Origin of the sequence: [Actinomadura] parvosata subsp. kistnae, from assembly GCF_900323885.1 — a bacterium.
GTDB classification, from domain to species: domain Bacteria; phylum Actinomycetota; class Actinomycetes; order Streptosporangiales; family Streptosporangiaceae; genus Nonomuraea; species Nonomuraea composti.
Genome location: NZ_OOHJ01000023.1, coordinates 1 through 57446 on the forward strand (window position 1 = coordinate 1; position 57446 = coordinate 57446).

The window sequence follows — 57446 nt, forward strand, 5'->3', positions numbered from 1 at the left end:
GCCTTCGACGGCCTCGGCCACGGCCCCGACGGCACCCTGTGGGGCGGCGAGTTCCTGCGCGCCGACCTGACCGGCTACGAACGCCTCGCCCACCTCGCCCCCGTCCCCATGCCCGGCGGCGCCGCCGCCGTCCGGCAGCCCTGGCGCATGACCGCCGCCTACCTGCGCGACGACCACCCCGGGCTCGACGTCGCCGCCCGCAACGCCGCACACTGGGCCGCCGCCCTCACCGCCGCGCACGCGCCCCTCACCTCCAGCGCCGCCCGCCTCTTCGACGCCGTCGCCGCGTTGCTCGGCATCCGCGACACCATCACCTACGACGGGCAGGCCGCCCTCGAGCTCGAACAACGCACCGACCCCGCCGAGACCGGCGCCTATCCCGCCACCCTCACCACCACCGGCGGCCCGCTCGTCGTCGAAGGCGGCGACCTCGTCCGCGCCGCCGCCGCCGACCTCGCCGCCGGCACCGACCCGGCCGTCATCGCCGGCCGCTTCCACAACGGCGTCGCCGCCGCCATCACCCGCACCTGCGTCGAACTCCGCCACGACACCGGCCTGACCGCCGTCGCCCTGTCCGGCGGCGTCTTCCACAACGCCCTCCTCCTCGACCGCACCGTCCAGCGGCTGCGCGCCGCCGGCTTCCGGGTCCTCACCCATGTACGTGTCCCGGCCGGCGACGGCGGCATCAGCCTCGGCCAGGCCGCCGTCGCCGCCGCCCGCGACGGCCGATGACCGGCCCCGCCTAGCATGGCGATCATGGAATACGGCAACCCGGGCCGCACCCCGTACACCGAGCACGACCGCGCCCTCATCGGCGTCGAGCACGCCCGCCAGGCCCGCGCCCGCTTCGCCCGCCACCCCGACTACCGGCCCACCCCCGTCCACGCCGTCCCCGGGCTCGGCGGCGCCGGCACCGCGTACGTCAAGGACGAGAGCGGACGCATGCGGCTCGGCAGCTTCAAAGCGCTCGGCGGCGCCCACGCCGTGCACCTGCTCGCCGAACGCGACGGCGGCGGCGCCCCGTTCGTCTGCGCCAGCGCCGGCAACCACGGCATCTCCGTCGCCGCCGGAGCCGCCGAGGTCGGCGTGCCCTGTGTCGTCATCCTCAGCGAAGGCGTCCCCGAAGCGTTCGCCCAGCGGCTGCGCGCACTCGGCGCCCAGGTACGCCGCGACGGCCACGACTACGAGGCCAGCATGACCGCCGCCATGGCCGCCGCCCAGGACAACGGCTGGCGGCTCGTGGCCGACAGCTCATGGGACGGCTACACCAGCGTCCCCCTGGACGTCATGCGCGGCTACAGCGTCCTGTTCGACGAACTGTCCGACCCCGGCGCGTTCCCGCCCCCACGACAGCCCACAGCGCCGCACGAACGGCACGACACGGCACCCACCCACGTGTTCGTCCAGGCCGGCGTCGGCGGGCTCGCCGCCGCCGCGGCCGGATACGTCCGCGACCGCTGGGGAGAACAGCCCAAGATCGTCGTCGTCGAACCCGAGGGCGCCCCCTGCCTGCTCGAAAGCGCCCGCGCCGGCGAACCCCTCCGCGTCGGCGGCCACCCCACCACCCTCGGCCGGCTCGACTGCCGGGAACCCTCACTCCTCGCCCACCACCTCCTGATCCACCTCGCCGACCTCTACCTCACCATCACCGACCAGCAGGCGGCCGCCGCCGCCCGCCTCCTCGCCGCCCACGGCATCGCCCTGTCGGACTGCGGCGCCGCCGGAGCCGCCGGCCTGCTCGCCCTCACCCCCGCCGCCCGCCACACCCTCGCCCTCGACCACACCTCCCGCGTGCTGCTCGTGGGAACGGAGGGACCCGTGGAACCAAAGTGATCGAAGTGACGTCAAAGCAGGCGTGCAACCACCCAGCCGGTCCCGATCCAGACACGCCCGAGGAGACGGCCGGTTGGCCGAGCTCGACCTCCTGCGCTTCCTCGCGGCCCTCGCCGTCGTCGCCTTCCACTACCTGGTCGCCTACGCCTCCGTCTGGGGAGACCGGCCCGCCGAGCTGTTCCCCGCCCTGGCCCCCGTCGCCGGGCTCGGCATCCTCGGCGTCGAACTCTTCTTCATCATCAGCGGCTTCGTCATCCTCATGACCGTCTGGGGCCGCGGCCTCGGCGCGTTCGCCCGCTCCCGGCTCGTCCGCCTCTACCCCGCGTACTGGCTCAGCCTCGCCGCCATCGCCGCCCTCTACGGCCTCACCGGCGCCAAAGCCCTCGACCCAAAACTTTCCCCAGGCGAATACCTGCTGAACGCCACCATGTTCCAGCGGCTGTTCAAGGTCACCGACGCCAGCGGCGTCTACTGGTCACTCTGGGCCGAGCTGCGCTTCTACCTCCTGATCGCCATCCTCGTGATCATCGGCGTCACCCGCGGGCGCGTCCTGACCTTCTGCGGCATCTGGCTCACCGCCGCACTCGGCGTCAAACTCCTCGCCGAGTACGACATCTTCAAGAACGACGTCGTCAACGAGATCGTCATGCCCGGCTACGCCGGATACTTCGTCGCCGGCATGGCCCTGTACCTCGTCCACAAGCACGGTGGCGGGTGGCTGCCCTGGCTCTACGTGGCCGCCGCCTACGGCCTTTCCCTGCACTCGGCCCTCGGTCGCGTGCACGGCCGCATCGAGCTCGCCGGGTTCAAGAACATGCCCGTCACCGACCTCAGCGTCGTCATCACCCTGACCCTGATCTACGCCGTGATGGCCCTCATGGCGCTCGGCGTCCTGCGCATGCGATCATCGCGGACGCTCACCGCGCTCGGCGGCACCACATACCCGCTTTACCTCTTCCATAGCGTCATCGCCGTGGCCCTCATCCCGCTGCTCACCGGCCAACTGCCCCCCTGGGCCGTCGCCACGGCCACGACACTGGTGTCGATTCTCGTGGCGTATCTCGTCTACTCCTTTGCCGAACGCCCCATCCAGCGGCTACTCAAGCCACGCAGACGCACACAAACCCCATCAGCTCCGGCCGTACAGATGGAAAAGACGTCGGTGCCATAACTCTGTGGCCCTGGGGCACTGTGAAGGGCATAGGCTCGGGCATATAAACGGCGGATAGACAGACCCGGACGAACAGAGGGTGTTGCATGACGGTGCGTCGGGTGATGGGCATCGAGACCGAGTACGGCATCTCCGTACCCGGCCAGCCAGGCGCCAACGCGATGGTGACCTCCTCACAGGTCGTGAACGCCTACCTGGCCGCCTCGGCGGCCCGCGCGCGCAGAGCACGATGGGACTTCGAGGAGGAGAACCCGCTCCGCGACGCGCGCGGCTTCGACCTGGCCAGAGAAGTGGCAGACCCCAGCCAGCTCACCGACGAGGATCTCGGCCTGGCCAACGTCATCCTCACCAACGGAGCCAGGCTCTACGTCGACCACGCCCACCCCGAATACAGCTCGCCCGAATGCACCAACCCCCGGGCAGCCGTCATCTGGGACAAAGCCGGCGAACGAGTGATGTACGACGCCGCCACCCGCGCGTCCGCCATCCCCTCCAACGCCCCCATCCAGCTCTACAAGAACAACACCGACGCCAAAGGCGCCTCCTACGGCTGCCACGAGAACTACCTGATGCGGCGCGCCACCCCCTTCGCCGACATCGTCAGGCACCTCACCCCCTTCTTCGTCTCCCGGCAGGTCGTCGTCGGCGCCGGCAAGGTCGGCATCGGCCAGGACTCCCGCGGCGACGGCTTCCAGATCAGCCAGCGCGCCGACTTCTTCGAAGTCGAAGTAGGCCTCGAGACCACGCTCAAGCGCCCGATCATCAACACCCGCGACGAGCCGCACGCCGACCCCGAGAAATACCGGCGGCTGCACGTCATCATCGGCGACGCCAACATGTCCGAGATCTCCACCTACCTCAAACTCGGCACCACCGCGCTCGTCCTCGCCATGATCGAAGAAGGCTTCCTGACGCGCGACCTCGCCGTCGAGAACCCCGTCCAGGCACTGCGGGCCGTCTCCCACGACCCCACCTGCCGCTACGAGATCCCCATGCGCGACGGACGCAAGCTCACCGCCGTCCAGCTCCAGATGGAATACCTCGAACAAGCGCGCAAGTACGTCGAAGAGCGCGGCACCGCCCAGGACGAGATGAACAAGGACATCCTCGACCGCTGGGAATCCGTCCTCACCCGCCTCGCCGAAGACCCCATGCAACTCGCCCGCGAACTCGACTGGGTCGCCAAACTCGAACTCCTCGAGGGCTACCGCAGCCGCGACGGCCTCGCCTGGTCCCACCCCCGGCTCCAGCTCGTCGACCTCCAATACTCCGACATCCGCCCCGACCGCGGCCTCTACAACCGCCTCGTCGCCCGCGGACGCATGCAACGCCTCGTCACCGAGGAAGAAGTCCAGCGCGCCGTCGAACACCCGCCCACCGACACCCGCGCCTACTTCCGCGGCCGATGCCTGCGCCAATACAGCGAATCCGTCGCCGCCGCGTCCTGGGACTCCGTCATCTTCGACATCCCCGGGCGGGAATCGCTCCAGCGCGTCCCCACCCTCGAACCGCTACGCGGCACCAAGGCCCACGTCGGCGAGCTCTTCGACCGCTGCAAGACAGCCGCAGACCTCGTCTCCGCGCTCACCGGCGGCGACTGACCGCTCCCACACGCTCGGGGCATCGGCCTCCCCTCAGAGGAGGAGGCCGATCCCCAGCATCAGCGTGCCCGCCGCCAGGCACACCCCGCCCGCGTACGTCAGCAGGATCAGCCTGCTCGGCTTCGTGTCACTCGGACGCACCACCGACAGGAAGAAACCCAGCGGCATCAGGATCGGCGCCGCCACGATCAGCAGCCGCGTGAGCGCCTTCAACGCCTCCGGCAGACCCGACTGATCCACGTACAGCATCGCCACCAGGGCGAACAGCACCAGCACGCCCGCGTGCGCGTGCCCCGCCCGCCACAGCCCCCGCCGGACCGGGTTGTCCAGATAGCCGGGGACGTTCTTCATCAGGAACGACAGCAGCGTCACGCCGCCGTAGGCCACGCCGGGGACTGTGATGAGGAGCACACCCGCGATGCTCAGGGACGAAGGGGACATCTCAACCTCCTGTAGGTACGGGGGTTCATTGTTAGATAGGAATGCTATCTAGTCAAGCGGGCAAGATCGCAGGGCGTTCGGCGCGAAATGTCGGCTCGTTCGGGGAAGATATGCGGTAGAGGCAGTCCCCCAACCGGAGGTAGGACATGGCAACCAAGGACACCGGCGGGCAGAAGCAGACCGGGCGGCGCGAGTCCGACGTCGAGGAGACCGAGGCGTCGGCGGCGCCGGACGTCCAGGAGCGGCAGGAGAAGCTCACGGACGATGTCGACGCGATTCTGGACGAGATCGACGAAGTTCTCGAAGAGAACGCAGAGGAATTTGTGCGCTCGTATGTCCAAAAGGGCGGAGAGTAGGGCAAAACGGACATCTGAAAGGGGGGAATCGCAAGCGGAAGGCCGAGCAAGGGAAGGTCGTTCGCGAGGCGATCCCCGTTCCGAAGGCTCGAAATATTGTCCGCGCTGTGAGGAGATCAAGCCGGTTGAGGAGTCCGGGAGTAACCGGGCTGGAACAAGATTAAGAAATACGGGAGCGAGCGGAACTATCTGCTGCAGCACCGTTACGGCATAACAGAGGACGACTTCGCGCGCATGCTCGCCCGTCAGGGCGGGCTCTGCGCCATCTGCCGGGTCGTCCCTGGCACGTTCGTTGATCACTGCCACGCGACCGGTCAGGTGCGTGGCGTGCTCTGTTTCACCTGCAACAACGGGCTCGGGCATTTCGCCGACAACGCGGTGGTGCTGGAGTTGGCGGCGCTTTATCCGGAGGGGGAGGTGCTCTGGCCGGAGTTCGAGCATGTGGACCATTGTCATCGGCCGGGTGATGTGCGGTTCGCATTGACGGTTCAGGTTTTCGGCATCGTGTATTCGACGGCCACGCCGATGAGGCGGACGGGGTGGGTGAGGTCGTGGCGGTCGAGGATGTCGAGGGCGGTGCGGGTGATGGTGGCGGGGTCGGTGGTGGGGGTGGGGAGTTTCGTCTGGCGGGTGCGGGTCTGGAACGGCGTGGTGCGGATCTTGACGGTGACGCGGGTGATGGTGCGGCCGGCGTCGGCGGCGTCGTGGGCGACCTGCTGGGCGAGGGTGGCGAGGTGGGTCGCGATGGCGGCGGGGTCGGTGAGGTCGTGGGGAAGGTGGTTTCGCGGCTGTGGCCGCGGGCGATCCAGGGTGTGGTGACGACTTCGGCTTCGCCTTTGCCGAGGGCGAGGTAGCGGTACCAGGGGCCGTTGGTGGGGCCGAAGTGGCGGGCGAGGTCTGCGGGGTCGGCGGCGGCGAGCTGGGCGACGGTGTGGAGGCCGTGGGCGGCGAGCTTGGCGGAGATCTTGGTGCCGATGCCCCAGAGGGCGTCGGTGGGGCGGTGGTTCATGGTGGCGGCCCAGGTCTCGGTGGTGAGGCGGTATATCCCGGCGGGTTTGGCGAAGGCTGAGGCGAGTTTGGCCTGGTGTTTGTTGTCGCCGATGCCGATGGAGCAGTCGAGGTGGGTGCGGGCGCGTACGGCGTGCTGGAGGTCGGCGGCGAGGGCTTCGGGGTCGTCGGTGGTGGCGCCGAGGAAGGCTTCGTCCCAGCCCCATACTTCGACGTGGACGGGGAATTCGCGCAGGACGGCCATGACGCGGGCTGAGGCGGCTTCGTAGGAGGGCGGGTCGCTGGGCAGGAAGACGGCGTCGGGGCAGCGTCTGAGCGCGGTGCGCAGGGGCATGCCGGAGTGGATGCCGTGTTCGCGGGCTTCGTAGGTGGCGGTGGCGGCGACGGTGCGGGGCTGGGTGGGGTCGCCGGTGCCGCCGACGACGACGGGTCTGCCGCGGAGTTCGGGGTGGCGCAGGAGTTCGACGGCGGCGATGAACTGGTCGAGGTCGAGGTGCAGGATCCAGTTCCTGGTGGCCATAGGCCCAGTATGGCGGCCGTCTCAGAGCGTGGTGAGGAGGGTGTCGTCGCGGTAGAGGAGGGCGCGGCGGGGGACGGCCCAGGCGGGGTGCCGAGGGGTGGTTCGTCGCCTTCGGGGACGACGGCCTGGATGAGGGTGGCGGGGGTTTCGAGGGTGACGAGGGTGTGGGTGCCGAGGTTCTCGTGGACGGAGACGGTGCCGGGGAAGGCGTCGGGGCGTTCGGTGGGGGACAGGGTCATGTATTCGGGGCGGACGCCGTAGGTCAGGTGCCCGTCCTGGACGGGGGCCGGGAGGGGCAGGGTGGCGCCGGCGACGTGGAGGGCGGCGTCCGTGGCGCGGGCGGGCAGCAGGTTCATGGGGGTGGAGCCGATGAAGGAGGCCACGAAGGTGGTGGCGGGCCGGTGGAAGATCTCGGCGGGGGTGGCGACCTGGATCATGCGGCCGGCGGACATGACGGCGATGCGGTCGGCGAGTGCGAGGGCTTCGGCCTGGTCGTGGGTGACGAAGACGGTGGTGACGGCGAGCTCGCGCTGCAGGCGTTTGAGGAAGGTGCGGGCTTCGAGGCGGAGGCGGGCGTCGAGGTTGGACAGGGGTTCGTCGAAGAGGAAGGCGGTGGGGTGGCAGGCGATGGCGCGGGCGAGGGCGACGCGTTGCTGCTGGCCGCCGGACAGTTCGGCGGGGCGGCGGTGGAGGAGGTCGGTGAGGCTGAGGCGGGCGGCGACGTCGGCGGCCTTGGCGGTGCGTTCGGCGCGGGGGACCTTCTTGATCCGCAGGGGGTAGGCGATGTTGGTGGTGACGTCCATGTGGGGGAAGATCGCGTAGTCCTGGAAGACCATGGCGACGTCGCGCTGTCCTGGGGGGAGCGGGGTGGCGTCGCGGCCGTCGATGTGGACGGTGCCGCGGGTGGGGGTCTCGAGGCCGGCGATGGTGCGCAGGAGGGTGGTCTTGCCGCAGCCGGAGGGGCCGAGGAGGGCGAAGAACTCGCCGTCGGCGATGGTGAGGTGGATGTCGTCGAGGGCGTGGACGCCGCCGGGGAAGGTCTTGGTGAGGGCGTGCAGGGTGATCACGGGTTTCTCCTTGCCCGGCCGGGTCACGTCTTGATGCCTCCGTGGAAGCGGAAGCCGTAGCGCTTGGAGACGAACAGGTACATGGCGACGACGGGCAGGGAGTAGAGCAGGGAGAAGGTGGAGATGAGGTCGAGCTTGGGTGCGCCGCCTTCGGTGTAGAGGGTGTAGAGGATGACGGAGCCGGGGGCTTTTTCCGGGTCTCTGAGCAGGATGAACTGGAACAGGAAGCCGCCCCAGACACTGGCGAGCGCCCAGACGGCGATGGTGGCCAGGCCGGGCCGGACGAGGGGGATGACGATGTGGCGCAGGATCTGCAGGGGGGTGGCGCCGAAGACGCGGGCGGACTCCTCGTAGGAGGTGGGGGTGTCGTCCATGAAGTCCTTGAGGATGAAGATGGCGGCGGGCAGGAGGCCGCCGGAGACGACGAGGATGACGCCGAGGTGGGTGTCGATGAGGCCGAGGCGGGTGGCGAGCTCGAAGATGGGCACCATGGCGGCGGTGCCGGTGACGACGGACGACAGGAGGAGGAGCAGGTAGAGCAGGGCGTCGCGGCCGGGTACGCGGACGCGGGAGAGCGCATAGGCGGCGAGCGCGGCGAGGACGACGACGAGGGCGGCGGCGCCTCCGCCTTGGATGAGGGAGTTGCGGATGGAGCCGAGGGCGTAGGGGTTGTCGAGGATGGCGGCGAAGTTGCGCAGGGTGAAGTCGGGGATGGAGGTGGTGATGGCGGGGGTGTCGTCGAAGGGGGCGCTGGCCAGCCAGAGCATGGGCAGGGCGAACAGGGCGAGGACGGCGGCGATGACGACGGTGGTGGCGAGCCTGCCGAGGGTGTGTCGGATCATGCGGGCGGGCCTCCGGCGGCGGCGATCTCCTGGTGACGGCGGCGTTGGCGGCGGCCGCGCAGGAGCCGCAGGTAGGCGAGGGCGAGCACGAGGTTGATGAGCAGGATGAGGAAGCTGATGGCGGCTCCGGCGCCGAGTTGCCCGTCCTTGAGCGCGACGCGGTAGACGTAGACGGGCAGGATCTCGGAGCGCCCTTCCGGTCCGCCGCCGGTGAGGACGAACGGGGTGAAGTCGTTGAACGTCCACAGGCTGATGAGCAGGAGGTTCGTCAGGATGTGGCGGCGGATGGCGGGCAGGACGACGTCGCGGAGCTGCTGGGGGACGTTCGCGCCGGCGAGGCGGGCGGTTTCGAGGTGGGAGGGCGGCACGTTCTCGAGCGCCGCGGAGTAGAGCATCATCGAGAACGCGGTGCCGCGCCACACGTTGAAGACGATGATCGACAGCAGCGGGTGGTCCAGGAGCCAGGCGAGGCCGGGGGTGTGCAGGAGCGCGTTGAGGGTGCCGTCGTCGCGGTCGAGCAGGGCGAACCAGAGGAAGCCGACGACGGTGCTGGGCAGGATCCACGACAACAGCACGACGCCTTCGACGGCGCGGCGCAGGGGGCCGGTGCGGGTGCGCAGGGTCCAGGCGAGGGTGAAGCCGAGGCCGGCCTGGCCGATGACGGCGGAGCCGCCGACGTACAGGACGGTGAGCCACAGTGACGACAGGAAGCGGGGGTCGGTGAGCGCGCCGGTGTAGTTGGCGGTGCCGACGAGCCGGGGGTCGGCGGCGGCGGTGCCGGTGAGGCGGTAGTCGGTGAGGCCGAGGTAGATGGTCCACAGGGCGGGGAAGACGAGGAAGACGGCGATGAGGGTGAGGGCGGGCAGGACGAACGCGATCGCCCTGCCCGTGCCGAGCCCGGCGGCGTCAGCCGCTGACGTTGGCCGCGCCACCGACGATTCCCTCGAGCTTGGCCTGGTAGGCGGTGGCGGCCTCGTCGGCGCTCCTGCCGCTGACGACGGCGGCGGTGGCCTCCTGGAGTGCGGTGGAGACCTGGGGGTAGACGGCGAGGCCGGGCCGGTAGGCGGTGAGGGGCAGCACGTCGTCGGCGATGTACTTGAGCATGGGGTCGGCGGTGAGCACCTCGTCGTTGACGTCGGTGCGGGCGCTGATGCGGACCTGCCCGGCGAGCTGCGCCTTGGTGGCGGCGGCTGAGTGCATGAAGGCGAGCAGGTCCCAGGCGAGCCTGGGGTTCTTGGAGAACGGGTTGAGCACGCGTACGGCGCCGCCGGACATGCTGACGTAGTCCTGGCCCCGGATGCCGGAGCCGGGCTGCTTGGCGGGGATCTTGGCGTAGCCGACGGCCTGGTCGCGGTCCTTCATGGGGGCGACGCCGGCCTTGGGCTCGATGACGGAGCGCCAGAAGTAGTCGCTTTCGGCGAGGATGCCGATCTTGCCTTCGGCGAACCGGGCGAAGGACTTGTCGCGGCCCTTGGCCTCCTGCTGGAGCTTGGGGTCGCCGAGGCCGCTGCCGCCGTAGACGCGCTGGTAGAGAGCGAGGGCGTCTTTCATGGCCGGGGAGGCGCCGGTCCATTTGCCGGCGGTGTAGATCTCGGCGCCGGCGCCGGCGAGGAGGGGGAGCAGGCCCTGCATGGTGGTGGCCTCGCCCATGGCGGTGCCGGCGTTGAGCTGGATGGGGGTGGGGACTCCCGCGGCCTTGAGCCGGGTGCCGGCGTCGATGATGTCCTGCCAGCTGCGGGGCTGCCAGGTGGCGGGCAGCCCGGCCTTGGTGAACAGGGTCTTGTTGTAGAACAGGACGCGGCCGTCGGTGCCCTGGGGCAGGCCGTACTTCTTGCCGTCGAAGATGCCGAGGCCCTGCACGGCCTGGGGGATCTGGGACCAGCCCTCCCATTGCTCGACGGTGGCGCCGCCGACCTCGGTGAGGGGTTTGATGTAGCCGGCCTGGGCGAACTCGCCGACCCAGATGCCGTCGAGGTCGATGACGTCGGCGCCGGTCCTGGACTTGAGGTCGAGTGCGATCTTGGTCTTGTACTGCTCGTCGTCGACGCCGCTGGGCTGGAAGAGCACCTTGACGTTGGGGTGGGTCTTCTCGAACTCGGGGATCACCCACTGCTTGATCCATTGGGCGGACTCGGCGTTCTTGCCGCCTTCGATGGAGTTGGCGGCGATGGTGAGGGTGGTGCTGCTCTCGTCGGGGCCGCCGCCGGTGCCGCAGGAGGTGAGGGCGAGTGCGGCGATGACCCCGATCAGCGCGGGCCGGCTGGGGAGTCGCATGTGTCGGCCTTCCTGTTCAGGACGTGCAGACATACCGACAATCGCATGGGCGGTGGCGGGCGTAAAGAAACGATCCGAACACGGACCTTCGGCACGCGAGGTGTCTTATAGGGCCATTCGGGCGCGTTGTGACGGGTGGTTCGCCGTGAGCTGATCGTGGGAAGTGCAGACAGCAACCCAACATGAGTAGGGTCGCCCTAGGAACACTGAACGTTTGGAGGGAGTCGCGTGGCATCGCACAGGGATCTGCCCGCCGGCTTGATGAACCAGCTCTTCCAGAACACCGGAAGTTCCTCGTTCACAGAGTTTGTCGGCTCGTACGCGCCTGAGTTGCTGCCGCGGCGGGGTGAGGTGCTGGCCACGCCGATCGGTGACCAGGTTCCGCACGCGACCACGATCGTGGCCGCCACCTTCGCCGGTGGCGTGGTCATGGCGGGCGACCGTCGGGCGACGTCGGGCAACATCATCTCGCAGCGTGACGTGGAGAAGGTGTTCCGCGCCGACGACTATTCGTGCATGGGCATCGCGGGCACGGCCAGCACGGGCATCGAGTTCGCCCGCCTCTACCGGGTGGAGCTGGAGCACTACGAGAAGGTCGAGGGCCGGTCCATGTCGGTCCAGGGCAAGGCCAACCGGCTCGCCACCATGATCAGGGGCAACCTCGCCATGGCGATGCAGGGCCTGGTGGTGGTGCCGCTGTTCGCCGCCTACGACCCCGACCGCGACGAGGGGCGCATCTTCAGCTACGACGTGGCGGGCGGGCCGTACGAGCGGGAGCGGTTCGACGCGATCGGGTCCGGCTCGATCTTCGCGCGCGGGTCGCTGAAGAAGCTCTACCGCGACGGCGCGTCGGCCGACGACATGGTGATGACGCTGATCCAGGCGCTGTACGACGCCGCCGACGACGACTCGGCGACCGGCGGGCCCGATGTGACGAGGAAGATCTGGCCCATCGTGTCGGTGATCGACGCCGACGGCTTCCGCCGCCTGTCGGAGGAGGAGGTCTCCGGCTACGTCCAGCAGATGCTCGACGCCCGGATGATCTCGCCCGACGGCCCCATCGCCCCGCTGCGCTAGAAAGGACCTCCACACGTGTCCATGCCTTTCGGATATGCGTCCCCCGAGCAGATCATGCGGGACAAGGCCGACTACGCGCGCAAGGGCATCGCGCGGGGCCGGTCCGTGGTCGTCCTGCAGTACGTGGACGGCATCCTGTTCGTCGCGCCCAACCCGTCGCGGGCGCTGCACAAGATCAGCGAGATCTACGACCGCATCGGCTTCGCGGCGGTGGGCCGCTACAACGAGTTCGAGGAGCTGCGGCTCGGCGGCATCCGCTACGCCGACATCAACGGCTACACCTACGACCGCTCCGACGTGACCGGCCGCGGCCTGGCCAACCTCTACGCCTCCAACCTCGGCCGCATCTTCACCGAGTCGATCAAGTCGCTGGAGGTGGAGGTCGTCGTCGCCGAGGTGGGCGACACCAAGGAGGGCGACGCCATCTACCGGCTGACCTTCGACGGGTCGGTCTTCGACGAGCACGGCTTCGCGGCCATGGGCGGGCAGGCCGAGGCGGTCGCGGGGCGGCTGAAGGAGCGTTACCGCGAGTCGATGTCGCTGGCCGACGCGCTGGAGGTGGCGCTGGCCGCGCTGACCGAGCCGGGCGGCGAGCGGCCGCCGGTGGGGCAGCTCGAGGTGGCGGTGCTCGACCGCAACCGGGAGCATCGCAAGTTCCTGCGGCTGACCGGGGCGCGGCTGGAGCGGCTGCTCGCCCAGACTAGCAACCCTCCGTCGGCGACCGCCACACCGCCCGCGGCGCCCGCTGAGGGCTCCGGTGACACGCCGCCGCCCACGGGGCCCGAGGGAGACGTGGACGACGGCTCCTCGCCGCTGTAGGGCGATCACAGACGTTCTCGCCGGGGCCGCCATGTCGGCGGCCCACGGACGTTCTTGACGGGGCCGCCACGCCGGCTCGCGGACGTTCTCGACGGGGGTCGCCACGGCGGCCCCCGTCGGCTTGTGGGGATGTGACCTGTTTCACTTCCGGCCGCCCGAACTCCGGCCGGTGATCGCGGATCTCAAGATCTGTGAACACTCCCTTGCGTGGCCTGCTGGCGGCTGGTGCCGCGGCGGCCGTGATGCTGACGAGCGGCGTGGCGGCCGAGGCGGCCACCGCGTTCCCCAAGTACAAGGCGCCGAAGATCTTCGGCACCAGCTTCCAGGCGGACCCGGAGCACGACTTCACCAAGGGCATCCACCCGCGCCACGACGGCATCCTGCGCGGCTGGCTCACCTACGTGAAAGGCGGCGTCGCCGAGTACGAGCCGATCAGGTGGAAGAAGGACACCCACACCGAGGGGTACTTCGAGGGCCCGCCCGAGGGCACCACCATGGCCTACGCCTCGCCCATCGCCAAGGACGTCGTGTTCCTGTCGGCGTACGGGTGCAAGGTGACCGGCCAGGGCCTCACCGTCGACCGCAAGACGGGCCTGGGCGCCAAGCGGTGCTCCCGGGCGACGCTGATCAAGCGGCACGCCAAGGCGGGCCACCCGTCCCTCATCACCGTCCACAAGGGGAAGATCGTCCAGGTTCAGGAGATCTACACCCCCTGACGGCGCGTGGCGGCACCCGCGCCCAGTGGGGGCGGGCACGGGTGCCCGAGCAGGCCAGGACGGGGGACATAGCGGTCATCGGCGGGGCTGAAGGGAAAACACCTGCGAAGATCTCTCCCGCTCGCCGATCCGTGGGCATAGTGTGAGGTGATGGATCGTCGCATCTTCGGGCTGGAGAACGAGTACGGTGTGACCTGCACGTTCAGGGGGCAGCGCAGGTTGTCCCCCGACGAGGTCGCGCGCTACCTGTTCCGGCGGGTCGTGTCCTGGGGCCGATCGAGCAACGTCTTCCTCCGCAACGGCGCACGCCTGTACCTCGACGTGGGCAGCCATCCTGAATACGCAACCCCCGAATGTGACAACGTCATCGAGCTCGTCACCCACGACAAGGCCGGCGAGCGCATCCTCGAGGGCCTGCTCGTCGACGCCGAGAAGCGGCTGCGCGAAGAGGGCATCGCGGGTGACATCTACCTGTTCAAGAACAACACCGACTCGGCCGGCAACTCCTACGGCTGCCACGAGAACTATCTGGTCGGCCGGCACGGCGAGTTCGGCCGGCTGGCGGACGTGCTGATCCCGTTCCTGGTGACCCGGCAGATCGTGTGCGGGGCGGGCAAGGTGCTGCAGACGCCGCGCGGCGCCGTCTACTGCGTCTCGCAGCGCGCCGAGCACATCTGGGAGGGCGTCTCCAGCGCGACCACGCGCTCGCGCCCGATCATCAACACCCGTGACGAGCCGCACGCCGACGCCGAGCGGTTCCGCCGCCTGCACGTCATCGTCGGCGACTCCAACATGAGCGAGACCACGATGCTGCTCAAGGTCGGCGCCACCGACCTGGTGCTGCGCATGATCGAGTCGGGCACGGTGATGCGCGACCTGAGCCTTGAGAACCCGATCCGGGCCATCCGCGAGGTCTCCCACGACATGACCGGCCGGCGGCGGGTGCGGCTGGCCAACGGGCGCGAGGCGTCGAGCCTGGAGATCCAGCAGGAGTACCTGTCGAAGGCGAAGGACTTCGTCGACCGGCGCGGCGGCGACGCGATCGCCCACCGGGTGCTGGAGCTGTGGGAGCGCACCCTGAACGCGGTCGACACCGGCAACCTCGACCTGGTCTCGCGGGAGATCGACTGGGTGACCAAGTACCAGCTCATCGAGCGCTACCGGCGCAAGTACGACCTGCCGCTGTCCTCGCCGCGGGTGGCGCAGCTCGACCTGGCCTACCACGACGTGCACCGCAAGCGCGGCCTGTACTACCTGTTGCAGAAGCGCGGCTCGGTGGAGCGGGTGGCGTCCGACCTGAAGATCTTCGAGGCGAAGTCGGTGCCGCCGCAGACCACGCGGGCGCGGCTGCGCGGCGAGTTCATCCGCAAGGCGCAGGAGAAGCGGCGCGACTTCACCGTCGACTGGGTGCACCTGAAGCTGAACGACCAGGCGCAGCGCACGGTGCTGTGCAAGGACCCGTTCCGCAGCGTGGACGAGCGGGTGGACAAACTGATCGCGGGCATGTAGGCGGCGGCGCGGCGCGGCCCGCGGGGCGGCGTTCACCTCCGCGGTTTACCTCCGCGTTTACCTCGGGCCTACCGGGCTGTCGGGTAGTGTGGCGCGAATCTGACGTCTTTTCCGAGGGAAATCCATGCGCCGCGCCTTGGCCGTACTGGCCGCCGTGCCATTGATCTTGTCCGCCGCCGCGTGCGGCTCCGAGGGCGCCACCACCGGCGCCACCACGAGCACCGCAACGAGCACCGCCACCAGCACGGCCGCCGCCGCCCCGTCGGGGGTCAAGGTCACCGGGAACGTGGGCGCCAAGCCCACGGTGACCTTCCCCGCGGGCTCGCCCGCCACGAAGTCGTCCTACGAGGTGATCCAGCCGGGCACCGGCAACGACGTCAAGTCGGGCGACCGCGTGATCGTCAACCTCACCGTCTACAACTGGGACGGCAAGGGCAACGCCGTTCAGGGCTCCTCCTACGACACCAAGGCGCCGGAGACCATCGCGGTCAACGAGCAGCTGCCGCAGGTGCTGCAGGAGGGCTTCACCAAGGTCAAGCACGGGGGCCGGCTGCTGGCCGTGCTGGCCAACGACTCCGCCGTGCAGCAGCAGGCGACGACGCCGGCCGAGCCGACCAAGGTGTTCGTGTTCGACGTGGTGGGCACGCAGCCGGCCGCGCTGAAGGCGGCGACCGGCAAGGAGACCGGCGAGTCCATCAAGGGCGTCACGGTGACGAACCCGGGCGGCGAGAAGGCGCCCACGCTGAGCACGAAGACCGGCGAGAAGCCGCCCAAGGAGCTCGTCGTCAAGACGGTCATCCAGGGCACGGGCGCGAAGGCGAAGGCCAGCCAGACGCTCGTCGTGCACTACACGGGCAAGATCTGGGGCACCGACCAGCAGTTCGACTCGAGCTGGGAGCGGGGCCAGCCGGCCGAGTTCCCGCTCGCGCAGGTGATCCAGGGCTGGCAGAAGGGCCTGGCGGGGGTGCCGGTCGGCAGCCGCGTCGTCATGAGCATCCCGCCGGACCTCGGCTACGGCAGCCAGGCGCAGCAGGGCATCCCGGCCAACAGCACGCTGGTGTTCGTCGTGGACGTCCTCGGAGCCTACTGACGGGCGCCCCTACTGACGGGCGCCTACTGACGGGCGCCTACTGACGGGCACCGTCGTGGCGCGGTAGCATCGCGAGCCCGGCGGCACACCCTGCTCTGCGGGGGAGCCGCCGGGCCGTTCCGCGTGCTGGGAGGACCGATGCGCCGTGCCGCCGCGTCACTGCTGCCGGCCCCGCTGCTGCTGGTCCCGTTGCTGCTGGCCGGCTGCACGAGCGGGGCCGCGCAGGAGCTGGACCTGAAGGTGGGCGGCGCGTTCGGCGCCCGCCCGACGATCGACTTCCCCGACGGCAGGCCCGTGTCCGGGCTGCAGGTGGACGAGCTGAGCACGGGCAAGGGCGAGCCGCTCGGCGCCGGCGACGTGGCGATCGTCCAGTACACCGCGCACGTCTGGGACGGCCGCGACAACCGCCTCGTGGACTCCAGCTTCACCCGAGGCACCCCGGCGGCGTTCCCGCTGGGCGGGCTGCTGCCGGGCCTGGAGCGGGCGCTGAAGGGCCGCAGGGTGGGCAGCCGGGTGATCGCCGCCATCCCGCCCGAGTACGGGTTCGGCGCGAACCCGCCGCAGGGCGTGCCCGCGGGCGAGGAGCTGTTCTACGTCGTCGACATCCTCGGCGCCCACCGCAAGGCGGCCTCGGTCGAGGCGCGCGGCGGCTCGCTGGCGGGCGTGCGGGTCGGCGGCGGCGCCCGGCCGGCGCTGGCGGTGCCCGCGGGCCGGCCGCCGGCCAGGTTCGCGGCCAAGGTGCTGGCCAGGGGCGACGGGCGGGCGGCGCGGCCGGGGCAGCTCGTCGTCACCCAGTACGAGGCGGCCGTGTGGAGCCGCCGCCGCGTCTTCGACGCCACCTGGGCGAGCGGCGGGCCGAAGGCGTTCAAGCTGGGCGACGGCAGCGTGATCAGGGCGTGGGACAAGGCGCTGGCGGGCGTGCCCACGGGCAGCCGCGTCCTGATGATCGTCCCGCCCGCCGACGGGTACGGCGGCGCCGGCAACCCGGCCTTCGGCATCAAGGGCTCCGACACCCTCGTCTTCGTCGTGGATCTCCTCGCGGCCTACTGAAGCCGGATGCCTACTGAAGCCGGATGACGTCCCGCAAGGCCGCGCGCGGCGCGGAAGCTTTCGTAGACTCGCCGCTGTGAGTAGCGACGACGTGAGTGGCGGCGACATCGAGGCGCTGGCCCTCCTGCACGACCCGGTCCGCCGCAGCCTGTACGACGTCGTCGCCTCCCGGGGCGGCGAGGTGGGCCGGGGGGAGGCCGCCGAGGCGGCGGGCGTGTCCAGGACGCTGGCCGGTCACCATCTGGACAAGCTGGTGGAGGCGGGGCTGCTGGAGAGCGGGTTCCGCCCGCAGGAGAAGAAGGGGCCGGGCAGCGGCCGGCCGGCGAAGGTGTATCGCCGGGCCAGGGGCGAGCGGTCGGTGAGCCTGCCGCCGCGCGACTACGTGACGCTCGCCTCGGTGCTGGCGGACGTGGTGGAGGTGCTCGGCGCTGAGGAGCGGGCCGAGGAGGTGGCGCGCGGCGCGGGCGCGCGGATCGGCGGGCGGCACCGGGGGAACCGGTGGAGCGGGTGCTGGGCGAGCGCGGTTACGAGCCGTACGCGGAGGGCGGGCGGGTGCGGCTGCGCAACTGCCCGTTCCACGTGCTGGCCGAGGAGCAGCCGCTGCTGGTGTGCTCGATGAACCTGGCGCTGTGCCAGGGGCTGCTGGAGGGGCTGGGTGACGATCCGGGGCGGGCGGTGCTGGATCCGCGGCCGGGGGAGTGCTGCGTCTCTCTAAAACAAATAGACGTTGACATAGAAGGCGGGTGATGGTGTGCTGAGCACCATGAAGCCACCTGCCATGCACCTCGCCGAGCTGAACATCGCCCACCTGCGCGCCCCCGTCGACAGCCCCGAGATGGCCGAGTTCGTCGCGCAGCTCGAACCGATCAACGCCGTCGCCGACACCGCGCCCGGGTTCGTGTGGCGGCTCAAGGAGAGCGAGAGCGACCCCACCGCCACCGTCGTGCACGAGTACGGCGACCACCTGCTGATCAACTTCTCGGTGTGGGAGTCGCTGGAGGCGCTGTGGAACTACACCTACCGCAGCGAGCACCTGGCCGTGCTGCGGCGGCGCAGGGAGTGGTTCCTGCGCATGATGGAGCCGTACATGGTGATGTGGTGGGTGCCCGCCGGTGAGATCCCCACGCTGGCCGAGGGCATGCGGCGGCTCGAACGCCTCAAGGCCGAGGGGCCCGGCCCCGAGGCGTTCACGTTCAAGGACTCCTACGCCAGCAGCGAGGCCGTCAGCCTGCCCGCCGCCGCCGAGGCCAGGAAGTAGGCCAGGTCCTCCTCCAGGCCCCGTCCCATCGTCGACAGCCGCACCGGCGACGACTCCAGGGCCTCGCGCAGGCCGTCCACCGGCACCGGCACCAGGCGGTGCCGGACGGCCAGCAGCTCGGCCTGGTCCCTGACCCGCACCCCGAACTCGCCCGGCAGGTCCGGCACCGGCACCTGAGCGGGCGACAGCGCCACCCGGCCGTAGGCGGTCAGCGAGTGGTGCGAGACGCCGTAGTGGCGCTCGCGCCGGTCGCCCTCGCTGACCCGCAGCGCCGCCACCGGCCGCCCCCGCAGCACGCCCGCCGCGTTGACCGCCTCGCCCGCCGCCACGCCGGAGAAGCCCCACCGGGTACCCGTGCCCAGGTTGCCCGGCCCCTGCGTGACGATCGCCACGTCGGCCTCCAGCACGTGCCGGGCCGCCAGCAGCCCCGTGTGCACGGTGACCGCCTCCAGGTCGCCGCCGAACGACTGGCCCACCGTCACCACGCCCGCCAGCCAGCCGGCCTCCCGCAGCCGGGCCGCCGCCATGGAGAACCACACGGGCAGCGCCCCGCCGTCCTGCATCACGTACGCCACCCGCACGCCCGGCCTGGCCTCGTACAGTCCGCACAGGATCGGCGCCAGCGCCGAGTGCAGATCCGCCACGATCACCGGCATGTCCTCCAGCGAGTCGGCCTCCCGCAACCTGGCGTGATGCGGCGAATCCTGCTCGTCGGCGCCCTGCACCGTGGCCTGCAGCGGGGTGTACCTGGCCTTCACCAGGTGGCCGGGACCGTCGGGATCTTCCGGCAAACGGTTCGGGACGGCCACCACCATGGCGTAACCTCCCGTACCGAGACCCATCGCGAGCGCGGTCGTGTTGAGCAGCACCTCATCGCCGGGTTCCGGGCGGCCCACCAACGGTGGATACGCCAGCGCCCGGCACTCCCCTTCGGGGACGGTGACGTCCAGCTCCACCGCTCCCGGCCACTCGCGTCGGATCCGTACGACCTCGCCCTTGCGCCATCTGATCACGGGGGCAGGGTAGCGTCGATGAAGGAGGAGTGAGGCAGATGTCGCGCCGGAAGACAGAGCGGTTGCTCAATCTCGTGATCTGCCTGCTCGCCACCCGGCGCCCGCTGTCGGCCGAGCAGATCCGCCAGGCCGTCCCCGGCTACGACCGCGATGGCGACGAGGCGTTCCAGCGCATGTTCGAGCGGGACAAGAACGAGCTGCGCGAGATCGGCATCCCCATCGACGTCGTGCGCGACCCGTGGGAGGACGAGCCGGGCTACCGGATCGAGCGGGAGTCCTACGAACTGCCGGAGATCACGCTGGAGCCCGACGAGGCCGCCGTGCTGGGCTTGGCCGCCCAGGTGTGGCAGCGCGCCAGCCTGGCCGAGGCCGCCTCGGGGGCGCTGCTGAAGCTGCGGGCCGGCGGCGTGGCCACCGACCAGCCCGTCGGCACGGGCGCGCTGGAGCTGCGGGTCGACACCCGCGACCCGGCCTTCCCCGCGCTGTGGGACGCGGTGCGCGACCGGCGCGTGGTCCGCTTCGACTACCGCAGTGCCGGAAGCGAGACCGTGCGCAGCCGCACCGTCGAGCCGTGGGGCGTGGTCAGCCGGCGCGGCCGGTGGTACCTGGCGGGCTACGATCGTGACAGGGACGCGCCTCGCGCCTTCCGGCTCAGCCGCATCACCGGGCAGGTGAGCACCGTCGGCCGGCCGGGCGCCGTCGAGGTGCCCGAGGGCGTCGACCTGCGGGCCATGGTGGGCTTCCCCGACGAGACGACCGACGAGCGGGTCGCGGTCGTCCGCGTGCGCCAGGGGGCGTGCGAGGGGTTGCGGCAGCTCGCCAGGGCCGTGCGCCCCGGCACCGGCGGGTGGGACGAGGCCGAGCTGGCCTTCACCGACCCCGAGCGGCTGGCCGGGTGGATGGCCAGCCTCGGCGCCGACGTCGAGGTGGTCGAGCCGCCGGACGCCCGCGAGGCGGTCATCCGGCGATTGAAGGGGGCATTGGCGTGAGGGAGCGCAGCGAGCGAACCATCAGACGCGGCAGTGGTCCGCTCATGCGGCCGACGAAGGAGGGCGCATGAGCGGATCGGCGGATCGGCTGCCGCGGTTGCTGGCGCTGGTGCCGTACCTGATGTCCCACCCGGGGGCGCAGGTCGGCGAGGTGGCCGACGTGTTCGGGCTGAGCGAGAAGCAGCTCATCGACGACCTGCAGCTCGTGTGGATGTGCGGGCTGCCCGGCCACACCCCGGGCGACCTCATCGACGTCTCCTGGGACGGCGGCGAGATCATCATCGACAACGCCGACACCATCGCCAGGCCGCTGCGCCTCGGCATCGACGAGGCCAGCGCGCTGCTGGTCGCGCTGCGCATGCTGGCCGCCACCCCCGAGCTGGCGGAGGTGCCCGGCGACGCGCTGCCGCGCGTCATGGCCAAGCTGGAGCGGGCCGCGGGCGAGGGCGCCGCCACCGTCAGCACCCAGGTCGCCGTGGACGTCGAGGCCGCGCCCGACGCGCTGCCCCGCGTGCGCGAGGGCCTGACCAGGGGCCGGCGGCTGTCGCTGCGCTACTACGTGCAGGGCCGCGACGAGGTGACGCCGCGCGAGGTCGACCCGATGCGGCTCGTCGTCGTCGACGGCCGCGCCTACCTGGAGGGCTGGTGCTACCGGGCCGAGGCGATGCGGCTGTTCCGGCTCGACCGGGTGCTCGGCGTGGACGTGCTGGACGTGCCGGCCGACCCGCCCGCCGAGGCCGAGCCGCGCGACGTGACCGCCGGCGTGTTCCGCCCGTCGCCGACCGACGAGCTGGTCGAGCTGGAGCTGAGCGCGGCCGGGCGGTGGGTGGCCGAGTACTACCCGTGCGAGCAGGTCACCGAGCTGGGCGAGGGGCGGCTGCGGGTGGCGCTGCGGGCCCGCGACGAGGACTGGATACTCAAGCTGGCGCTGCGCCTGGGCGACACCGGCCGGGTCGTCTCGCCGCCCGAGATGGCCGAGACCGTGCGCCAGGAGGCCGAGCGGGCCCTGGCCCTGTACGCTCACCACTCATGACCTGGATCTTCCTGTCGGCGGGGCTGGGGGTGGCGGGGCTGGTCGTGCTCGGCGTCGCCGGTGCCCGAGTCGCCGTCGCGGCACGTACTCTGAAGAGGGAAATCGCCGCGGCGCACGCGCAGCTTGAGCCAAGGCGGGCCAGATTGGCGGGCCAAGGGGATGAGACCACGCCCCAGGCAGCGTACGATCGTGGCTGAAACAGGCACTCGCTCACAAAAGGACGTTTCATGCCGAACCTCGGAGTTCCTGAACTTCTGATCATCGCACTCGTGCTCGTGCTGCTGTTCGGTGCGAAGAAGCTGCCCGAGATGGCCCGGGGCGTCGGCCGGTCGCTGCGCATCTTCAAGTCGGAGACCGCCAAGCTGCGTGACGACGACGACGCCGAGGCCCAGCACCACGTCCAGGCCCAGGCGCAGGCTCCGGTCCAGCCGCAGCCGCAGCCCCAGCCCGTGCAGCCGCAGCAGATCCCGGCCGCCCCGGCTCCGGCGCTGTCGGCCGAGGAGCAGGCCCGCCAGCTCGAGGAGCAGGCCGCCAGGCTGCGCGCCAGCGCCGCCTCGCAGGCCGACAAGCCCGCCTGACCACCTATCCCTCCTCGTCACCTGGACTGCTAGATGGCGCTGCTCAAACGGTCGAGCAAGCCGGCACCCGACCCCGAGGGTCGCATGCCGCTGATGGAGCATCTGCGGGAGCTGCGCAACCGCCTGGTCATCGCGCTGCTCGCCATGGTCGTGGGCATCGTGGTGGGCTTCTTCGTCTTCGACCCGGTGTGGGCGTTCATCAAGGAGCCGTTCTGCGAGACGCCGGCGGCCGGTCAGCTCCGCCCCGGTGAGTGCACGCTCATCTTCAGTGGCATCTTCCAGTCGTTCTTCCTGACGCTGAAGGTCGCGGCCCTGGTCGGGATCGTCGTGTCCTCACCCGTCTGGCTGTACCAGATCTGGGCGTTCGTCACGCCCGCCCTCTACCGCAACGAGAAGAAGTACTCCTTCGCCTTCCTCGGGCTGGCGATCCCGCTGTTCCTGCTCGGCACCGCGCTGGCGTACTTCATCATGGACACCAGCCTCGCGATCCTGCTCGGGTTCGCGCCCAGCGACACCGTCGCGGCCGTGCAGATCGACGAGTACCTCAGCTACGTGCTGATCATGCTGGTGATCTTCGGCGTCTCGTTCGAGCTGCCGCTGCTGCTGGTGTTCCTCAACATCATCGGCGTCCTGTCGCACGCCACGGTCAAGAAGCACCGCCGTACGGTCGTCTTCGTCATGTTCGTCTTCGGCGCGGTCATCACGCCCGGCGGCGACCCGCTGACGATGATGGCGCTGGCGGCGCCGATGGTCGTGCTGTACTTCCTGGCCGAAGGCTTCATGTTCCTGCGTGAGCGGCGCCTGCCGAACACCGAGGACTTCTCCCACCTGTCCGACGACGAGGCCTCGCCGCTGGTCGAGGACCACGCGCCGGTCGGCGACCCGGCTCCGCTGGACGACCCGGCGCCGCTCGACGACGACCCGCCTGGATCCAGTAAGCGATAAGGGCATTCCGGTTGCGTCCGGCAGGCGATACATTCCGGGCGTGGCCTCCTCACCGCACCTCGCCCTGCTGGTCAACCCCGCCGCGCGCGGCGGGCGTACGCTGCGCCTGCTCGAGCCCGTGGCACGGCGGCTGCGCGCCGGAGGGGCCGAGCTGTCGGTGATCGTCGGCGACGACGCCACCGACGCGATGGAGCGGGCCTGCACCGCCGTCTCCGAGCGCCCCGACGCGCTCGTGGCCTTCGGCGGCGACGGTCTCGTGCACCTGGCCGTGCAGGCGGTGGCCGGCACCGACGTGCCGCTCGGCATCATCCCCGCGGGCACCGGCAACGACTTCGCCGCCGCGCTCGGCCTGCCCCGAGGCGACCTGGTGGCCGCCGCCGCGACCGTGCTGCGCATGAAGCCGCGCCTGGTGGACGCCGCGCACATCCGCACGGGCGGCGCCGAGGAGCTGTTCGCCGGGGTGGCGTGCTGCGGGTTCGACTCGCGCGTCAACGAGCGGGCCAACCGGCTCACCTGGCCGCCCGGCATGGCCCGCTACATGGTGGCCACGGCGCGGGAGCTGCGCTCGTTCCGGCCGGTCCCGTTCCGCCTGACGCTGGACGAGGACGAGGTGATCGAGCGGGAGGCCATGCTGGTGGCGGTGGCCAACACGCGCTCGTACGGGGCGGGCATGCGCGTCTGCCCCGACGCCAGGCCCGACGACGGGCTGCTGGACGTGGTGACGATCGGCGCCCTGTCCAGGGCGGAGTTCCTGCGCGTCTTCCCGAGCGTGTACCGGGGACGGCACGTGACGCATCCGGCCGTGTCGGTACGGCGGGTGCGCGGCATCCGGATCGAGGCCGAGGAGCTGGTCGCCTACGCCGACGGGGAGCGCATCGGCGCGGTCCCGGTGCACTGCGAGGTGCGGCCGGGCGCGCTGCGCGTCCTCGTCTGAAATCTACTTTGTAAAGGCGCCGGAGCCGGATCGCCGCGGCAGAGCCGGAATGGGCGGGACGGACCGGAATGGCGATTTCGGTAGGCTGGCGGGTATGACAACGCCAGCGGAACGCTACGCGGCCTTCCGTCAGAAGCACGGGGACGACGGGGCCGCTCTCAGATCGTTCCGAGGTCTCTACGACTTCGAGCTGGACGACTTCCAGCTCGACGCCTGCAGGGCCCTGGAAGCCGGCGACGGGGTGCTGGTCGCGGCGCCCACGGGCTCGGGCAAGACGGTCGTGGGCGAGTTCGCCGTCCACCTGGCCCTGGAGCAGGGCCTCAAGTGCTTCTACACGACGCCCATCAAGGCGCTGTCGAACCAGAAGTACAACGACCTGGTCAAGCGCTACGGCACCGCCAAGGTCGGCCTGCTGACCGGCGACAACAGCGTCAACGGCGAGGCGCCCATCGTGGTCATGACGACCGAGGTGCTGCGCAACATGCTCTACGCCGGGTCCGCGACGCTGGCCGGGCTGGGGTTCGCGGTGATGGACGAGGTCCACTACCTGGCCGACCGGTTCAGGGGCGCGGTGTGGGAGGAGGTCATCATCCACCTGCCCGACTCGGTGCGGCTGGTCGCGCTGTCGGCGACGGTCAGCAACGCCGAGGAGTTCGGCGAGTGGATGGGCGAGGTGCGCGGCGACACGACGGTGATCGTCGACGAGCACCGGCCGGTGCCGCTGTGGCAGCACATGATGGTCGGCAACCGCATCTACGACCTGTTCATGACCGACGACCTGACGCCGCGCATCAACCCGACGCTGATGCGGGTCACGCGTGACGCCGAGCGGCTGACGGCGGGGCGGGGCCGGCGCGGTTACGGCCGGCCGCAGCGCTCGCGCCCGCCGGACCGGGTGCAGGTGATCGAGAAGCTGGACAGCGAGGGGCTGCTGCCGGCGATCACGTTCATCTTCTCGCGGGCGGGCTGCGACGCGGCGGTGCAGCAGTGCCTGCACGCGGGCATCCGGCTGACCACCGACCGCGAGCGGCACGAGATCAGGCAGCTCGTCGACGAGCGCACCGCGCACCTGCCCGACGAGGACCTCGCGGTGCTGGGCTACCTGGAGTGGCGCGACTGCCTGGAGCGGGGCCTGGCCGCGCACCACGCGGGCATGCTGCCGGCCTTCAAGGAGGTCGTGGAGGAGCTGTTCACGCGCGGGCTGGTCAAGGCGGTGTTCGCGACCGAGACGCTGGCGCTGGGCATCAACATGCCGGCCCGCAGCGTGGTGATCGAGAAGCTCGACAAGTGGAACGGCGAGACGCACGCCGACCTGACGCCGGGGGAGTACACCCAGCTCACCGGCCGGGCGGGGCGGCGCGGCATCGACGTCGAAGGTCACGCGGTGGTGCTGTGGCAGCCGGGCATGGATCCGCTGTCGGTGGCGGGGCTGGCGGGCACCCGTACGTATCCGCTGCGCTCCAGCTTCCAGCCGTCGTACAACATGGCGGTCAACCTGGTCGGCCAGTTCGGCCGCGAGCGGGCCAGGACGCTGCTGGAGGAGTCGTTCGCGCAGTTCCAGGCCGACCGGGCGGTCGTCGGGCTGGCCAAGCAGCTGCGCAAGCACGAGGAGGCGCTGGAGGGCTACCAGGAGGCGATGACGTGCCACCTGGGCGACTTCCCCGAGTACGCGGCGCTGCGGCGGCGCCTGTCGGACCGGGAGGCGGAGCTGTCGCGCCAGCGGGGCGCGGCGCGGCGGGCGGCGGCGGTGCGCTCGCTGGAGGCACTGCAGCCCGGCGACGTCATCCGGGTGCCGGGCGGGCGCCGGGCCGGGCTGGCGATCGTGCTGGACCCGGGCCGCAACCCGCGCGGTCACGGGCCGAGCCCGCTGGTGCTGACGATCGGCAAGCAGATCAAGAAGCTCGACCCGGCCGACTTCCCCGTGCCGGTGGAGCCGCTGGAGAAGCTGCGCATCCCGAAGAACTTCAACGGCCGCTCGCCGAAGGAACGCGCCAACCTCGTCTCGACGCTGCTGGCCAAGATCGGTGACCGCGATCTGGGCAAGCCGGTGCGGGCGCGCGACCACACGGTGGAGGACGACGAGATCAACGAGCTGCGCCGGCTCATCCGCCAGCATCCGTGCCACGGCTGCGACGAGCGGGAGGACCACGCGCGCTGGGCGGAGCGCTACTACAAGCTGCTGCGTGAGACCGAGGGGCTGCGGCGCCGGGTCGAGGGCCGCTCGCACGTCATCTCCCGGACGTTCGACCGGATCTGCTCGGTGCTGGAGCAGCTCGGCTACCTCGACGGCGAGACCGTCACCGACGAGGGCCGGCGGCTGGGCCGCCTCTACACGGAGCTGGACCTGCTGACCGCCGAGTCGCTGCGCAAGGGCCTGTGGGAGGAGCTCGACCCGGCGGAGCTGGCGGCGTGCGTGTCGGCGCTGGTGTTCGAGTCGCGGGCGTCCGACGACACCCGCCGCCCGAAGATCCCCGCCGGGCGGGCCCAAGACGCGCTGTCGGCGATGATCCGGCTGTGGGGGGAGCTGGAGGGCATCGAGTCCGACCACGGGCTGTCCACGATCAGGGAGCCCGATCTGGGGTTCGCGTGGGCGGCGTTCCGGTGGACCAAGGGGCACAGCCTCGACGCGGTGCTCATGGAGGGCGTCAACGGCAACGAGCTGGCGGCCGGTGACTTCGTCCGGTGGATCAAGCAGCTGATGGACCTGCTCGGCCAGCTCGGCAACGCGGCGCCGCCCGGCAGCAAGATCAAGCAGACCGCGGTGAAGGCGATGGACGCCATGCGGCGGGGCGTGGTGGCGTACTCGTCGCTGACCTGATCGCGGGGCGCGTGGCCTGCGCTCGTCCCAGGGTCCTGTCCCGGGCCCTGGGACGCGATGGCGCACGCCCCATATCACGGCGTTATGGGCACATTGGGAGGTATCAAGTGGGTCTCCTGATGTCAGCCTGAGGGCACCCCCAGCCGGCCGGGGCTCGTCCACTCCACCCCCCTGAGGAGCAACGAGCGTGAACCCCAAGCTCAGGCTGGGCGCTGCCGCCATTCTCGCGTTAGCCCTGGCCGTCACCGCACCGGCGGGAGCCACGAGCGCGAGCGTCCGGGCGGCCGATCCGCCGTCACCCTCCGAGCGCGGCGCCGCGGTGGCGACCGCGCAGCGCGTCATCGCCGCCGGCCGGCCGCAGCTCCTGGCCGCCGACCAGGACGCCTTCTCGCTGGCGTCGTCCGTCCCTGGCGTCAACGGCATCCAGCACCTGACGTACGCGCGTACCCACGCCGGCCTGCCTGTCTACGGCGGCGAGGTCGTCGTCACGACCGACCGGTCCGGAAGGGCCGTCAGCGCGGTCGACACCGGCCAGCAGGCGGTGATCGCGCTGGACACCAAGCCGCGGATCGGCGCGCAGGAGGCCGCCGAGACGGCCCGCGCCGCGGCGCCGAAGGCCGACGCGGCCGGCACGCCGGCGCTCGTCGTGCACGCCGCCACCGCCACGCCGCGCCTGGCCTGGGAGGTCGTGGCCAGCGCCGCCGACCGGTCGAGCATCCTGCACGTGTACGTGGACGCCCAGGACGGCCAGGTCTTCGACCAGTGGGACCAGGTCGTCGACGGCACCGGCAACAGCTACTACAACGGCAACCCGGTCACGATCGACACCTCGCCGTCGTACGTGATGCGCGACCCCACCCGCACCGGCATCCAGTGCGGCGGGCAGAACGGCGCGGTCTACAGCAAGTCCACCGACAGCTGGGGCAACGGCAGCGGCACGAACCTGGAGACGGCCTGCGTGGACGCGCTCTTCGCCGCCCAGCGCCAGTGGAACATGCTGCGCGACTGGCTCGGCCGCAACGGCGTCAACGGCTCGGGCCGCGGCTATCCGGCGCGGGTCGGGCTGAACCAGGCCAACGCCTTCTGGAACGGCTCGTACGCCTCCTTCGGCCGCAACTCGGCCGGCACCCAGCAGGCCACCTCCATGGACGTCGTCGCGCACGAGTTCGGCCACGGCGTCTTCCAGTTCTCCGGCGGCAGCGGCGGCAGCGGCAACGAGGCCGGCGGCCTGAACGAGTCGACGGGTGACATCTTCGGCGCGCTGACCGAGGCGTACGTCAACGAGCCCGCCACGCTCGACCCGCCCGACTACCTGGTCGGCGAGGAGGTCAACCTGGTGGGGCGGGGCGCGATCAGGAACATGTACAACCCGTCGGCGCTCGGCCATCCGAACTGCTACAGCTCCTCGATCCCGACCACCGAGGTGCACGCGGCGGCCGGGCCCCAGAACCACTGGTTCTACCTGCTGGCCGAGGGCACGAACCCGAGCGGCAAGCCGGCCAGCAGCCGGTGCGACGGCGGCGCGGCCATCACCGGCGTCGGCGTCCGCAAGGCGGGCCAGATCTTCATGACCGGCCTGAACATGAAGACGGCGCCGTGGACGCACGCCAAGGCGCGGGTGGCGACGCTGCGGGCGGCCCGGACGCTGTTCAGCGGCTGTGTCGAGTTCAACGTCGTCAAGGCGGCCTGGAGCGGGGTGAACGTTCCCGCGCAGAGCGGCGAGCCCACCTGTCCCTGATGTCTTCGGGGCGGGATGCTCCTGAGAGCTGGTTCTCAGGAGCATCCTTGGCCCTGCCTTGACCTCGCCCTGTCGTTTTACCTGTCGCGCGGCGACTTTACTTCTGCGGCGTCTTCGCCTTTCCGTGCGGGTTTTACCAGTCAAGACTGTTTGAAATCAGCGAATATCTGCTGATTTATCGCATTTCGGGTGCTAGCGTCCGATTTGTCAGTGTTCAGCCAACGGGGGAGGAATCATGGCGAACACGCAACTGTCTCAGGCCGGATACCAGCAAGGCTGGGGTTGCCGACGCAGGCGCCGCTGCTATCGCAGGTGGAACTGCTGCCACCGCCGCAGGTGGTGGGGGTGCTAGAGCGCCCCGTCGAGAGCCGGCGGCTCAGCCGCCGGCTCTCTCTGAGCGCCTCCGGCCGTGAACTCGCACCGGCGATTTCCCTTCGCCACACCTTTCGCGAATTCTGGCCGGACACCCGCGGATTGCGGAAGCTGTTCGCGGCCGGGGTGGTGTTCGCCATTCTGGCCGCGCTCTGCGAAGTGGCCGCGATCCGCCTGTTCGGGCACATCACCGACGAAGTGCTGACGACCCGCAACCTGGGGGCCTTCTGGGCGCCCGCGATCTGGTGGCTCGGGCTCGCCGCGCTCGCCGGGGTGACCGCCTTCGCGGGGGCCTACGCCACCGCGCTCGGCGCCGAACGGTTCCTGCTGGCCCTGCGCGACCGCGTGTACGCGCACGTGCAGACGCTCGCGCCGGACTTCTCCGAGAAGCGGCGGCTCGGCGACCTGATGGCCCGGCTCACCGACGACATCGAAGCCATCGAGGAACTCGTCGGATCCGGGCTCGTCAAGATCATCACCACGGTCGCGAGCGTCGTCTTCTTCGCCGGGGCGGCCTTCGTCATCCGCTGGGACCTCGCCCTGCTGACGATGGCGCTGGTCCCGCTGTTCCTGGTGGTCTCCAAGGTGTTCGCGGACCGGTTCCGCTCCGCCGCGGCACTCGAACGCGCCAGCAACGGGGCCATGAACAGCGTCCTGGAGGAAGGGCTGGCCAACCAGCCGCTCGTCCAGGCGTACAACCGGCAGCACGACGAGTCCCGGCGCCTGCACCGGGAGGGGCGCGGCTGGCTGCGCGCCAACATGGCGCAAGCCTGGCTGGCCGGCCTCTACAGCCCCGTCGTCCAGGTCATCGAGACCGTCTGCCTGATCGTCATCCTCGGGTTCGGCGCGTGGGAGATCGCGGCCGGGCGGCTGACGCTCGGCGGGCTGCTCGCCTTCGCCGCCTACCTGGCCCTGCTCTACCCGGCCGTGCAGTCGCTGGGCGAGCTGGCCATGACGGTCTCCGAAGCGGCGGCCGGCTCCGACCGGGTCATCGAGATCCTGCGCACCGGGCCCGCCGTGACCGACGCTCCCGACGCCGTCCCGGCCGGCCGCGGCCACGGCCGCGTCACCTTCGAACGGGTCGGCTTCGCCTACCCGGGACGGGGGCGGCCGGTGCTGCGCGACCTGTCCTTCACCGCCGAGCCCGGCGACGTCGTCGTCCTGGCCGGGCCCAGCGGGGCGGGCAAGTCCACCGTGGCCAAGCTGCTGCTGCGCTTCTACGACCCGGACCAGGGGCGCGTCCTGCTCGACGGCGTGGACGTGCGCCGCCTGACGCGGGAGTCGCTGCGCGACAACGTGACGATCATGCACCAGGAGACGCTGCTGTTCTCCGGCTCCGTCCGCGACAACATCGCCTACGGACGGCCCGGCGCCTCGCTCGACGAGGTGATCAGGGCGGCGGAGGCGGCCGGGGTGCACGACTTCGTCAAGCTGCTGCCCCAGGGGTACGACACGCCCGTCGGGCAGCGCGGCCGGCTGCTGTCCGGGGGGCAGCGGCAGCGGATCGCGATCGCCCGGGCCATCCTGCGCGACACGCCGGTGCTCGTGCTCGACGAGCCCACCAGCGGGCTCGACGACGCCACCGCCGCCCAGGTGATGCGGCCGCTGCGGCGGCTCATGGCCGGGCGGACGACCCTGCTCATCACGCACGACCTGCGGCACCTGCCGGAGCGGGCGCGCGTGGTGGCGCTGGAGCCGGTGCCCCGCGAGGAACGCATCCGGCTCAAGCGCGTCGGCATGCCGTCCCGCGGCACCCACGCCCCGCCGTCCACGGCGCCGTCCGCGGCGCCGTCCGGAACGGCGTCCGGAACGACGCGTGGAGCGGCGTCCGGAGCCGGTATCGGACGGCACGCGGCGCGGGCGCCCGCACCCCGCGCCGCGCCGGAAAGCTCCGCGGTGCCGGCCGCGTCGGAGAGCTCGGGCGCGGAGGGGGTGGCCGGGCGTGAGGGGGTGGCCGGGCGTGAGGGGGCGTCGGCCTCGCCCGGGTCCTCGTGACCGCCTTGGGTCCGTACGCGGCGGCGCCCGTTCCACTGCGGTGGGGCGGGCGCCGTCGTGCCCGGCCGAGGTGTGTGGGCTGGTATGTCCGGGGACGCGCTCGATAGAATCGGAGAGCTCTCTCCGTTTGTCCTGAAGGCAGGTCGAGGTCATGGGCGACGATCACAGCGCCGCCAGGCCGCTGCGCGCCGACGCCCGCCGCAACCGCGACCGGGTCCTGCAGATCGCGCAGGAGGCCCTGGCCAGCGACGGCCTGACCATCTCCTTCGACGAGATCGCCCGGCGGGCCGGGTTCGGGGTCGGCACCGTCTACCGGCACTTCCCGACCAAGGAGGCGCTGGTCGAGGCGGTGCTGCTGGGGCGGATCGAGCGGTTCGTGGCCGACGCCAGGGCGCTGGCCACCGCCGAGGACGCGGGGCGGGCGTTCTTCGGCTGGTTCACGACGGTGGTCGAGCAGGCGGCGGCGAACCAGGCGCTGTGCGACATGCTGGACAGCGGCTCGGGGATGGCGCTGCGGCCGGGCTCCACGCTGGCCGACGACTTCGCCGCCGCGCTGGCCCGGCTGCTGGCGCGGGCGCAGCGGGTCGGCGCGGTGCGGCCCGACCTCCAGGCGCAGGACGTCCACGACCTGCTGCGCGGCTGCCTGGCCGCCGAGCGCCGCGCCCGCGCCAGGGGCGGGGCGGTGCGGATGGCGGAGGTCATCTGCGAGGGCATGCGCGCCAAGCCCACCTCGCCCCCGCCGACGTTCTGACCTTGGGGGTGGAGCGCCGTCAGGGGGCGAGGGTGAAGCGGACCTCGCGGGTGGACGGGTCGGCCTGGGTGAGGCGGACCGTGACCTGCTCGCCCAGCGGCAGCGGCCCGTCGCAGCGGGCGATCACCGCCGGGTCCATGAGCTGCACCTGCCCGCCCCCGCGCCGCTCGTCCACGTCGATCACGACCGCCTCGAACGCCTGCCCGATCCGCTCACGCAGCAGGAACGCTTCCACCAGGTCCACGCACGCCCGCTCCACGGCTCCCGCGCGCCGGCCGGAGGCGGCCATGAGGTCCGGCAGGAGGGGGAGCGCGGCCCGTACGGAGGCGGGGACCGGCTCGCCGGCGGCGACCGCCAGGCACACCTCGGTCGCGTAGCGGTCGACCAGGCGTCGCAGCGGGGCCGTGACGTGCGCGTACGGCGCGGCGACGGCGGCGTGCTCGGCCAGCCGGGGCGGGGCGCCGTCGAAGGCGACGTAGCCGGCGCCGCGCAGCAACACCTTCGACTCGTGCAGGAACGCCGCGTGCCGCCCCTCCTTCGGGTCGAGGTCGTGCACGACGTCGCCGTAGCCGGCGCCCTCCGGCCAGGGCACGCCGAGGGCCTGCGCGACCCGGCGTACCTTGGCCAGGTCGTCGGGCTGCGGGCGGGGCAGCACGCGCAGGACGCCGATCTCGGCGTCGAGCATCATCGTGGCCGCGGCCATGCCGGTGAGCAGCGAGATCTGCGCGTTCCACGCCTCGGCGGGCAGCGGCAGCCGGAACTCCAGCCGGTAGCCGCCGTCGTCGTGCACCACCTCCTGCTCGGGGGTGGGCAGGGTGACGCCGCCGCGCTCGCGTTCCAGCGCCAGCCGCAGCTCGCCGATCTCGGCGAGCAGCTCCAGCACGCCGTCGGCGGTGCCGGTGTCGTGGACGGCCTGCACGTAGTCGTAGTCGTAGCGCTCGCGGCTGCGGACGAGGGCGCGCCGGACGTCGGCGCCGAGGGTGCGGCCGTCGGAGTCGAGGTCGACGCGCCACACCACGGCGGGCCGCAGCGCGCCGGGCAGCAGGCTGGCGGCGTCCTCCGACAGGACCGGCGGGTGCAGCGGCACCTTGCCCGCCGGCAGGTAGACGGTCTCGCCGCGGGCGCGGGCCTCGGCGTCGATCGGGCCGCCCGTGCGGACGAACGCGCCGACGTCGGCGATGGCGTACCAGACGCGGTAGCCGGCCCGCAGCCGCTCGAGGTGCACGGCCTGGTCGAGGTCCATCGAGCCGGGCGGGTCGATGGTGACGAACGGGACGTCCGTCAGGTCGTCGGCGTCGAGCCGGGGCACCTTGGCGACCCAGTCGGCCTCGTCGAGCACGGCGCGGGGGAAGCCGCCGGGCAGCTTCAGCTCCCGCGTGATCCGCTCGAACCCGTCCTCCAGCTTGAGTGGTATCTGATCGGGAACCTGAATCGTTGGCACGCGTGACAACCTACCCCGCACGCGATCGCCCAGGAGGGGCGCCGTCAGGTGAGGTGCCGGTCGAGGCCGGTGATGCGGAGCAGGCGGCGCATGTTCGGGGGCACGCCCTCGATGTGCAGGCGGGTGTGCTGGCCGGCGGCCTGCTTCTGGACGGAGACGAGGATGCCGAGGCCGGCGGCGTCGATGAAGGACAGGCGGCTGACCTCGATGACGAGCTCGGCGCCGGTGTCGCGGGCGTGGCCGGCCTCCTGGAGCAGGGCGAGGAGGTGGCCGCGCAGCTGCTCGGTGGTGGCGATGTCGAGCTCGCCGGCGACGCTCACCATGAGCGTGCCGTCGTGGCGGCTGGTGGTCAGGTGTAGTGGATCCATGTCCGGCTCCGCGCTCTCTCAGGGCCGGGATCATCCTGTCGGTAGCGCGGACCCGCCCTTTGGCACCAGATGTCATGCATGCGTCACATAGAGCGACTGTGTGCTTCCGAAGTGGAGTGTACATCCCTGTACACGCCCCTCGACAGGGCGGCCGGGATTCGGGTGGACAGGAGAATTCCTCAGGAAAACAATTCCGGTTACCAGATAGAAGAAAACTCATCCTTCGGGCTTCGCGCGGGCGACGCGGACGGCCGGCCCCACCGATCTTATTTTGTGAGATATTTCGGCATTTGTCGGGGGCGATCACTACGCTGCTAGCCCTGGGGATACGAGGGGAAAGCGAACCAAGATCGTGTTAATCGCAGTCGCAGTGCTGGCCGCCGCCGTGGTGGGCGCGGTGGCCTGGTGGCTCCGCCGGAACGGGGCCTCCGGTGGGGACCGGATCGACGGTGACGAGCCCGGCGCGTTCGAGCCGGGGCCGGAGCGGAAGCGGGAGTGGGAGCTGCTGCTGACATCCGAGGCGGAAGCGGCGTTCACCGAGGGCCTGCGGGCCTACCACGAGGCGGGCGGGGCGTTGCGGGTGGGCGCCGAGCAGGGCGTGCTCACCACGTACGAGCCGCCGCGGCTCATCTCCCTGCACCTGCTCGCCGACGCCTTCGCCGCCCGGGGGACGCGGCGCTGCACGACCCGCAGGGGACGGTCGAGCGGCTCCTCGAACGGCTGGCCGCCACCGAGCGGCCAGGGGTGCTGCACCTGCGGCCCGGCTGGCTGGACGGGGAGGTGGACGGCATGGACGCCGTCCGGTTCGCCGCCGCCGTGGGCGAGGTCGTCCGGCCGGGCGGCTGGACGGCCGAGGCGCGCCTTGGAGCGTTGCAGGTCACGGTGCGCGGCGACGAGCCCGGCGCAAGTGCGCGGGGGAGCGGGGACAGGCCGCTCACGCACGTCAACGGCACGCCGATCAAGTCGCTCGCCGCCAAGGAAGGCGGCGACGGGGACGCCCCTGAGGAGAGGGCGGCCGGTGAGGCGAACACGATGATGCTGGACCTGGCCCGGGTGCTCGACCTCTACCAGGAGGCGCGAGCCGGCCGCCCGGAGGCCGAGCCGCGGACGCTGCTGGGCGAGATCGTGCCCCGCCTGATCGCCGCGGGCGGCCCCGGCGTGACGTGGGCGCGGCCACCGCGGCGAGCAGAGCTGCGGACGGTGCTGGGAAGCGAGCCGGAGCTGCACTGATGACGGGTCGGAAGCCGGCACGAGCGGGGCGCCGGTGGCGGGAGCAGGATCAAGGGCGGGGGCACGGGATCGATGACAGGTGAGGGGTTACGGGCGGGGGCGTTGCGGGGCGCGCTGGTCGTGGTGGCCGTGCTGCTGCTCTTCGGCGCCGGCTTGTGGACGGTCTCGCGGATGGGGCCCGCCCCCGCCGGGCCTCGGGCGGGGTCCGGGTCCGAGGCCGACGTGGAGTACGAGGAGGACCCGCTCTCCCTGACGGTGGTGCCGCCGCGCGTGCCGCCCGGCACCGCGTCGGTGCGGGTGGCCGCGGCCTGTGCCGCGCCTCCGGAGAAGACGACCGCGCAGTCCGCCGCCTTCATGGACAGCGTGGCGTTCGCGCGCGCCCCGTCCGGGACGGCCATGTACGCCGACGCCGAGCTGGACCCGGAGCTGCCCCCGGGCAGGTACCAGATCTTCGCGCTGTGCGGCACCCGGTTCGGCAGCGCCGAGCTGGAGATCGAGGGACGGAAGGGCCCGGAGCCGAAGCGCACGGCCACGACCACGATCACCCTCACCCCGGCCCGCCCGGGCGACTGGCGCGACCATCCGGACGGGGAGCGCACGAGCGCCGAGCTCGGCTCCGGCTGGATCTTCTTCAGGGTGCGGATCACGCACGAGGTGCGGGTGCCCGCCGACGACCCTGACGTGGCGGCCCTGCGCGCGGGCGCCGCGGGAGGCGACCCGTCCACGTTCGTCAGCGAGCGGCTCGGCTCCTTCTCCGTGCGCGCGCCCCGGTCGCTCTTCGGCCTGGGCTACGCGGCGCCCGTGGTCAGGACGGACAGCGGCGCCCGCGAGGCCGTCATCACCTACACGGCCCTCGACTACGGCGCCGTCGACCCGAGTGAGCCCTCCACCGTGGGCGTCGCGTACGACCCGCCCGCGGCAGAGGGCGTTCCCCGGCTGGACGCGCACGAGATCGTCGTCCTCGCCACCGGCTGGACGGTGGCGGGGGTGAGCGGCCCGCCGCCACTGGCGCAGGACGCGCACCTCCTGCGCCTCAACGGCGGCGACCGCCCGGCGCGGGTCGCCTTCGCCCGGGACGGCACGACCGGACCCATGGCCTACTTCCTCGGCGAGAACCGGGACATGGCGGCGTTCCTGGAGGGCACCGATCCGAGCGACCAGGGGCCCGAGGAGGAGCAGGTCTCGACAGGCCCGCTCGGCATGGATGCCGACGGCTTCGTGGGGCGGGCCTGGGTGGCGGCGTTGGTGGCGGGGCTGGTGGCGGCCGTGCTGCTCCTGCTCTCCACGCTGGCGCGCGCCCTCGGCCGCCCGTGGTGGCGCCGCCGCCGCAACTGGGTGCTCGTGGCGATGGCCGGCGGCGGATACGGCTGGTACCTGCTCGTCGGCGAGGCCGACCTCCCGGCGCTCCTGCTCGTGGCGGGGCTGCCCGCGCTGGCGCTGCTGTCGACGTTCCGCGCCGCGAACGGGCGCGGTGACCTGCCCCGGGCAGAGGCGGCGGTGGCGGCGGCGGTGGCGGCGGCGCTGGCGGGGCTCGTCCTGGCGGCGTGGCCGCTGGCGGCCTCGTTCGGGGGCGGGCCCGCCGCCGGGGTGCTGGCGGTCGCGGCGGGAGCGGCGGGGGTGACGGCCGCCGTGCCGCGGCTGCGCCGCCTGTTCCCTCCGGCCGGGCTGGTGCTGCTGGGCGCGGGGGCGATGCTCGCGGGCATGGCGGCGGTGGCCGGGCACGCCCCGCCGTCCCTGATGTGGCTGGCGCTGGTGGTGGTCGGCTGGGGCGCCCTGGTGTTCGGCTGGGTGACCGAGGCCGGTCACCGGTGGTCGGCGGTGAGCGCGGCGCGGTGGGTGGCGGCGGCGACCGTCGCGTGCGGCGCGCAGGTCTACGCCGTCACGGACCTGGACCCGCGCAGCACCTGGACGTCCCTGCTCCCGGAGGACCTGCTCGAGGTGGCGGGCACGGTGGCGTTCATGAGCGTGCCGCTGCTGGCGCTGACGATGCTCGTCGTACGCGTGCGCCGCTTCGGCGGGAGCGCCGAAGGGCTCACCGAGCCGGCCGCCTTCCACACGGCGGTGCTCCTGCTGCTGCTCACCCGCGCCCAGACCGTCGATCCGGTGGCGGGCATCATGATCCTGCTCGTGTGGGCCGGCGTGTTCGTTTTGCTGCCGGCGCCGCGGGCGGAGCTGCTGCGCGCCGTGCCACCGGAGGAGCACCGGCGGCTCGTACGCGACCTGATCAGGCGCCGCTCGGCCCGGGCGGCGCTCACGGCGCTGCTGCGGCAGGCGGGGGAGGGCGACGACTTCGAGCAGCGGCGGCAGGCGCTGGAGCGGGCGGGCGACGAGCACGAGGGGCCGCTCGACTCCGATCTCGCGCTCACCACCCTGGCCGGGCGCACCCCTTGGCAGAACGCGCTCGCCTCCCTGGGCGTGGGGGCGGCGCTGTCGCTGCCGTTCTCGGTCGTGCGGATCTCGGAGTCGTTGCAGGGGCTGCAGGCCGGCGGGCAGGAGCTGGCCGCCGCCGCGCTGGCGCTGCTGTCGCTGCCCGCGCTCAGCATGGTGTTCGGGTACTTCTATCCGCGCGTGCGCGGCACCAACCCGGTCGCCAAGTGCCTGGCGTTCTTCCTGGCGGCGCTGCTCGTCGAGCTGCCCACCTACGTGTACACGCTCGCTCGGGCCTCCATCGCGCAGGACGACTGGGTGGTGCCGCCCACGGCGGACGGGGCGTTCGTCGGCGTGCTCGTGGCGGTCGGCAACATCGCCGTGGTCAGCATCGGGCTGGGCCTGTGGTGGGAGTGGCGGCTCATGTGGCTGGCGGGCGAGCCGTGGGGGCGTGTCAGGGACGTCCGTACGCTGCGCGCCCTGGCGGCGCCGCTGGCCGCGGTGGCGATCGCGGCCGCGACCACGGCGGCGACCGCGATGGTCAACAACGTGATCGCGCCGCTGCCCAGCGGCCCCCCGGCCGCGGAGGCCACACCGACCCGACGCGCACCCCTGACCGCGGCGGCCGGGCGCCGGCCGCGCGGCGGGGCCTCACCCCGGCCGCCGCGCCCGCCGCGCGGCGCGGCTCGCCCCGGACGCCGCGCCGCGTCAGTTCTCGGCGCGGCCGTCCCGCCAGTAGCCCATGAACGCGACGGAGCGCCGGTCCACGCCGCGCTCGCCCACCAGGTGCCGGCGCAGCGTCTTGATGACGGACGCCTCCCCGGCCAGCCACGCGTACAGCGGCCCGTGGTCGGCCTCCTCCTCCGGCGGCACCTCCCACAGCTCCTCGGTGTCCACGTCCACGTCCACGAAGTCGGCGGAGGCGGAGTCGGAGGTGGTGGCGGTGGCGGGGGCGGGCGAGGACGGGAGGAGGCGGCCGGCGGCGGCCTGGACGGCGGGGACGAGCTCACCGCCGCGCTCGCCGCCGTTCCTGGCCAGCCAGGTGACCTTGACCGAGGCGGCCGTCTCGACGGGCAGGGCGTCGTCGTCGCAGGGCACCTCCATGAACACCTCGCCGTGCAGGTGGGCGGGCAGGCGCTCCAGGATGGCGCAGATGGCGGGCACGGCGGTCTCGTCCCCGGCGATGAGCACGCAGCCGGTGCCGGCGGGCGGGTGGAACTCCAGCCCGCCGTGGCGGCCCTCGAAGCGGGCGTGCGGGCCGTAGAGGGCGGCGGCGTCGCCGACCTGGACCGTTTCGGCCCAGCGGGCGGCGGGCCCGCCGTCGGGGTGCATGACGATGTCCACGTCCACCTCGCCGGCCTCGGGCCGGACGGTCCTGGCGGTGTAGGTGCGCATCGGGTTGCGCCTGGTCTCGTCCAGCTCGCGCCAGCGCGGGTACCAGTCGCTGCCGCTGGGCAGGTGGGCGAAGCCGTGCTCGGGGACGGGGAGGAAGAGCTTGACCCGCTGGTCGAAGCCGTTGTCGGCGAAGTGCCGCAGGTCGTCCCCGGCGAAGGTGACCCGCAGGAACGACGGGCTCAGCCGTTCGAGCCGGTCCACCCGTACGTGGAACATGTGAAAGGGCTCGGTCATCCCCGAAATCTCCGATCTAGATTAGGTGAGCCTAACCTAAACGATCGCGGCGGTTTAGGCCAGCCGGGGTCGGTGTCACAGTGAGTGATGGTGTCATCGCGATACGTTTTCCCAAGAAAAGACCCGCCATCCCTGAGGATGGCGGGTATGAATGGCAGGAATTCGCGGGTGGCTACGCGTCGCCACCAAGAATGTATTTCCCATCATTCGCTGCCGGGGCGGCAACTCAGAGAATCCGGGTGGTCGCCGAATTCGAGATGGTGCCCCCGCCGCCGCTGCCCGAGCCCATGCCGCTCACCGCGGAGGGAGTGGCGCCGGGCTTGACGATCGTCGCCTGGCCGTTGCTCGTCCCGACCGCGAGGCTGCCGTTCTTGAGCAGCTTCCAGAAGACGAGCTGGTGACGCACCGTGCCCGCAGCGTCCATCTGGTACTTGACCTGCACGGTGCCGGTGAACGGGCCGAGCGTCGTGGTCACGGTCTTCAGGACGGGGTTGGTGTCGCTCAGCGTGATGGTCGTCGGGCTGAGGGCGGCGCACTGCACGCCGAGGGTGGAGGCCTCGACGCAGACGTTGATCCGCGCGTCCAGGGTGTGGGCGGGCGCGGCGTTCGCGGCGCTTCCCGCCCCGGCGAGAATGGCGCCCGCGGTGGCGGCGGTTCCGGCCAGGGACAGGATTCTGTGCTTGATCGACATGACGGTCTGCCTTTTCTCTTTTGGATGGCATGACGATTGACGAAGGAAACATTAAAACTTTCAACAGGACCACTCTGGGCCGAATTACGCACATGGCGCATGAGCTGAGTCACACCCGTCCGGGGGCGCGGTGGGGCGGCGGAGCCGGGAGAGGTAGCGTCGTAGCGCTGAAACAGGTGTCCCCCTCCCTGGGTAAGGAGCCCGACTTGTCTCCTGTGATCCTCTCCGCGGCGGGCGTCGCGCTGGTGCTCGACGACGCAGCTCCCGGCCTGCCGCGAGTGCGGCACTTCGGCGCCGGGCTCGGGCCCGTCGCCGGGGCCGACCTGCTGCCCGCGCTGACCTCCCCGGCCCCGCCGCTGCTGCCCGCCCAGGGCGACGGCTGGTACGGGCGCCCCGGCCTGTCCGGCGGCAGGGACGGCGAGCACTGGCCGGTCCGGTGGACGGTGGACGGGATCGACGTGACGGCCGAGCCCGGCTCCGGCGGGTCGGTGACCGTCACCGCCTCCGACGCCAGAGCCGGGTTGCGGCTGGCGAGCGAGCTGGTCATGGACGGCGGCGGCCTGGTGCGGATGCGGCATACCCTAACGAATACCGCCGCGTCCGCGTACCGGCTGGCGGGGCTCGTGTGCGCGCTGCCGGTGCCGGCCCGGGCCGGTGAGCTGCTCGACTTCACCGGCCGGTGGGCGCTGGAGAAGGTGCCGCAGCGCAGGGAGTTCGGGCAGGGAGTGTGGTCGAGGGAGAACCGGCGCGGCCGCACCGGGCACGACGCCACGGGGCTGCTGGTGGCGGGCACCGGCGGGTTCGGGTTCCGCGCCGGCGAGGTGTGGGCGGTGCACGCGGGCTGGAGCGGCGACCACGTGCACTACGCCGAGAGGCTGGCCGAGGGCGTGGCGCTGCTGGGCGCCGGCGAGCTGCTCGAACCCGGCGAGGTCGTGCTCGCAGAAGGCGAGCACTACAGCACGCCGTGGGTGTACTTCGCCTGGTCCGGGGCCGGGCTCGACGACGTCAGCGCGCGCCTGCACGGCCACCTGCGGGCCCGCCCGCTGCCGGTGCGGCCCGTCACGCTGAACAACTGGGAGGCCACCTACTTCGACCACGGCCTCGACCGGCTGCTGGAGCTGGCCGACAAGGCCGCCGCCGCCGGGATCGAGCGGTTCGTGCTCGACGACGGCTGGTTCCGCCACCGCCGCGACGACCGGGCCGGCCTCGGCGACTGGTACGTCGACGAGGGCGTCTGGCCCGACGGCCTGCACCCGCTGGCCGACCGGGTCCGCAAGCTCGGCATGCAGTTCGGCCTGTGGTTCGAGCCGGAGATGGTCAACCCCGACTCCGACCTGGCCCGCGCCCACCCCGACTGGATACTCGGGCACGCCGAGCGCATGCCGCCGCCGCAGCGCCACCAGCAGGTGCTCGACCTGGCCCGGCCGGAGGCGTACGCGTACCTGCTGGAGCGCCTCGACGCGCTGGTCGGCGAGTACGCGCTCGACTACATCAAGTGGGACCACAACCGCGACATCGCCGAGCCGGTGCACGACGGCGTGCCCGGCGTGCACGCGCAGACGCTGGCCACCTACCGGCTGCTGGACGAGCTGCGCGCCCGCCACCCCGGCCTGGAGATCGAGTCGTGCTCGTCGGGCGGCGCCCGCGTCGACTTCGGCATCCTGGCCCGCACCGACCGGGTGTGGACCTCCGACAGCAACGACGCGCTCGACCGGCAGCAGATCCAGCGCTGGACGGGGCTGCTGGTGCCGCCGGAGCGGATGGGCTGCCACGTGGGCGCGCCGCGCGACCACGTCACCGGCCGGATGCTGCCGCTGGCCTTCCGCGCCGCGACCGCCCTGTTCGGGCACATGGGCGTGGAGTGGGACCTGACGGCGGCCAGCCAGGAGGAGCTGGAGGAGCTGGCCGGCTGGATCGCGCTGCACAAGCGGCTGCGGCCGGTGCTGCACGCCGGGCGGGTGGTGCGCGCCGACCATCCGGACCCGTCGGCGCTGCTGCACGGGGTGGTGACGGCGGAGCGGGCTGTGTACGCGTACGTGCAGATCAGCTCCAGGCCCGTGATCGAGCCGGGCCCGCTGCGGCTGCCGGGGCTCGACCCCGAGGCCGGGTACGAGGTGCGCGTCGCCGGGCCCGGCGCCGAGGGGATCGCGATGCCCGCGTGGGCCGCGATGCCCGCCTGGGCCGCCGCCCCGGTGCGGCTCACCGGCGCCGTGCTGGGCGAGATGGGGCTGCCCGCCCCGGCGCTGCGGCCCGCGTCCGCGCTGGTGCTGGAGCTGGTGCGGGTCTAGCCGGGTCGAGAACCCGAAGCCCGGACGAGGCTGACCGAGGCCGAGTCCCGAGGCTTGGACGAGGCTAGCCGAGGTCGAGGTCGGAGCCGCCGAAGCGGTCGCGCAGGAACCGGCCCTGGTCGCGCAGCGCCTGCTCGTCGCCCCGATGGATCGCCTCGGCGACCTTGCCCAGCTGGGCGTCGAGCAGGGCGAGCTGCGCCAGCAGCTCCTCGTGCGCGCTGCGCTCCCGCCCGGCCCGCCGGGTCAGGGCGTAGCGGCGGGGCAGGTTCGCGTACGCCTCCAGGCTGGCCGGCAGGTAGCGGCGGATGGTCTGCGCGACCACGTGGAGCTGGTCGGGGGCGGCGGTGAGCTGCTCGGCCCTGGCCAGCACGCCGCCGATGACCTCGGCCAGCGCGCGCACGGCGGCGCGCACGTCCTCGGGGAAGCGGTGGTCCACGCGCCGCACCAGCCCGTCGAGGTCCGCGCGCAGCGCCCGCGTCTCGACCTCGGCGTGCGTGATGGTCAGCCGGACCCGGTCGGGCGGGGCGAGCAGCGCGCCCGCCCCGTACAGCGCGATCACCACGACCGGCCAGTACGCGCCCGCCACCCCCAGGAAGTGGGCGACCAGGCCGAGCAGCGCCAGGCAGGAGCCGGCGATGTTCCTGGTCGAGCCCAGGTAGCGCAGGGCCCGCTCACTGATAGCCACGGATCTCCTTGAACGCGCTGGTCAGCGACGTCTCGCGGGCGTCGAACACGGCGCCGCCGGTCAGCTCGGCCACCTGCCGCATCTCCTCCACGTCGCTGTCGCCGAACAGCACCACGAACGTCGGCACCCGCCGCTTTTCCTCCGGCAGCGCCCGGTAGTGGCTCTCGAAGTCGGCGTAGTCGGAGCCGTCGGTGTTCTCGCCGTCCGTCATGAGCACGATCGACCCGTAGTGTCCGGACTCGACGGGCCGGTCGTAGGCGGTGCGGAGGCTGTCGTAGATCGCGGTGCCGCCGTTGGCGGACAGGCCCTCGGCGAAGCTCCTGATCGCGGCGAGCACCGTCTCCGGGTTCCGCTCGGGGACGGTGAACGGCACCGGCTCGCGCGGCGCGCCGCTGAACGGGATCATCGTCACGCTCTCGCGCTCGCTGAAGCGGGTGAAGGCGCCGGAGGCGGAGGTGTCCGCGCCGGTGAGCGCCACCAGCGCCTGCCGCAGCGCGTCGATCCTGCCGCCCTTCATCGAGCCGGACGTGTCGAGCACGAACGTGGCCTGCGCCGGGACGCGCACCTGGTTGAGGTAGGTGGCGATCAGCTCGTCGGCGGTGCTGCGCCGGTTGGGGAAGGGCAGCTCGATGAGCTGGGCGGCGCCGAACCGGGCGTCCAGCGGGACGCCGCCGGTGATCGGCCGGCGGTGGGTACCGGTCATGATCTCCTTCTGCACGGCCGGGGTGCGCAGCCAGGCGGCGAGCTTGCCGTACAGGACCTTCTTCTCCTCCGGCGCGGAGGCCAGCAGCGTGAGCGGGTAGTCGGCGCTGACCACGCCGTCGCCCGGGTAGACGAGCGTGAGCGGCTCGCGGGCGCCGAGCAGCACCGACTCGTAGTTGACCATGCCGTCCACGCTCGGGTCGCGGGCGTAGGCGTCGGCCAGCCAGCCCGACGAGCCGGCCGTCAGCCGCTGCGCGGAGAAGAACTCCTTCAGGCGCGGCGTGACCGAGGCGACCTGCTCGGCGCCGAGCGCGCCGTCGGCGTCCGACAGCGCGGCGGCCACGCCGACCAGGGCGGAGAAGCCGGAGTTGGAGGAGGCGGGGTTGGTCATGCCGAAGCTGAACCGGCCGTCCCCGGCCGCCTTCGCGATGTCGGCCCAGGTGACCGGCTTGCCGTTCCAGCCGAGCGCGGCGGCCTTGGCCGGCTTCAGCCCGAGCACCACCGGCGAGACCATGATCTTCGTCTGGGTGGACAGCTTGGCCTGGGCGCCGTCGAGCAGCGACAGGTAGCGGTTGGAGGAGAACCAGGTGGCGTCCGCCTTGCCGTCGGCGCGGCCGCTCGCGACCTGGTCGGCGCCGTCGAGCGTGCCGGTGTAGGTGAGCGCCACCTTGACCCCGGCCTCGCTCCCGGCCCGCCGCAGCAGCGGCTCCAGGTCCTTGATCTCGCTGCCGGCCAGGACGCGCAGCACGTCGGGCCCGTCGGTGGGCCCGTCGGTGGATTGGGCGGGCCCGCTCGCGCAGGCCGCCGTCAGCAGCAGCGCCGCGGCGCACAGGAGGATTCTCACGCGGACGCCTCCTTGGCGCGCTCCAGGTACGTCCTGGCGTGCTCCAGCTCCGACGACAGGCTGTCCACCGTCGCGGCCATGCTGTCCACCGCCTTGGCGCGGAAGGAGTCGATCAGGTCCATCGTGGCGTAGACGTTGTCGAACGCCTGGCGCAGCGTGTCCAGGTCGACCGTGGTCGAGGCCGCCTGGTTCTGGACGGCGCCGGCCTGGGTGCGCAGCATCTCGCTGGTGGCCAGGATCAGGTCACCGGTCGTCGCGTTGAGGGCGGTGATCTGGTCGAGGACGAGCTTCTGATCGGCCAGCGCCTGCGCGACCGTCACCGCCGTGCGCAGCGCGGCGACGGTGGTCGTGGTGGCGCGGTCCACGCCCTTGCTGAGCTCCAGGTTGTTCTTGCGGACCAGGTCGAGGGCCAGGTAGCCCTGCGCGGAGACGGCGAGCTGGGTGAGCAGGTCCTGGTGCTTCTGCCGGACGGCGAACAACGCGTCCGACCGCAGCGCCGTCGCCTGCTGCTCGTCGGCCACGGCGATGCGCTCCTCCAGGGCCGCGTCCATCTCCTTGGCCATGACGGCGTACTCCTGCAGCCGCGTCATCGTCTCCCACAGGCTCGCCTTCTCGCCCTCGATGGCGGCGTTGTCGCGCAGCAGCTCGTCCTGGCCGGACCGCAGCGCGCGGATGATGTCGTCGAGGTGCTTCTGCGCGGAGTGGAACCTGGCGAAGTAGTCGCGCAGCCGGTCGCCGAACGGGATGAGCCCCAGCAGCTTGCGGGGGCCGCTCGCCGCCTGCTTCGGATCGAGGTCCACGACGGTACGGCGCAGCGCCACCAGGTCGCCGGCCACCCTGGCCTGCGCGTCGGCGCCCTCGCCCTTGGCGGCGTGGAGGGCCGCGACCGGCCGCTTCAGCATGCGGTTGGCCACCTGCGAGGCGGAGCGGATCTCGGTGTCGCCCATCGAGGAGATGTCGTGCACCTTGCGGGCGAACTCCGGCGAGCGCGGGTCGATGCCGCCCAGCTCGCCGGCGAACGCGCGCGCCTTGGCGGCCAGCTCCGCCGCGCGCTCGCCGGTCATCGGCAGCATGGTGGCCGCCGTCTCGGCCGGCACCGGCGTGACGGGCGCGGGCGGCGTGAGCACCAGATCGGACACGTGCGGGATCTCCTTGTCAGGGACGTGCGGCGTCGATGGTGGTGATGAGCCGGTCCAGCCGCTCGTACGTGGGCGGCTCGACGACGTCCACCAGGTCGGCGGCGGCCGGCGCCCCGGTCTTGGCGACCAGGCCGGCGAACGCGCGCGGGTCGGTGGTGCGGAAGCCGTAGGTGGCGGCGAGCGACTGCAGCTCGGGGTCCTCGGTGAGCAGCCGGCCGACCCGGTCGCCGGCGGCCGACAGGGGGACGAGGGTGTGCTTGCTCAGCACGGTCGGCGACGGGTAGACCAGCCGCATGTCGGGCTTGATCGCGCCGTCGCCGGCGAAGACGTGCGCCAGGTACTGCGCCTCGTAGACGACCAGCATCGGCGTCTTGCCCGCGCCCAGCGCCAGGTAGTCGTCGAACGAGGCCTCGCTGGTCGACTCGGAGAAGCCCTGGTCGAGCACGGCCGGCGCGAGGACGGGCGCGATCCTGGCGATCTGGGCGTCGGAGGTGATGACGTCCTCGCCGTTGGCCACGTAACCGATCACCGACAGGTACATGGCGGCGGAGTTGGAGGTGCGGATGTCGGTCGTGGTCAGCAGGACGCGCTTGCGCGCCTTGTACGCCGAATTACCCGGAATTTCATCCCAGCGAGTGCCTTTAGCCACCAGTTCCAGATATTTCTTGATATCTAGGGTTTGGTGGCTTTTGCCGGAATTGCTCAGCACGCCGGCCTTCGCCAGCAGCCCCGCGATCGGCTCGAACGTGGCCACCGCCATCGGCGAATAGAACGGCGAGTACGTCACCGTCGCCCCCCGGTCGCGCTTGATCCGCTCGGCCGCCGGCACGCTGGAGGGAAAGGCGAAGGCGTACCGGCCCAGGTCCACGTCCGTCACGATCTGCCGCGACCCGGCCGTGTCCACCTCGACGCGCAACCCGTGCCGGGCGAAGGCCGCCCGCACGCGCGGGTCGTCGAAGAACGGCTTCTTCTCCGACCCGATGACCCCCCGCACCACCGCCACCGCCGGCCGCTCTTCCCCCGATTGCCGGCGACGACCGCGACCACCGCCACCCCGGCCAGAACCGCCGCCAGAATGACGCCGATCCACCGCTTCATCGAACCCCGTTTCCCGAAAAGGACCCCTATATGGGGGATTATGGGATGGCGGTGACGGGGGTCGCGCGGGGGTGAAGGCGAACGTACGGCAGAATTCATCCGCCGTTCACGGAATGGCGTTTCCGGGCCTTTTCGAACGGTCAGGGGATGACGTCGGCCACGATCGTGACGCCGTCCTTGCGGCACGACGTCAGCCTGCCGGTCCTCATGCTCTCGGCCGCGCTGTTGCTCGCGCACTCCCAGCCCGCGACGGTGGCGACGCCGGCGCTGCCCTGCTTGGCGGTCTTCGGCCGGTAGTAGGTGCGCAGGACGCGCAGGGCCTCGGCACAGTCGGCCCGGCCCCGCGCCACGGCGACGGCGGCCGGGGAGCCGTTCGCGGCCTCCGCCTCCCCGCACACGGTGCCGGGCCCGGCCAGCGACGGGGTCGGGGTCGGGGTCGGGGTCGAGGTCGAGGTCGGCTGCGCATCGACGGTCCGCACAGGGGTGGGAGGCGGGGTGGGGCCGCAGGCGGCCAGGAGGAGCAGGAACGGGGCACAGGCTACGGCGGCACGGACACGCACGGGGGCGGGAACTCCACGGAATCGACGGCACGACCGGGGCAGTCTCTCACAGCGCGGCGGGTGGCGATGCGTCAAGAAAGCGTAGTTTCCGGCCAGGTGGTGAAGGCGGTTTAATGCCGCCGCAATCACCGGAGCCGTGATCACGTAACACGGTCCACGCAGACTGGACGTCATGAGCGATGCACCGAAAGTGACTGACGCACGTACCGGACCTGGCCGTTCCTGGGGGCGGGAGCTCGTCGAGCTGGCCGCGCTGTTCCTCGCCGTCGGCCTTGCGCACCTGCTCGCGACCCTGCTCGGCCACGAGGATCCCGGGCCTGTCGTCCTGGTCGGGCTGGGGGTGGCGCTGATCGTCGGCGCCGCGATCCACAAACGCCTCGGCCACCGCCGCCCGGGCGCGAGGGCGCGCGCCGGGGCGCCGTTGCCGGTCCAGGACGGTGCCGGCGGGCCCATGGCGTTGTGGCGCATCCGCATGCGGGTGGTGGAGCGGCCCGGCCGGCTGGCCACCGTGGCGGGGGCGTTCGGCAGGCTGGGGTGCAACATCCTGGCGCTGCACATCGCCCCCACCGGGGGCAGCGCCATCACCCCGGCCGGTTGCGACGCGCTCGACGAGTTCGTCATCGAGGCGCCCCGCGACCTCGACCTGGACGCGCTGGCGGCGGCGCTCACCGAGGCCGGCGGCCAGGACGTGGTGATCGTGCCCGCCCGCGTGAAGGACCTCACCGACCCGGGCGTGCAGGCGCTGGTGCTGGCGCAGCGCGTCAGCGACGACCCCGACCGGCTGCCCGAGGCGATGGCCGAGCTGCTGCGGGTCGCGCACGTCGAGTGGCGGCGGCCCGGCGACACCGTGGACGAGGGCGCCGAGCTCAACACCACCATGGTGATCTCGGTGAACCCGGACCGGGCGCTGCTCGTCCGGCGGCCCGAGCTGCCGTTCACCCCGACGGAGGCGGCGCGGGCGGCGGCGCTGACCGCCGCCGCCACCCACGCCCGCTACACCCCCCGCACGGGTCAGCGGTAGCCCTTGGCCAGCACCTCCTCCGTGTCGCGGGTGATCCGGGCCGCGACCTCGGGGGCGAGGGCGAGGCGCGGCGGCCGGCAGGCGCCGCCCTTGCGGCTGGCCAGGTCCATCGACAGCTTGATCGACTGCACGAACTCGGTCTTGGAGTCCCACCGCAGCAGCGGGTGCAGGTCGCGGTAGAGGGGCAGCGCCTTGGCGACGTCCCCGGCGACGGCCAGGCGGTAGAGCTCGACGGTGGCGCGGGGGATCATGTTCGGGTACCCGGCGATCCAGCCGACGGCCCCGGCGATGCCCAGCTCCAGCAGCACGTCGTCCGAGCCGACCAGCAGGTCGAGCCCGGGGGCGAGCTCGGCGATCTCGTACGCCCTGCGCACGTCCCCGGTGAACTCCTTGACCCCGACGATCAGCCCCTCCTGGTGCAGCTCGGCCAGGAGGGCGGGCGTCAGGTCGACCTTGGTGTCGATCGGGTTGTTGTAGGCGACGACGGGCAGCCCCGCCTTGGCGACCTCGCGGTAGTGGGCGATCACGGCCGCGCGGTCGGCACGGTAGGCGTTCGGCGGCAGCAGCAGCACCGACGACGCGCCCGCCTCGGCGGCCTGCTCGGCCCAGCGGCGCGCCTCGAAAGCCCCGTACGCGGCCACGCCGGGCATCACGTGGAAGCCTTCGGGCGCGGCCTCGACGGCGGTGCGGACGACGCGGGCGCGTTCCTCGGCGGTCAGCGTCTGGTACTCGCCCAGCGACCCGTTGGGGCACACGCCGTCGCAGCCGCCCTCGGCGAGGAAGCGCACGTGCTCGGCGTAGCCGTCGTAGTCGACGGACAGGTCGTCGTTGAAGGGCAGCGCGGTCGCGACGTGCACGCCGTGCCAGACGGGGGTGGTCATGCCGTTCTCTTCTCCTTGGTCCAGGTCTCGAGCCCGCCGGCGTCGAGGGGCAGCGCGGCGGACAGGTTCTCCGCGCCGTCCGCCGTCACCAGCAGGTCGTCCTCGATGCGTACGCCGATGCCGCGCAGCTCCGGCGGCACCGTGCGGTCGTGGGCGTGGAAGTACAGGCCGGGCTCGACGGTCAGCACCATGCCCGGCGTCATGGTGGCGCCGTGGTAGGCCTCGGGGCGGGAGCGGGCGCAGTCGTGCACGTCGAGCCCGAGGTGGTGGCCGATGCCGCAGATGAGGTAGCGGCGGTGGTGCTGGCCGGCGTCCGACAGGGCCTCGTCCACCGAGACGGGCAGCAGCCCCCAGTCGTGCAGGCCGCGCGCGATGACCTCCATCGCGGCGTGGTGGAAGGCGGTGAACGGCCGGCCGGGCGCCACCTGGGCGATGCCGGCGCGGTGGGCCCGCTCGACCAGGTCGTGCACCTGCCGCTGCGCCGGGCTGAACGTGCCGTTGACGGGGAAGGTGCGGGTGACGTCGGCGGTGTAGTGGGAGCGCGTCTCGACGCCCATGTCGAGCAGCAGCACCTCGCCCTCGCGGACGGGGCCGTCGCAGCGCACCCAGTGCAGGGTGGGGGCGTGCGGGCCGCTGCCGACGATGGAGGCGTAGCCGGGGCCGTTGCCGTGCGTCCTGGCGTACCGGTCGAAGGTGCCCTGCAGCCACCGCTCGCCGCCGCCCGCGACGGCGGCGGGCACCTCGGCGAGCACGGCGGCGAAGCCCTCGACGGTGCGGTCCACGGCCTCGCGCAGCTGCCGGACCTCCCACTCGTCCTTGATCATGCGCAGCTCGGCGAGCACCCGGCCCACGTCGTCGCCGGAAGCGTCGGGCTCGCCCGGGTCGGTGAAGTCCGCCAGCGGCAGGACCTCGACGCCGAGCGCGGCCGACCACTCGGCCAGGGACGGCGACGGGCCGACCCACAGCTCGCCGTAGGCGGCGTCGGCGAAGAAGCCGGTCTCGCCGGGGCGGGCCGGCGGCGGCAGGTACAGGGTGGCCGCGCCGTCGCGGACGACGGCCACCGCGTGCTCGGCCGCGCAGCCGGTCAGCCAGTAGAAGTCGCTGTCCACGCGGAAGTCGTAGGCGGTGTCGTTGCTGCGGGTCGGCGCGGATCCGGCCCGGACGACGACGGTGCGGCCCGGCAGCGCCTCGGCGAGCCTGGCCCGGTGGGCGGCGGCGGCCTCGGCCGCGCCCGGCACCAGGTCGGGCGGGCGGGCGGGGGAGTCCCAGCCCTGCGCGATGTACTGCGTGAACGCCGGGATCTCGGTCAGCTTGGGCAGCTTGCCGTCACCCATCGGTCAGTCCTCCTCCGAGGTCGCGGACGAGCGCGGTCAGGCGGGCGAAGACGCGGTCCTCGCCGATGCCGTCGTGCTCGTACTCGTTGGTGACCCAGGCCTGCGTGTTGCCGACCCTCGCGGCGGTCTCCAGTTGCAGGCCCGAGTCGACGTACATGTCGTCGAAGTAGACGGCGGCGGCCACCGGAACGTCGTTGGCGGCCAGCCGGTCCAGGTCGTACAGGGGCGGCCAGTCGTCCCGCTCGGCGAGCAGCTCGACCGCGCCGCGGAAGGGGCGCAGCGCGCGGATCTCCTCGAACATCCAGGGGTAGATCATCTCGCCGGTGAACAGCAGCGGCCGGGCGTCCTCGGCGAAGGCGGGGTGGCGGGCGCGCTCGCGCTGCGCCGCCCACGCGGTCGCGCCGGCGCCGTGCCCGTAGATGCTCTCCTGCAGCGCGGCGAACAGCGGGTTGTCGGCGTAGGAGGAGCGGGCCAGCACCTGGTGCAGGAACGTCTCCGGCAGACTGTCCGATTCGTCCAGCAGCCAGTGCATGCGCTCGTAGCCGGGCTTCATGCCGAAGTCGATGCCCAGCGACTGCAGCCGCCGCACGGTCAGCGTGTCGCCGTCGGGCAGCAGCACGTCGCCCTCGGCCAGCCGGTCGACCAGCCGCGCCGTCGTCCCGGCGTGGTGCGGGTAGCGGCGGTAGAACTCGGCGTTCTTGGCCGCCACCCGCGGGTACGTGCGCCGGTACACCTCGGCGGCGTCGGGGTCGAGCGAGGGCAGGCCGCCCGCGACGTAGCAGGCCGACAGGCCCTCGGGCGCGTTCGACAGGTACGTCATCGTCAGGAACCCGCCGTAGCTCTGCCCCAGCGTCGACCAGCGCCGCCCGCCGAAGACGGTCCTGCGCAGGTGCTCGGCGTCGGCCACGATCGAGTCGGCGCGGAAACGCGCCAGGTAGTCGGCGCCCTCGCGCGCGCCGAGCGCGCTCATCACCCGCCCGTCGATGCGCGAGCTGCGGCCGGTGCCCCGCTGGTCGAGCAGGATCACCCGGTACGTCTCCAGCGCCCGCCCCAGCCAGCCCGAGGTGCCGACCGGCCGCGGCCCCTTGCCGCCGGGCCCGCCCTGGAGATAGAGCAGGCACGGCAGGTCCTCGCCGTCGCGGGCCGGGTCCACCACCTCGCGGGCGAACACCGTGATGGTCGCCTCCGGGTCCGACCAGTCCAGGGGGACCCGCTCGACGTGGTCGCGCACCCGCATCCCGGGGATGGTGTACGTCGCGGTGATCAAGACCTCTCCCTCCTGCGGCGGTCCCACTCCGGGTCGATCCGGGGGATGGCCGCCAGCAGCGTGCGCGTGTACTCGTCCTGGGGGTCGTCGAACACCTGCCTGGCGGGCCCGATCTCGACGATCCGCCCCTTGCTCATGACCGCGACCCGGTGCGCGATCTGCCGCACCACGGCCAGGTCGTGGGCGATGAACACGTAGCTGAAGCCGCTCTCGCGCTGCAGCCGCCGCAGCAGCTCGATCACCTGTGCCTGCACCGACACGTCAAGCGCGGAGACGGCCTCGTCGCAGATGACCAGCTTGGGGTTGACGGCCAGCGCGCGGGCGATGCCGATGCGCTGCGCCTGCCCGCCGGAGAACTGCGCGGGGTAGCGCAGCGAGTGGTCGGGGTTGAGCCCGACCCGCTCCATCAGCTCCTTGGCGTGCTCGCGGCGGCTGCCCTTGGGCGCGATGCCCTGGTAGACCAGCGGCGCCATGAGGATGCGCTCCACCGTGTGGCGGGGGTTGAGCGAGGAGAACGGGTCCTGGAAGACGACCTGGACGTTGGCGCGGAAGCGGGCCAGCGCCGCGCCCTTGGCGTGCGTGACGTCCTCGCCGTCGAACTCCAGGGTGCCCGCGGTCGGGTCCATCAGCTTGGCGATCATCCGGGCGGTCGTGGACTTGCCGCTGCCGGACTCGCCGACGACGGCCAGCGTCTCGCCGAGCTGCACCTCGAAGCTGACCTGGTCCACGGCGGTGAACTCCGCCCTGGCGCCCAGCGGGCCGCGCGAGACGAATCGCTTGGTCAGGCTCTCGGCGCGCAGCAACGTCATAGGATCACCTCATCGTCGGGCGAGCCGATCAGCGAGCCGTGCGGCGGGTCGTCCAGCGAGTCGTCGATGCGCGGGATGCTCTCCAGCAACATCCGGGTGTACTCGTGCTCCGGCTCGGCGAAGATCTGCTCGGCGGTGCCGTACTCGACCTGCTCGCCGCGCCGCATCACCAGCACGCGGGTCGCGATCGAGCTGATCACGGCCAGGTCGTGGGTGATGAACACCAGGCCGGTACCGCTCTCTCGTTGCAGCCCGGCCAGCAGCCGCAGGATCTGCGCCTGCACGGTCACGTCCAGCGCCGTGGTGGGCTCGTCGGCGATCAGCAGCGCCGGCTCGCACACCAGCGCCATCGCGATCATGACGCGCTGCCGCTGCCCGCCGGAGAACTGGTGCGGGTAGTAGTCCACCCGCCGCTCCGGCTCGGGCAGCCCCACGTGCCCGAGCGCCCTGATCGCGACCTCGCGCGCGGCCTTGCGGGTGCCGCCGCGGTGCGCGCGGTACATCTCCTCGATCTGCAGGCCCACCGTGTAGTACGGGTTGAGCGACGACAACGGGTCCTGGAAGATCATCGACATCTGGTCGCCGCGCAGCCGGCGCAGCTCGCGGTCGGGCCGGCCGAGCAGCTCGGTGCCGTTCAGCCGGATGCTGCCCCTGGTCGTGGCGCCCTTGGGCAGCAGGCCCATGATCGCCAGGCTGGTCATCGACTTGCCGGAGCCCGACTCGCCGACGATGCCGACCGTCTCGTCCCGGCCGACCGCGAACGACACGCCCCGGACCACGTCCACCGGGCCGCGCGTGGTCGGGAAGGTGACGGTGAGGTCCTGCACGACAAGCAACTCGCTCATGGGGTCGTGATCCTCACTCTCGGGTCCAGCCTCGTGTAGACGAGGTCCACCACCAGGTTGCCGACCACCACGAAGAACGCCGCCAGCAGCGTGACCGCCATGATGACCGGCTGGTCGTTCTTGGCGATCGAGTCGGCGGCCATCTTGCCCACCCCGTTCAGCCCGAACACGGTCTCGGTGATGAGCGCGCCGCCGAGCAGCGCCGCGAAGTCCATGCCGAAGATCGTCGCGATCGGCGTCAGGGCCGGGCGCAGGGCGTGCCTGCGCATGGTCAGTGCCGGGCTGAGGCCCTTGGACCTGGCCGTGCGCATGAAGTTCTCGGCCAGGGTGTCGATCACGTTGGCGCGGGTGAGCCGGGCGTAGAGGCACGCGTAGCCGGTGGCCAGCACGATCCACGGCATCAGGTACGACTGGAACCACACCACCGGGTCGTCGGAGAACGCCACGGCCTGCGGGAACGGCAGCACCTGGAGTTGCACGACGAGCACGTACTGCAGGGCCAGCGCCAGCACGTAGTTGGGGATGCTGGAGCCGCCGAGCGCCAGGCCCATCGCGGTGCGGTCCCACCACGTGCCCTCCTTGACGGCGCTGAGCAGGCCCGCGGCGATGCCGACGATCAGCCACAGCACCGCCGCGCCGATCGCGACGGTCGCGCTGACCGGCAGCCGCTCCACCACCATGTCCATCACGGACTGGTTGGTCTGGAAGCTGTAGCCCAGGCACGGCGCCGCGCAGTGCACGAGGTTGGCGCCCTCGCCGTAGTCGCGGCCGGCGAAGATGCCGCCGAGGAAGCCGAAGAACTGCGTCAGGAACGGCTGGTTGAGGCCCAGCACGTCGCGGATCTGGTCGATGCGCTCCGGCGTGCACGTCTTCCCGCAGATCATCACCGCCGGGTCCGGCTGCAGGGTGAAGAACAGCACGAACGTGAACAGGCACACCAGGAACAGGATCACCACGACGCCGGCCAGCCGGCCGATCACGTACCGGGTCATCAGGAGGCCTCCCCCGCGTCGAAGGCGGCCCGGATCCGGTCGCCCAGCACGGTCAGCGACAGCACCGTGAGGAACAGGAACGCGCCGGGGATCACGAAGTACATCGGGTCGACGGCGTACCAGCCGACAGAGCTCGCGATCATCTGCCCCCACGACGGGGTGGGCGGCGTGACGCCGACGCCCAGGAACGACAGCCCCGCCTCGGTCCCGACATATCCGGGCACGGCCAGGGTGGTCATCACGATCAGGGAGCTGCGCAGGTTCGGCAGGATCTCCTTGAACACGAGCTGCCCCGTCGAGGCGCCCGAGGCCCGCGCGGCCTCCACGAACTCCCGGTTCACCAGCGTCATCGTCTGCCCCCGCACCACCCGCGCCAGGTACGGCCAGCCGAACACGCTGATCACCACGACCAGCAGCACCGGCCGGTTGCCCTGCGGCAGCGCGGACAGGATCGCGATCATGAAGATGAGCGCGGGGAAGGCCATCAGGAAGTCCATGACCCGGCAGATCACCTGGTCCGCCCAGCCCTGGTAGAACCCGGCCAGCATGCCCAGCACCACGCCGAGCAGCGTGGTGAGCGCCGTGGCGGACACCGCGATGATCAGCGAGACGCGGGCGCCGTACGCGATGCGGGCCAGGATGTCGCGGCCGTTCTGCGGCTCGACGCCCAGCAGGTGCTCGGAGCTGATGCCGCCGAGCGAGCCGTAGGGCACGCCGCCCAGGTCGGTGTTGACCGCGGCCGTGTCGAAGTCGTTGGGGCCGTGCCCGGTGATCGCGCTGATCAGCGGCGCGCCGATCGCCATGAGCACGATCAGCGCGAGGTAGGCGCCGCTGAGCACGGCGCCCCGATCGCGCAGCAGCACGCGGATGACGCGCCGGCCCGAGGTGGCGGGCGCCGGGCCCGCCACCTGCTCTGGATGCGCTGCGACGGTCATCTACTTCGTCGGCTTCGCCAGCCCGACGGAGACCAGGTCGACGCCGCCGGAGTAGGAGTTGGACTGGTAGGCGCCCGCGATGTTCGCGCCGTTGACCAGGATGAGCTTCTCGTAGGCCAGCGGCACGACCGGAGCCAGCTTCATGATCTCCTTGTCCAGCTCGCCGTAGGCCGCGTTGGCCTGCTCGGCGTCCGTCATCGCGGCGATCTCGTCGATCCTGGCGTTGATGCCCTTGTCGTTGATCTGGGCCAGGTTGGAGTTGCCCTTGGCGGTGATGTTGCGGCCGTCGAACAGCGGCGGCAGGAACGTCGCGCCGGACGCCCAGTCGGGGCACCAGCCGGTCACGGCCATGTCGTTCTGCTTGGCCGGGGTGCCGATGACCTCGTAGTACGTCGAGGTGTCAATGTTGTTGATCTTTACCTCGATGCCGACCTGCTTGAGCGCCTCCTGGATGGCGACCGAGACCGCCGCCATCTTCGGCTGCGCCCGCGTGTCCAGCGTCAGCGAGAACCCGCCCGACAGGCCCGCCTCCGCCAGCAGCTTCTTGGCCTGCTCGACGTTGTACGGGTACGGGTCGTAGTCCACCCGCCCGGCCACCGTGGGCGGCTGGATCGAGGTGCCCTTCTGCGCCAGCAGGGAGCCGCCCATCGCCGCCACGATCGTGTCCTTGTCGATCGCGTAGTTGATCGCCTGGCGCACCCGCACGTCGCTCAGGTACTTCTTCGTGGTGTTCAGGCCCATGTAGGTGGTGCAGCCGTTCAGCCCCGACAGCGTGCGCGCCTTGATCTGCGGCGTCTGCACGCGCGCCACGGTCGCCGCCTGGATGCTCTGCCCGAGCGCGTCGGCGTCGGTGCCCTGACCGGCCAGCATGCGCTCGTCGATGGTGGCCGGGTCGAGCCCGAACGTCCACTCGAAGGCGTCCGGCTTGGCCGTGCGCACCTGGTCGGTCTCCTGCTTCCACTGCGGGTTGCGCACCAGCTTCAGCGACGCGTTGCGCTGGTAGCTGGCCACCTTGTATGGCCCGCTCGCGATCGGCTTGGAGTCGAACGCCGCGCCCGCCCCCGTGCCCTTGGGGAACGGGGTGAAGTTCGCCAGCGCCAGCGCGCTCGGGAAGTCGGCGAACGGCTTCTTCAGGTGGATGACGACCGTCTTCGGGTCCGGCGTCTCGATCGTGTCGAGGTCGCCCGACAGGTACGGGCCCTTGTAGTCCTTCGGCGCGTCCAGCAGCAGCTTGCCGTACGGCGAGCCGATGCCCGCCTCCGGGTCGAAGGCGCGCGAGAAGCCGAACTTGACCGCCTCGCTGGTGATCGGCGTGCCGTCCTCGAAGAAGATGTTGTCCTTCAGCGTGAACGTCCACGTCTTGGCGCCGTCCGACGGCTTGCCCGTGTCGGTCGCCAGGTCCGGCACGATCTTCGTGCCCTCGGCGCCCGGCCCCGCGCCGAACGTCGTCAGGCCCCGGTAGATGAGCCGGTAGAAGTTGTTCACCCCGCCGTCGAAGCCGCGTACCGGGTCCAGGTGGGAGAAGTCCGCGTTGGCCAGGACGTGCACGGTGCCGCCGGTCGCGGGGGTCGCCTTCGCGCCCGTCCCGCCTCCAGCGGCCTGCGATGCCGTCCCGCCGCCACCGCCGCCGCCGCACGCGGACAGTGCCAGCACGGCGGTCATCGTGACGCTCGTGAGCGCCGCAGATCTCCTCATTTCGCCTTCTTTCCATGAGTTGCGTACGGGGTCCTGACCCAGACCCGCATGGCTTCGGGGCCGCGGTTGCCCCAGAGGAAGTAGGGGACGAAGGTCGCCGTGACCGTCGTCTCCGGAAGCGCCTGCTCCAGCGGCAGCTCCGGGTAGAGCTCGGCGGAGGGCGGGGGAGCGGCGACGGCGGTGACGGTGAGCACCACCGCGTCATCTCGCCGTCCCGTGTTCGCGTTGACAATCTCGGGCGCACCGATCACCAGGTCGTCCACGGCCGCGTCCGGGCTGTCCTGCTGCTCCACGCAGTAGACCAGCGGGCCCCTGGCCAGGCTGACCGCGCCCCTGGTCGCGTCGAGGTAGGGGTGCGAGCCGTGCGCCCTGACCGGCATCGGCAGCGTCAGCCGTACCTCGTCGCCGGCCGCCCAGCGGCGCTCGACGCTCAGCCAGCCGTCCCGCGCCTGCGTTGCGTGCGGCTCGCCGTTGACGGTGACCGCCGCGCCGCGCGCCCAGCCGGGCACCCGCAGCACCAGCCCGTACGGACCGTCCGGCGCCCGCTCGACCGTGATCCGCACGTCGCCGTCCCACGGGTAGCCGCTCTCCATGACCAGGCCCAGCTCCGTGCCCTCGACGCGGGCGCCGGTGTAGGCGGCGACCAGCAGCGCGCCGTCCCGCTCGGCCGCCACGTAGTCGGCGAGCTGCGCCATCCACCGCACGATGTTCGGCGGGCAGCACGGGCAGGTGAACCACGCCCGGCGCAGCGGCTCCCCGCCACTCTCCGCGCCGCTGCGCTGCTCGTGGTCGGGGCGGCGCTGCAGCGGGTTGTCGTAGAAGAACGC

51 protein-coding genes and 3 pseudogenes (1 of these 54 running past the window's edge) are annotated in these 57446 nt (G+C 71.9%); 27 read left to right on the plus strand and 27 right to left on the minus strand.

Annotated elements, in window-relative coordinates; translation table 11 throughout:
- The 4 genes from KIS93_RS51470 to dop form a co-directional block, all read left to right on the plus strand.
- On the plus strand, window positions 1–732 hold a 732-nt coding region (locus KIS93_RS51470), incomplete at its 5' end, for a Kae1-like domain-containing protein (protein WP_478212902.1).
- Window positions 733–756: 24 nt separating this feature from the next.
- A complete protein-coding gene (locus tag KIS93_RS51475) occupies window positions 757–1833 on the plus strand; it encodes a pyridoxal-phosphate dependent enzyme (protein WP_080046535.1) in 1077 nt (358 codons plus the stop codon).
- Window positions 1834–1906: 73 nt separating this feature from the next.
- The gene (locus tag KIS93_RS51480; RefSeq protein WP_230466022.1) at window positions 1907–3004 is read left to right on the plus strand and encodes an acyltransferase family protein; all 1098 of its coding nucleotides are present in this window, start codon (window positions 1907–1909) and stop codon (window positions 3002–3004) included.
- Between the two features lie 86 nt (window positions 3005–3090).
- Window positions 3091–4605 (plus strand): depupylase/deamidase Dop, encoded by a 1515-nt coding sequence (gene dop / locus KIS93_RS51485; RefSeq protein ID WP_080037248.1) that lies wholly within the window; start codon window positions 3091–3093, stop codon window positions 4603–4605.
- 33 nt (window positions 4606–4638) lie between these two features.
- Here the strand turns inward: dop and KIS93_RS51490 are convergent, their stop codons facing one another.
- Entirely contained in the window at window positions 4639–5046 is a 408-nt protein-coding gene (locus KIS93_RS51490; protein WP_080037249.1) for a hypothetical protein, read from the minus strand.
- A 146-nt stretch (window positions 5047–5192) separates the two neighbouring features.
- Here KIS93_RS51490 and KIS93_RS51495 point away from each other — a divergent pair, with 146 nt between their 5' ends.
- Together KIS93_RS51495 and KIS93_RS69315 are read left to right on the plus strand one after the other, a co-directional pair.
- Window positions 5193–5402: a ubiquitin-like protein Pup gene (locus KIS93_RS51495; RefSeq protein WP_080037250.1), complete on the plus strand. Its 210-nt coding sequence runs from the start codon at window positions 5193–5195 to the stop codon at window positions 5400–5402.
- Window positions 5403–5636: 234 nt separating this feature from the next.
- A pseudogene (locus tag KIS93_RS69315) lies at window positions 5637–5747 on the plus strand (endonuclease domain-containing protein); the annotation flags it as partial.
- Window positions 5748–5890: 143 nt separating this feature from the next.
- On the opposite strand, the gene KIS93_RS69320 reads toward KIS93_RS69315, so the two are convergent.
- The 6 genes and pseudogenes from KIS93_RS69320 to KIS93_RS51525 form a co-directional block, all read right to left on the minus strand.
- Window positions 5891–6265, minus strand: a complete 375-nt coding sequence (locus KIS93_RS69320; RefSeq protein WP_420895893.1) for a DinB/UmuC family translesion DNA polymerase — start codon at window positions 6263–6265, stop codon at window positions 5891–5893.
- Window positions 6229–6930 (minus strand): annotated as a pseudogene (locus KIS93_RS69325) (DNA polymerase IV); the annotation flags it as partial. The pseudogene KIS93_RS69325 and the gene KIS93_RS69320, both read right to left, overlap by 37 nt.
- Window positions 6931–7094: 164 nt before the next feature.
- Window positions 7095–8024: pseudogene (locus tag KIS93_RS69330) on the minus strand (ABC transporter ATP-binding protein); the annotation flags it as partial.
- A complete protein-coding gene (locus KIS93_RS51515; RefSeq protein WP_080037252.1) occupies window positions 8021–8839 on the minus strand; it encodes a carbohydrate ABC transporter permease in 819 nt (272 codons plus the stop codon). The pseudogene KIS93_RS69330 and the gene KIS93_RS51515, both read right to left, overlap by 4 nt.
- Complete coding sequence (locus tag KIS93_RS51520) at window positions 8836–9771, minus strand: carbohydrate ABC transporter permease (RefSeq protein ID WP_080037253.1); 936 nt, start codon at window positions 9769–9771, stop codon at window positions 8836–8838. The genes KIS93_RS51515 and KIS93_RS51520 overlap by 4 nt, the downstream gene beginning before the upstream one ends.
- Entirely contained in the window at window positions 9746–11113 is a 1368-nt protein-coding gene (locus tag KIS93_RS51525; protein ID WP_080037254.1) for an extracellular solute-binding protein, read from the minus strand. Before KIS93_RS51525 ends, KIS93_RS51520 begins: the two co-directional genes overlap by 26 nt.
- A 261-nt stretch (window positions 11114–11374) precedes the next feature.
- Here KIS93_RS51525 and prcB point away from each other — a divergent pair, with 261 nt between their 5' ends.
- From prcB to KIS93_RS51565, 8 genes are all read left to right on the plus strand, one after another.
- Window positions 11375–12190, plus strand: a complete 816-nt coding sequence (gene prcB / locus KIS93_RS51530) for a proteasome subunit beta (protein WP_155129531.1) — start codon at window positions 11375–11377, stop codon at window positions 12188–12190.
- A gap of 21 nt (window positions 12191–12211) precedes the next feature.
- Window positions 12212–13009, plus strand: coding sequence for a proteasome subunit alpha (gene prcA, locus KIS93_RS51535; protein WP_080046537.1), 798 nt, complete (start codon window positions 12212–12214; stop codon window positions 13007–13009).
- Window positions 13010–13200: 191 nt separating this feature from the next.
- Window positions 13201–13725 carry a hypothetical protein gene (locus KIS93_RS51540; protein ID WP_230466023.1) on the plus strand — a complete coding sequence of 175 codons (525 nt, stop codon included), beginning with the start codon at window positions 13201–13203 and terminating at the stop codon, window positions 13723–13725.
- Window positions 13726–13875: 150 nt separating this feature from the next.
- Window positions 13876–15234 carry a Pup--protein ligase gene (pafA, locus tag KIS93_RS51545; protein WP_080037257.1) on the plus strand — a complete coding sequence of 453 codons (1359 nt, stop codon included), beginning with the start codon at window positions 13876–13878 and terminating at the stop codon, window positions 15232–15234.
- Between the two features lie 154 nt (window positions 15235–15388).
- Window positions 15389–16324, plus strand: coding sequence for an FKBP-type peptidyl-prolyl cis-trans isomerase (locus KIS93_RS51550; RefSeq protein WP_155126622.1), 936 nt, complete (start codon window positions 15389–15391; stop codon window positions 16322–16324).
- A gap of 138 nt (window positions 16325–16462) precedes the next feature.
- Window positions 16463–17374 carry an FKBP-type peptidyl-prolyl cis-trans isomerase gene (locus tag KIS93_RS51555; protein WP_080037259.1) on the plus strand — a complete coding sequence of 304 codons (912 nt, stop codon included), beginning with the start codon at window positions 16463–16465 and terminating at the stop codon, window positions 17372–17374.
- A 76-nt stretch (window positions 17375–17450) separates the two neighbouring features.
- Complete coding sequence (locus KIS93_RS51560; protein WP_335673938.1) at window positions 17451–17993, plus strand: helix-turn-helix transcriptional regulator; 543 nt, start codon at window positions 17451–17453, stop codon at window positions 17991–17993.
- Window positions 17994–18137: 144 nt separating this feature from the next.
- Window positions 18138–18632 carry a DUF3291 domain-containing protein gene (locus tag KIS93_RS51565; protein ID WP_080046538.1) on the plus strand — a complete coding sequence of 165 codons (495 nt, stop codon included), beginning with the start codon at window positions 18138–18140 and terminating at the stop codon, window positions 18630–18632.
- On the opposite strand, the gene KIS93_RS51570 is transcribed toward KIS93_RS51565, so the two are convergent.
- Window positions 18578–19645: a DUF3866 family protein gene (locus KIS93_RS51570; RefSeq protein WP_080037261.1), complete on the minus strand. Its 1068-nt coding sequence runs from the start codon at window positions 19643–19645 to the stop codon at window positions 18578–18580. The two genes, KIS93_RS51565 and KIS93_RS51570, sit on opposite strands and share 55 nt — an antisense overlap.
- Before the next feature lie 38 nt (window positions 19646–19683).
- Between KIS93_RS51570 and KIS93_RS51575 the strand changes: the two genes are divergently transcribed.
- The 10 genes from KIS93_RS51575 (at window position 19684) to KIS93_RS51620 (ending at window position 31798) form a co-directional block, all read left to right on the plus strand.
- Window positions 19684–20634 (plus strand): helix-turn-helix transcriptional regulator, encoded by a 951-nt coding sequence (locus KIS93_RS51575; protein ID WP_080046539.1) that lies wholly within the window; start codon window positions 19684–19686, stop codon window positions 20632–20634.
- A 67-nt stretch (window positions 20635–20701) separates the two neighbouring features.
- Window positions 20702–21667 (plus strand): helix-turn-helix transcriptional regulator, encoded by a 966-nt coding sequence (locus KIS93_RS51580; RefSeq protein WP_186404934.1) that lies wholly within the window; start codon window positions 20702–20704, stop codon window positions 21665–21667.
- Window positions 21664–21864: a hypothetical protein gene (locus KIS93_RS51585; protein WP_080037262.1), complete on the plus strand. Its 201-nt coding sequence runs from the start codon at window positions 21664–21666 to the stop codon at window positions 21862–21864. Before KIS93_RS51580 ends, KIS93_RS51585 begins: the two co-directional genes overlap by 4 nt.
- Before the next feature lie 30 nt (window positions 21865–21894).
- Window positions 21895–22245, plus strand: a complete 351-nt coding sequence (tatA, locus tag KIS93_RS51590; RefSeq protein ID WP_080037263.1) for a Sec-independent protein translocase subunit TatA — start codon at window positions 21895–21897, stop codon at window positions 22243–22245.
- A 33-nt stretch (window positions 22246–22278) separates the two neighbouring features.
- Entirely contained in the window at window positions 22279–23190 is a 912-nt protein-coding gene (tatC, locus tag KIS93_RS51595; RefSeq protein ID WP_230466026.1) for a twin-arginine translocase subunit TatC, read from the plus strand.
- Between the two features lie 40 nt (window positions 23191–23230).
- On the plus strand, window positions 23231–24124 hold the full coding sequence (locus KIS93_RS51600; RefSeq protein ID WP_080037264.1) for a diacylglycerol/lipid kinase family protein: 894 nt from the start codon (window positions 23231–23233) through the stop codon (window positions 24122–24124).
- Window positions 24125–24218: 94 nt separating this feature from the next.
- On the plus strand, window positions 24219–26942 hold the full coding sequence (locus KIS93_RS51605; RefSeq protein ID WP_080037265.1) for a DEAD/DEAH box helicase: 2724 nt from the start codon (window positions 24219–24221) through the stop codon (window positions 26940–26942).
- A 187-nt stretch (window positions 26943–27129) separates the two neighbouring features.
- A complete protein-coding gene (locus KIS93_RS51610) occupies window positions 27130–28680 on the plus strand; it encodes a M4 family metallopeptidase (RefSeq protein WP_080037266.1) in 1551 nt (516 codons plus the stop codon).
- Window positions 28681–29154: 474 nt separating this feature from the next.
- On the plus strand, window positions 29155–31047 hold the full coding sequence (locus KIS93_RS51615) for an ABC transporter ATP-binding protein (RefSeq protein WP_230466027.1): 1893 nt from the start codon (window positions 29155–29157) through the stop codon (window positions 31045–31047).
- Window positions 31048–31198: 151 nt separating this feature from the next.
- Window positions 31199–31798 carry a TetR/AcrR family transcriptional regulator gene (locus KIS93_RS51620; RefSeq protein WP_080037267.1) on the plus strand — a complete coding sequence of 200 codons (600 nt, stop codon included), beginning with the start codon at window positions 31199–31201 and terminating at the stop codon, window positions 31796–31798.
- A gap of 19 nt (window positions 31799–31817) precedes the next feature.
- Here KIS93_RS51620 and KIS93_RS51625 read toward each other — a convergent pair whose 3' ends face one another.
- The 3 genes from KIS93_RS51625 to KIS93_RS51635 all read right to left on the minus strand — a co-directional run bounded on the left by KIS93_RS51625 (window position 31818) and on the right by KIS93_RS51635 (window position 34360).
- Window positions 31818–33239, minus strand: coding sequence for an RNB domain-containing ribonuclease (locus KIS93_RS51625; protein ID WP_080037268.1), 1422 nt, complete (start codon window positions 33237–33239; stop codon window positions 31818–31820).
- Window positions 33240–33283: 44 nt separating this feature from the next.
- Complete coding sequence (locus KIS93_RS51630) at window positions 33284–33607, minus strand: STAS domain-containing protein (RefSeq protein WP_080037269.1); 324 nt, start codon at window positions 33605–33607, stop codon at window positions 33284–33286.
- A 552-nt stretch (window positions 33608–34159) separates the two neighbouring features.
- Window positions 34160–34360, minus strand: coding sequence for a hypothetical protein (locus KIS93_RS51635; protein ID WP_186404935.1), 201 nt, complete (start codon window positions 34358–34360; stop codon window positions 34160–34162).
- On the opposite strand from KIS93_RS51635, the gene KIS93_RS51640 reads away from it, so the two are divergent.
- The gene (locus tag KIS93_RS51640; RefSeq protein ID WP_186404936.1) at window positions 34352–34837 is read left to right on the plus strand and encodes a hypothetical protein; all 486 of its coding nucleotides are present in this window, start codon (window positions 34352–34354) and stop codon (window positions 34835–34837) included. The two genes, KIS93_RS51635 and KIS93_RS51640, sit on opposite strands and share 9 nt — an antisense overlap.
- 3075 nt (window positions 34838–37912) lie before the next feature.
- Here the strand turns inward: KIS93_RS51640 and KIS93_RS51645 are convergent.
- On the minus strand, window positions 37913–38833 hold the full coding sequence (locus tag KIS93_RS51645) for a siderophore-interacting protein (protein WP_080037272.1): 921 nt from the start codon (window positions 38831–38833) through the stop codon (window positions 37913–37915).
- A 226-nt stretch (window positions 38834–39059) separates the two neighbouring features.
- The gene (locus tag KIS93_RS51650) at window positions 39060–39524 is read right to left on the minus strand and encodes a hypothetical protein (protein WP_080037273.1); all 465 of its coding nucleotides are present in this window, start codon (window positions 39522–39524) and stop codon (window positions 39060–39062) included.
- Between the two features lie 206 nt (window positions 39525–39730).
- On the opposite strand from KIS93_RS51650, the gene KIS93_RS51655 reads away from it, so the two are divergent.
- Window positions 39731–41812 carry an alpha-galactosidase gene (locus KIS93_RS51655; RefSeq protein WP_080037274.1) on the plus strand — a complete coding sequence of 694 codons (2082 nt, stop codon included), beginning with the start codon at window positions 39731–39733 and terminating at the stop codon, window positions 41810–41812.
- Between the two features lie 64 nt (window positions 41813–41876).
- On the opposite strand, the gene KIS93_RS51660 is transcribed toward KIS93_RS51655, so the two are convergent.
- The 5 genes from KIS93_RS51660 to KIS93_RS51680 form a co-directional block, all read right to left on the minus strand.
- The gene (locus KIS93_RS51660) at window positions 41877–42497 is read right to left on the minus strand and encodes a hypothetical protein (protein ID WP_080037275.1); all 621 of its coding nucleotides are present in this window, start codon (window positions 42495–42497) and stop codon (window positions 41877–41879) included.
- Window positions 42484–44043, minus strand: coding sequence for a vWA domain-containing protein (locus tag KIS93_RS51665; RefSeq protein ID WP_230466028.1), 1560 nt, complete (start codon window positions 44041–44043; stop codon window positions 42484–42486). The genes KIS93_RS51660 and KIS93_RS51665 overlap by 14 nt, the downstream gene beginning before the upstream one ends.
- Window positions 44040–45182 (minus strand): toxic anion resistance protein, encoded by a 1143-nt coding sequence (locus tag KIS93_RS51670; RefSeq protein WP_222107963.1) that lies wholly within the window; start codon window positions 45180–45182, stop codon window positions 44040–44042. Before KIS93_RS51670 ends, KIS93_RS51665 begins: the two co-directional genes overlap by 4 nt.
- 16 nt (window positions 45183–45198) lie before the next feature.
- Window positions 45199–46185, minus strand: coding sequence for a hypothetical protein (locus tag KIS93_RS51675; protein WP_222107964.1), 987 nt, complete (start codon window positions 46183–46185; stop codon window positions 45199–45201).
- A 235-nt stretch (window positions 46186–46420) separates the two neighbouring features.
- Window positions 46421–46840 (minus strand): hypothetical protein, encoded by a 420-nt coding sequence (locus KIS93_RS51680; protein ID WP_155126631.1) that lies wholly within the window; start codon window positions 46838–46840, stop codon window positions 46421–46423.
- Window positions 46841–47030: 190 nt separating this feature from the next.
- On the opposite strand from KIS93_RS51680, the gene KIS93_RS51685 reads away from it, so the two are divergent.
- Entirely contained in the window at window positions 47031–47861 is an 831-nt protein-coding gene (locus KIS93_RS51685) for an ACT domain-containing protein (protein ID WP_186404938.1), read from the plus strand.
- Here KIS93_RS51685 and KIS93_RS51690 read toward each other — a convergent pair.
- The 9 genes in view from KIS93_RS51690 to KIS93_RS51730 are tightly spaced (each overlapping or abutting the next) and all read right to left on the minus strand, a layout consistent with a single transcriptional unit that may run on beyond the window.
- Window positions 47852–48742: a dihydrodipicolinate synthase family protein gene (locus KIS93_RS51690; RefSeq protein WP_080037280.1), complete on the minus strand. Its 891-nt coding sequence runs from the start codon at window positions 48740–48742 to the stop codon at window positions 47852–47854. The two genes, KIS93_RS51685 and KIS93_RS51690, sit on opposite strands and share 10 nt — an antisense overlap.
- Window positions 48739–50076: an aminopeptidase P family protein gene (locus tag KIS93_RS51695; RefSeq protein ID WP_080037281.1), complete on the minus strand. Its 1338-nt coding sequence runs from the start codon at window positions 50074–50076 to the stop codon at window positions 48739–48741. The genes KIS93_RS51690 and KIS93_RS51695 overlap by 4 nt, the downstream gene beginning before the upstream one ends.
- Window positions 50069–51343, minus strand: a complete 1275-nt coding sequence (locus KIS93_RS51700; protein WP_080037282.1) for an alpha/beta fold hydrolase — start codon at window positions 51341–51343, stop codon at window positions 50069–50071. Before KIS93_RS51700 ends, KIS93_RS51695 begins: the two co-directional genes overlap by 8 nt.
- Window positions 51340–52152 carry an ATP-binding cassette domain-containing protein gene (locus tag KIS93_RS68550; protein ID WP_080037283.1) on the minus strand — a complete coding sequence of 271 codons (813 nt, stop codon included), beginning with the start codon at window positions 52150–52152 and terminating at the stop codon, window positions 51340–51342. The genes KIS93_RS51700 and KIS93_RS68550 overlap by 4 nt, the downstream gene beginning before the upstream one ends.
- Window positions 52149–52997, minus strand: a complete 849-nt coding sequence (locus KIS93_RS68555) for an ABC transporter ATP-binding protein (protein ID WP_080037284.1) — start codon at window positions 52995–52997, stop codon at window positions 52149–52151. The genes KIS93_RS68550 and KIS93_RS68555 overlap by 4 nt, the downstream gene beginning before the upstream one ends.
- Window positions 52994–53989 (minus strand): ABC transporter permease, encoded by a 996-nt coding sequence (locus KIS93_RS51715; RefSeq protein WP_080037285.1) that lies wholly within the window; start codon window positions 53987–53989, stop codon window positions 52994–52996. Before KIS93_RS51715 ends, KIS93_RS68555 begins: the two co-directional genes overlap by 4 nt.
- Window positions 53989–54924 (minus strand): ABC transporter permease, encoded by a 936-nt coding sequence (locus KIS93_RS51720; protein ID WP_080037286.1) that lies wholly within the window; start codon window positions 54922–54924, stop codon window positions 53989–53991. Before KIS93_RS51720 ends, KIS93_RS51715 begins: the two co-directional genes overlap by 1 nt.
- Window positions 54925–56619 (minus strand): ABC transporter substrate-binding protein, encoded by a 1695-nt coding sequence (locus KIS93_RS51725; protein ID WP_080037288.1) that lies wholly within the window; start codon window positions 56617–56619, stop codon window positions 54925–54927.
- Window positions 56616–57446, minus strand: the 3' end of a protein-coding gene (locus KIS93_RS51730; RefSeq protein ID WP_080037289.1) for a glycoside hydrolase family 127 protein. 1092 nt of this gene lie beyond the right edge of the window; 831 of the gene's 1923 nt are visible here — the last part of the coding sequence; its start codon lies beyond the right edge, outside the window; its stop codon occupies window positions 56616–56618. The genes KIS93_RS51725 and KIS93_RS51730 overlap by 4 nt, the downstream gene beginning before the upstream one ends.

Coding starts and splice junctions, on each gene's coding strand:
- KIS93_RS51475 (WP_080046535.1), top strand. CDS start 757: ATGGAATACGGCAACCCGGGCCGCACCCCGTACACCGAGCACGACCGC.
- dop (WP_080037248.1), top strand. CDS start 3,091: ATGACGGTGCGTCGGGTGATGGGCATCGAGACCGAGTACGGCATCTCC.
- KIS93_RS51490 (WP_080037249.1), bottom strand. CDS start 5,046: ATGTCCCCTTCGTCCCTGAGCATCGCGGGTGTGCTCCTCATCACAGTC.
- KIS93_RS51495 (WP_080037250.1), top strand. CDS start 5,193: ATGGCAACCAAGGACACCGGCGGGCAGAAGCAGACCGGGCGGCGCGAG.
- KIS93_RS51515 (WP_080037252.1), bottom strand. CDS start 8,839: ATGATCCGACACACCCTCGGCAGGCTCGCCACCACCGTCGTCATCGCC.
- KIS93_RS51525 (WP_080037254.1), bottom strand. CDS start 11,113: ATGCGACTCCCCAGCCGGCCCGCGCTGATCGGGGTCATCGCCGCACTC.
- prcB (WP_155129531.1), top strand. CDS start 11,375: ATGAACCAGCTCTTCCAGAACACCGGAAGTTCCTCGTTCACAGAGTTT.
- prcA (WP_080046537.1), top strand. CDS start 12,212: ATGCCTTTCGGATATGCGTCCCCCGAGCAGATCATGCGGGACAAGGCC.
- pafA (WP_080037257.1), top strand. CDS start 13,876: ATGGATCGTCGCATCTTCGGGCTGGAGAACGAGTACGGTGTGACCTGC.
- KIS93_RS51555 (WP_080037259.1), top strand. CDS start 16,463: ATGCGCCGTGCCGCCGCGTCACTGCTGCCGGCCCCGCTGCTGCTGGTC.
- KIS93_RS51565 (WP_080046538.1), top strand. CDS start 18,138: ATGAAGCCACCTGCCATGCACCTCGCCGAGCTGAACATCGCCCACCTG.
- KIS93_RS51575 (WP_080046539.1), top strand. CDS start 19,684: ATGTCGCGCCGGAAGACAGAGCGGTTGCTCAATCTCGTGATCTGCCTG.
- KIS93_RS51580 (WP_186404934.1), top strand. CDS start 20,702: ATGAGCGGATCGGCGGATCGGCTGCCGCGGTTGCTGGCGCTGGTGCCG.
- KIS93_RS51585 (WP_080037262.1), top strand. CDS start 21,664: ATGACCTGGATCTTCCTGTCGGCGGGGCTGGGGGTGGCGGGGCTGGTC.
- tatA (WP_080037263.1), top strand. CDS start 21,895: ATGCCGAACCTCGGAGTTCCTGAACTTCTGATCATCGCACTCGTGCTC.
- tatC (WP_230466026.1), top strand. CDS start 22,279: ATGGCGCTGCTCAAACGGTCGAGCAAGCCGGCACCCGACCCCGAGGGT.
- KIS93_RS51605 (WP_080037265.1), top strand. CDS start 24,219: ATGACAACGCCAGCGGAACGCTACGCGGCCTTCCGTCAGAAGCACGGG.
- KIS93_RS51620 (WP_080037267.1), top strand. CDS start 31,199: ATGGGCGACGATCACAGCGCCGCCAGGCCGCTGCGCGCCGACGCCCGC.
- KIS93_RS51630 (WP_080037269.1), bottom strand. CDS start 33,607: ATGGATCCACTACACCTGACCACCAGCCGCCACGACGGCACGCTCATG.
- KIS93_RS51645 (WP_080037272.1), bottom strand. CDS start 38,833: ATGACCGAGCCCTTTCACATGTTCCACGTACGGGTGGACCGGCTCGAA.
- KIS93_RS51650 (WP_080037273.1), bottom strand. CDS start 39,524: ATGTCGATCAAGCACAGAATCCTGTCCCTGGCCGGAACCGCCGCCACC.
- KIS93_RS51690 (WP_080037280.1), bottom strand. CDS start 48,742: ATGACCACCCCCGTCTGGCACGGCGTGCACGTCGCGACCGCGCTGCCC.
- KIS93_RS51695 (WP_080037281.1), bottom strand. CDS start 50,076: ATGGGTGACGGCAAGCTGCCCAAGCTGACCGAGATCCCGGCGTTCACG.
- KIS93_RS68550 (WP_080037283.1), bottom strand. CDS start 52,152: ATGACGTTGCTGCGCGCCGAGAGCCTGACCAAGCGATTCGTCTCGCGC.
- KIS93_RS68555 (WP_080037284.1), bottom strand. CDS start 52,997: ATGAGCGAGTTGCTTGTCGTGCAGGACCTCACCGTCACCTTCCCGACC.
- KIS93_RS51715 (WP_080037285.1), bottom strand. CDS start 53,989: ATGACCCGGTACGTGATCGGCCGGCTGGCCGGCGTCGTGGTGATCCTG.
- KIS93_RS51720 (WP_080037286.1), bottom strand. CDS start 54,924: ATGACCGTCGCAGCGCATCCAGAGCAGGTGGCGGGCCCGGCGCCCGCC.
- KIS93_RS51725 (WP_080037288.1), bottom strand. CDS start 56,619: ATGAGGAGATCTGCGGCGCTCACGAGCGTCACGATGACCGCCGTGCTG.